Raw genomic sequence first — 43,211 nt, forward strand, 5'->3', positions numbered from 1 at the left:
CCTGCTTCTGCGCCTCGCGCCGCAGGGCCTCGCGCTGGGCCTCCTCACGGCGCAGGGCCTCGCGCTCCTCGGGCGTCGGCTCGGGGGTCTGGGCCGTCTGCTCCTCGGGCGCCTCGACGGCCGGGCGGACATTGGTCGGCCCCTTGGCGACGATGGTCACCGGCACCGACTCGCCGATGGTGATCGGCTTGGACGACGTCCACGGCAGGCCGAACACGATCAGCGCCGCCACCGCCCCGTGCAGCGCGATCGAGCCCAGAAGGCCCGGCGAGATCGTCTGGTCGCGGCGAACGCTCATACCGCCCCTACTGCGCCGGCCGCAGGCCGCTCGAGCCCTCCGGCTCGGCGTCCTTCGGCGCCGCCCCGGACGAGGGACCGCCCGTCTCGGTGATCAGATTGATCTTCGAGAAGCCGGCGTTGGACAGGCCGGCCATCACCTGGGCGACGACCTGATAGGTCGCGCCGCCATCGGCGCGCACGAAGATCGGCTTGTCGTAGCCCCGGCCGGCGAGCGCCGAAAGGCGCGGGGCCAGGTTCTCGAACGGGATCTGGGTCTCGCCGACGAAGATCTGGCCGTCCTTGCGGATCGACACGGTGATCGGCTCGTCCTGGTTCTGCAGGGCCGCGGCCTCGGTCTTGGGCAGCTCCAGCGGCACGCCGGCGGTCAACAGCGGGGCGCTGATCATGAAGATGATCAGCAGCACCAGCATCACGTCGACCAGCGGGGTGACGTTGATCTCGGACAGCGCCCCGCGCGAGCGGCGGCCGCGCCGACGGCGGCCCCGGCGGGAGCCCGTGGAAAACGCGTCGTTCGACGACATCGCCATCGGACTAGACCCGGTCCGCCAGGCGACGCTGGATAGCGGTCGACAGGTCGTCGGCGAAGCCTTCCAGGCGGCCGGCGTACTTGCCCGCGTCGGTCGAGAACTTGTTGTAGGCGATATAGGCCGGGATGGCGGCGATCAGGCCGACGGCCGTGGCGAACAGGGCCTCGGCGATCGAGGGCGCGACCACCGCCAGCGAGGTGTTCTTCGAGATCGCGATGTTCTGGAAGGCGTGCATGATGCCCCAGACCGTGCCGAACAGGCCGATGAACGGGCTGGCCGTGGCGACGATGGCCAGGCTGCCGAGGCCTTCCTCGACCTTGCTGGTCTCGCGGGCGATCGTGGTGTCCAGGATGCGGTCGATGCGGGCGATCAGGAAGCCGGCCTGGGTCTCGCTCATCGCGCCCTTGGCCTTGGCGTCGCGCCACTCCTTCAGCGCCGCCTGCAGCATGCGCGGCAGGGCGTGGCGCGGATTGGCGCCGGCCTCGCCCGCGACGTCCTCCAGCGAGCGCCCGCCGCTGACCTGCTCCTCGAAGCGGTCGGCGGCGCGGTTCAGGCTGGAGAAGCGGAACAGCTTGTCCAGAATCACGGCCCAAGAGCCCAGCGAGGCCAGGATCAGGCCGATCATCACGCCCTTGACGACCCAGTCGGCCTGCATGAACAGCGTGAAGAACGAGAAATTCGGGGCGGCGGCCGAGGCGTCCATGCGGGGTTGGGCTCCGTTGGGGCGTCTGATCAGAACAGATGAGCGCCGTATGGCATGAAGCGGCGCTTGGGTGAAACTATGACAATCGCCGAGCGATCCCGAAAAACGCTGGGATCTAGTCGCCGGCGGCCAGCCAGGGCGCCAGCTTGGCCGTCATCTCGGGCGTCGGCCGGCGCGGCCGCCCCGACAGGCTGATGCAGACCGCGATCGCCTTGGCCTCCAGGATCAGCTCCTCGCCGCGCGTGATCCTCTGGCTGACGTGCAGCCGGACGCCCTCGACGCGCTCGTAGAGGGTCCGTACGACCAGGGCGTCGTCGATCCGCGCGGCGCGCTTGAAATCCAGCTCCATGCGGATCACCGCGAAGCCGGTGTCCTGCTCGGCGAGCGCGCTGTGCGAAATGCCGACCATCCGGAAGAAGTCGCTGCGCCCCCGCTCCAGATAGCGCAGATAGTTGGCGTGATAGACGATCCCCGTGAAGTCGGTGTCCTCGTAGTAGATGCGGACAGGCAGCTGGTGCTCGCGGCCATGGAACACGCCAGCGGTCGGTTCGGGCGGGGTCGTCATGAGGGACTGCTTAGCCCGTGGGAACGGGATCGTCAGCCCTCAAGACGTTCTCGCGGCCTCGCCCGAGCGCCAGGCCGATCGACAACAGCCACCCGATCACCGGGGCCGCGCCCGCGCCGATCACCGGGGCGGGGTAGTTGGCGATGAGGTTGGCCAGGAGAAAGCCGAGCCAGACGGCGGCGAGCGCCGCGCTTTCGAGGGACCGGCGCGTCCAGAGCATGGCCAGCGGCAGGGCCGCCAAGGCGAGGGCCGCGAAAATTCCGACCGGCGGCGACGCGGCGAAGGCGTTCGGGATCACCCGCTCGACGTGGGCGACGGCCGGCAGGGGATCGTGGCGCGAGAACGCGTAGCCGGCGCAGGCGAGGCCCAGCGCGGTCAAGGCGGCGACAAGTCGGGGCGCCCGCGACCGGTCGACGAGGCCCACCGCCACGCCGAGGGTCAGGGCCAGCACCGAGGCGGCGTCAGGCTGGAGCGCCAGGACCACCATCAGGCCCGCCAGCATCGCCGCGGCGATCGGCTCCAGCCGGCCGGCCGTCGCCCAGATCGCCAGCGGGACCAGCAGCGAGGCCGCGTGCAATTGGACCGGCCCCAGCGCGATCCATCGCCGCACGCCCTCCATCGAGACGCCGGCGGTCAGGACATAGGCCTCCACCGCCAGGGCGAGCCCCGGCACGGCCCAGCGCGCGAGCCTTCCCGGCGTCCCGGCCCGGACCGCGACGCCCCAGGCGACCAACGCGCCCACCAGGCCCGCGCCTCCCTGCAGGACCATGGCGTTTCCGGAGCCGCCGGCGGCCCGGATCGCCAGGATGGACGCGACAAGCGTGAGCAGCACCTGAAGGGACGGAAAGCGGTAAGCGGACGGCATGACCTTGATCGCGAGTTGGAGGCTAGGAGAGGCCCGCACCCTAGGGCGAGCGGCGGTCGCGCCTAGCCCAGACCCCTCGTCGAATCCGAAAGCTATTCGTCGAAAAGACCGCCCTGCGCCTGGCCCGGCGGCGCGGCGGGGGGCGTGAGGCCCAGGTGCAGATAGGCCTTGCCGCAGGCCATGCGGCCGCGCGGGGTGCGCTGGATGAAGCCCTGCTGCATCAGATAGGGCTCGATGACATCCTCGACCGCGTCGCGGGCCTCGGCGATGGCGTAGGCGATGGTCTCGACCCCGACGGGGCCGCCGCCATAGTGCTCGATCATCGCCCGCAGATAGCGGCGATCCAGGCTGTCGAGGCCGCTCTCGTCGACTTCAAGCCGCGCCAGGGCAAGGCCCGCGGCCTTGCGGTCGATGAGGCTCGCGCCGTCGGCGGCGGCGAAGTCGCGGACCCGGCGCAGCAGGCGGCCGGCGACGCGCGGCGTGCCCCGCGCGCGCTTGGCGATCTCGTCGGCCCCGTCGTCCGACAGCGGCGCGCCCATCTTGCGGGCGGCGTGCAGCAGCACGTGGCGCAGCTCGGCGGGCGTGTAGAATTCCAGCCGGATCGGAATGCCGAAACGATCGCGCAAGGGCGTGGCCAGCATGCCCGCCCGCGTGGTCGCGGCCACCAGGGTGAAGGGCGCCAGGTCGATGCGGATCGAGCGCGCCGAGGGCCCCTCGCCGATCACCAGGTCCAGGACGTGATCCTCCATCGCCGGATAGAGGATCTCCTCGACGTTCGAGGACAATCGGTGGATCTCGTCGATGAACAGGACGTCGTTGGCTTCCAGATTGGTCAGGATGGCCGCCAGATCGCCAGGCTTGTTCAGCACCGGGCCGGAGGTGGCGCGGAAGTTCACGCCCAGCTCGCGGGCGACGATCTGGGCCAGGGTGGTCTTGCCCAGGCCCGGGGGCCCGAACAGCAGCACGTGGTCCAGCGCCTCGCCGCGCCCCTTGGCCGCCTCGATGAAGATCTTCAGATTGCCCTTGGCCTGCTCCTGGCCGACGAACTCGGCGAGGGTCTGGGGGCGCAGGGCGCGGTCGGCGGCCGGAACCTGGTCGCCGAACTGCGCTTCGCCGGAAATAATCCGCGTCATCGCATGAACCTCCCCCTTTCCCCTTGAGGGGGGAAGGGCTGGGGATGGGGGTGACCAGGACGGTTCGGCTGGCGGCGGCCCGTCCGGCCGGCGCCGAGACTCCCCCATCCCAACCCTTCCCCCATCGAGGGGGAAGGGCTCTGAACAGCCCTCATCGCCCAAGCTCCTGCAGGCCGGCCTTGATCAGAGCCTGGACCGTCGCGGCCTCGCCCAGGCGATCGGCGGCGGCCTCGACGACGCGGCGGGCGTTCACCTCGGCCACGCCCAGGCCCATCAGCGCCGCGACGGCGTCGCCGGTCGGGGCGGGCTTGGCGGCGGCCGACGGCGCCGAGGCCGAGGTCGGCGCGGTCATCAGCACCGGCCCGTCGGTGATCGGCTTGTCCTTCAGCTCGGTGACGATCCGCAAGGCGAGCTTGGGGCCCACCCCGTTGGCGCGGCCGACGGCGGCCTTGTCCTCGCGGGCGACGGCGCTGGCCAGCTCGGCCGGCGAGAGCACGTCCAGCACCGCCATGGCCGCCTTGGGTCCCACGCCCTGGATCGCCTGCAACAGGACAAAGGCTCGGCGATCCTCGCGGGTCAGAAAGCCGTAGAGCCGAAGGCCCTGGCTCTCGCTCCACTGGCTCTCGACATGGATCAGGGTCTCCTCGCCCAGCGCGGGAAGACGCTGCAGGGTGCGTTGGCCGCAGCGGACCAGATAGCCGACGCCCATCACGTCGATCAGGGCTTCTTCCTCGCCGACCTCGGCGACGGCGCCTCTGAGACGTCCGATCATGCCGCCCCCCGGATCGACAGGTTCCGCGCGGTGCGGGCGTGGGCGTGGGCGATGGCCACGGCCAGGGCGTCGGCGGCGTCGGCGGTCGGCGAACCCGCGCTGGGCAGCAGGCGCGCGATCATGAAGGCGACCTGGGCCTTGTCGGCCGAGCCGGTGCCGACCACCGCCTTCTTGACCACGGGCGCGGAATATTCGGCCACGATCAGGCCGGCGCGGGCCGGCGCGATCATCGCCGCGGCGCGGGCGTGGCCCAGCTTCAGGGTCGACTGGGCGTTGGTGTTGACGAAGGTCTCCTCGACCGCCGCCTCGTCGGGGCGGTGCTGCTCGATCACGGCGCAGACGCCGTCGAACAGGGTCAGCAGCCGGTCGGCGAACGGGGCCTTCTCGTCCGGGACGATGACGCCGTGCGCCACGTGGCTGACCCGCGCGCCCTGCACGGCGACGACGCCCCAGCCGGTGCGACGGAGGCCTGGATCGAGGCCGAGGATGCGAATCGCGTTCATCATGTGTTCTCGCACTCTCGTCGCTTCCGTCGCCAAGGAAAAGCCCCCGCCATGCCTAATGCTCGGTAAACGCCGGCTGCCTTGCGCGGCGGCGGCCAAGGGTGTGAAACCGCGCGCATGATCGTCTCCCATTATCGCTGCGACTGGCGCCATCGGCCGAACGAGGAGCCGGTGGCGATCTTCTACGAGGTCGACGGCGGCGGAGCCGTGCCGCGCCTCATCGACGTCTTCGCCGACGGCCAAAGGCGGCGGGAGTCGGCGCTCGAACAGGGCGTGGCCAGCCTGGTGGACGGCTCCTTCCACGAGTCGGCCGCCCTTCTTCTGGCCGGCCACGCGATCGAGGACGGCGACGAGCGGCTGACCCTGACGCCGATCACCGCCGAAGCCTTCGAGATCGCGTGGAAGATCGCCGGCGGCCATTGAAGACCGCCGCGCCTGCCTTATCTCCCCGCCAGTGTCGCGTTAGGGAGACGGACAATGGTCAGCACGTCCAACGACGGGATCATGACCGAGTACATGGTCGGCTACTGGTCGATGAAACATCAGAAGGTCGAACGCCCCACCAAGCTGCTCGAGACGCTCTACATCACCGAGAAATACCAGGCGGGCGAGGACCTGCGCGCGGCGCGGTCGGCCTATGACCACGCGGTCTGGAACGGCGTGCCGGTCGCGGAGATGGACCAGCGCCTCGCCGATCTCGACCAGTTCATGCGCGACCTGGTGCGCGAACGCGCGGCCCAGTGGGGCCAGCCGCACTGACCTTAGCGGACGAGGTGCAGCTTGCGCGGCGGCGGCGACGAGGCCAGGAGATAGCCGCCGACCAGCTCCACCACCCCGTCGCGAAGGCCTTCCTCGGAGCCGCCCGCCTTGCGCTCGACGCCCAGGACGATCGACTGGCCGGGGATGCTGAGCGGCCAGAAGTCGTAGCGGCTGCGGCCGCCCGCCTCGGAGGCCAGGCCCGCCGGGACATTGTTGGCCAGGGCCCAATCGGCGGCGCGGAAATCGTCGGCCTCCAGCGTCGCGCCGCGGCTGCCGCCGACCATCTTCAGCCCGTGCTCGTCGGCCAGCAGGACCACGGCCTTGGCTTCGTAGGCGCGGGACAGCGCCTGAGCGGCGGCGAAATAGATCGCCTCGCTGCCGCCTTGGGAGACCACCGCGTGCGACAGAAGGCTGAGCGCGTCGCTGCGCGTCTCATGCCGGCGGATGGTCGTGAGCTGTCGACGCAGGCGCATGCCGAGGTAGCTGGCGATCGCCGCGCAGGGCGCCAGGCCGACCAGGATCCAAAGGTCCGACAGGTTGGTCAGCATGAAGGAGTTTCGCGGCGGCACCACCCAGTAGTCGAAGGCCGCCAGCGCCACCACCATGGTGACCGCGGCCGGCGCCATGCCGCCCCACAGCGCGATCAGGAAGATCGGCGGCGCGAACCACAGGGCCGCCGCCGGATTGTTGTCGAACAGCCCCGCCGCCATGCCCGCGACGACCGGCGCCGCGACGGCGCAGGCATAGAGCAGCGCCACGCGCCACGCCGCGCCGCGATCCCGGGACAGGAACGATATGGCCGCGTCGCTCATGCCGCCTCGACCGCGCTGGCGCCGAACAAGCCGCCCAGGATCATCCGCTTGACCGCCGCGACGTCGACGCCGACGCAGACCTCGGCGTTGGGCGCGCCGTCGACGCGCTCGACCCGGCCCTGGCGCGGGCCGTCGATGACGACGCGCAGGCGCGCGGGCTCGAAGGTGAAGTGCTCGGGCGCGATCAGGCTGGCGGCGGCGACGGCGTCGTGCGGCCGGCACCCCTCGCCGCCCCAGACCTGCTCGTGAAAGGCGATGTAGGGCGCGGCGGCCTTGGTCAGGCGCTGGGACAGCGGCGAGCCGCAGCGGACCGCGCCCTTGGCCAGATCCGCCTCGGTGATCGAGACCAGGGCGGTGGCGTCCAGCGGCGTCAGGCGCGGCGCGACCCCCGCCTCCAGCGTGCGCTGCAGGGCCTCGGGATCGCTCCAACTGTTGAAGTCGGCGCCGCTGGCGGCCTTGCCCTCGACGTCGAAGGCCCCGGCGACGATGGTCGGCTTCCATTGGCGGAAGGCGGCGGGGTCCTCGAGCAGCGCCTTGGCCAGATTGGTCAGCGGTCCCAGGAACAGGCCGGTGACGCGGCGGCGCGCGGCGAAGGCCAGGAAGTTGGCCGAGTGGCCGCGCTCCAGCTCCGGCAGTTTCCAGCGCTGGGAGAAGCCCGCGCCGTTCAGGCCGTCGACGCCGTGGGCCGGCCGCATGCGCTCCACGCGGCGGCGCGCCAGCCCGGCTCCGGCGCCGATATAGACCTCGGCTCCGCAGCCGGCGAGGCGCAGCACGCCCCGGGCGTTGGCGGCGGCCTGGTCGACATAGGTGTTGCCGAACACGGCCGAGACGGACACCACCTCGACCGCCTGACGCGCGCGCGCCAGCAAGGCCAGCGCCAGGGCGTCGTCCACGCCGCAGTCGGTGTCGATGTGAACCCTAAGGACCATGCGAAGCAGTCTAGCCACGCCCCGCGACCGCGAGAAGCGGTGTTATCGGGCCAGATAGGCCTCAAGGTTGCGCCGTACGCGGTCCAGCACCGGTTCGCTGGGGTCCGGACGCTCGAAGGTCTGGCCGGTGATGGTCTCGAACGCCTCGACATAGACGTCCGACGTCTGCCGGATCAGCGCCTCGGGAATCTCTGGGATCGCGTCGCCATAAGGATCGCAGCGCGCCGCCACCCAGGCGCGGACGAAGTCCTTGTCGAAGCTGTCGGGCCGTTCGCCGGCCTCGAAACGCTCTTGGTAGGTGTCGGCCTTCCAGAAGCGGCTGCTGTCGGGGGTGTGGATCTCGTCGGCCAGGACGATCTGGCCCTCGGCGTCGAGGCCGAACTCGTACTTGGTGTCGGCCAGGATCAGGCCACGCTCGGCCGCCAGGGCTTGGCCGCGCGCGAACAGGGCCAGGGCGTGGGCGCTGAGCGTCTCCCACTGCTCGGGGGTCAGCAGCCCCTGCTCCAGGATCCGCGCGGGCGACAGCGGCGCGTCGTGGTCGCCGTCCGCCGCCTTGCTGGTCGGGGTGAGAATCGGCTGGGGCAGGCGCTGGTTCGGCCGCAGGCCGTCGGGCAGGGTGACCCCGTACATCTGGCGCTGGCCGGCCTTGTAGAGCGTCAGGATCGAGGTCGAGGTGGTCCCGGCCAGATAGCCGCGCACGACCAGCTCGACCGGCAGCATCGCGAGCCGGCGGCCGATCAGCACGTTCGGGTCGGGATAGGCCAGCACGTGGTTCGGACAGATGTCGCCCGTGACGTCGAACCAGTAGCGCGCGGTCTGGGTCAGCACCTGGCCCTTGCACGGCACGGCGCACAGGATCCGGTCGAAGGCGCTGAGGCGGTCGGACGCGACGATCACCCGGCGGCCGTCCGGCAGGTCGTAATTGTCCCGCACCTTGCCGCGATAGTGATTGGGCAGGCCGGGCAGGTCGACCTCGGCCAGGGCGTTCGGGGCGGAAGGGGTCACCGGGGCCTCGGGCGTTCGCGCTTGGAAAACAATGAGGGGAGGCGATTACGCCTCCCCCGGGAAATCAGCCCAGCTTGGCCAGGTCTTCGTCGCTGATGTCTTCGTTCGAATAGACGGCCTGGACGTCGTCGTCCTCGTCCAGCATGTCGAGCAGCTTCATCAGGGTGGCGACGCTGTCGCCGGTGACCGGCACCTGCATCTTGGGACGCCAAGCGATCTTGGTGTTGGCGGCCGCGCCGAACTTGGCTTCCAGCGCCGCGGCCACGTCGTTCAGGTCCTCGAAGGCGGTATAGATCGTGTGGCCCTCGCCTTCCTCGTCCATGTCCGAGGTGACGTCGTCGGCGCCGGCCTCGATGGCCGCCTCCATCATGGCGTCCTCCGAGGCGGTTTTGGCCGGATAGCTGATCTGGCCGACGCGGTCGAAGTTGAAGGTCACCGAGCCGGTGGCGCCCATGCTGCCGCCCATCTTGGTGAAATAGGAGCGGACATTGGCGGCGGCGCGGTTCTTGTTGTCGGTCAGCACCTCGACGATGATCCCGACGCCGCCGGCGGCGACGCCTTCGTAGCGGATTTCCGAATAGTCGGCGGCGTCGCCCATCTGCGACTTCTTGATGGCCCGCTCGATGACGTCCTTGGGCAGGCTCTCGGCCTTGGCGTTGTTCACCGCCAGGCGCAGGCGCGGGTTCATGGCCGGGTCGGGCAGGCCGGTCTTGGCCGCGACGGTGATTTCCCGCGACAGCTTGGAGAACAGCTTAGACCGCGCGGCGTCGGCGCGGCCCTTGCGGTGCATGATGTTCTTGAATTTCGAGTGGCCGGCCATTCGGAGGCTCTGCTTCTGATACGATTTCGGAGGCGGGCTTTTAGCCCCTGGGGCGGGGTTTTGTCACCCCGCCCGGCCGAAAGGCGATCAGGCGACCCGCAGCTCGACGTTCACGTTGCCCCGCGTGGCCTTCGAATAGGGGCAGACCTCGTGGGCGGCGTGCAGCACCTGCTCGGCCGTCGCGCGGTCCAGCTCCGGGGCGTTCAGCGTCAGGCGCACGCCGATGTGGAAGCTGGTCTCGTCCTTGATCAGGTCGACCTCGGCGTCGAGGCTGTGCTCGCCCAGCTTGACGCCCTGGTTGCGGGCGACCAGGCCCAGCGCGCCCAGGAAACACGCCGAATAACCGGCCGCGAACAGCGATTCCGGATTGGTGCCGTCGCCGCTGCCGCCCATCGACTTGGGGAAGGCCAGCTTGACGTCGAGATGGCCGTCATCGGCCTTGGCCGTTCCGTTGCGGCCGCCGACCGCGTGGGCGTGGGCGGTGTAGATGGCGTCGGTCATGGGGAGCTCCGTCTGGTGGGGAGCGCCATCTGAGACCCGGATCGTGACAGCCGCAAGCCGCGGCGTTGCCTGAATCCACTCAAGATTATATAGATATAGGATACAACCTTGATTAGGCGCCCGTGATGAGCCCACAGCCGGATCTCTATTGGGCGCAACTCCGACAGGTCAAGGCGGGCGCGCTCTATATGCGGCTCTACCGCAACCGCCTCGCGCGTCAGGTCCAAGCGGTCGAACTTGTTAAAGCCATCGGGTCGAGCGGCGCTATCGCCGGCTGGGTCATCTGGAGCGATCTGCCTCTCCTGTGGTCCGGCATCATCGCCGCGGCCCAGTTACTCGACGCCCTTAAGGGGGTCTTCCCGTTCGCCAAGCTACACAGGGCCGCGAGCGACCTTACCGTGGCCATGGAGATCATCTGGATCGACGCCGACGCGGAATGGACCGACATCTATGCCGGGCGGCTGACCGATCAGGAGATCAACAAGCGTCTCCAAAAGCTGCGAAGACTGGTGTTGGAAGCCGAGAACAAACACTTCCCGGATGGATTCGAGACCGACGCCAAGCTGGCCACGCTGGCGGAACAGGAAACGAGAAGCTACCTTAAGGTCACCTACGAGGAAGAGGTGAAGCCGTGAGCCGCCAGGACCCGAAGACCTCGCCGCGGGACAACCCGAAATGGCCAGGCTCCAGCTTCCCGGTCTTCAAGGTCGACGTGCCCATGCCCAGGGGCACCGCGCCGCCGCGCCCGAACCCGCCGCCGTCAGCGGCGAGCGATAAGCCCAAGCGCTGACCTAGCCGCTCAGAGTTCCGGGACATGCGGCCGCAGCCGCCCCCCCACCCGGATCGGCTCGACCCGCGTCGCCAGGCCGGTGCGGTCGTCGGTCTCGACGAAGACGCCGCACACCGTGGCCGGACCCGAGGCGGGCTGGTAGCGCCCGCCGCTGATCTTGGTGGTGAAGCGACGCAGCGGCTCTTCCTTCTGGTTGCCGATCACGCTGTCATAGTCGGCGCAGGCGCCGGCGTCGGTCTGGTAGGCCGTGCCGCCCGGCAGGATCTGGCAGTCGGCGGTCGGGACGTGGGTGTGGGTGCCGACCACCAGCGAGGCGCGGCCGTCGCAATAGTGGCCCATGGCCATCTTCTCCGACGTCGCCTCGCAGTGCATGTCGACCACCACCGCGTCGGCCACCTGGGCCAGCGGCGCCTTGTCCAGCTCGCGATCGGCGGCGGCGAACGGGTCGTCCATGGCGTCCATGTGCACCCGGCCCAAGAGGTTGACGACATAGATCGTCTTGCCCGAGTCGGTCTGGAAGAGATGGCTGCCCCGCCCCGGGGCGTCGGACAGGATCGGGTAGTTGGCCGGACGGATCAGGCGCGGCTCGCGGACGATATAGGTGAGCGCCTCGCGCTGGTCCCAGCTGTGGTTGCCCAGGGTCAGGCAGTCGGCGCCGGCCTCGAACAGTTCGCGGGCGGTGTTCTCGGTGATGCCGAAGCCGGCGGCGGCGTTCTCGGCGTTGACGATCACGAACTCGAGGGAGAGCTGGCGGCGGAGATCGGGCAGATGGTCGGCCAGGCCATCGCGGCCCGACTTGCCGACGACATCGCCGAAAAAGGCGAAACGCATCGAAAGTCCCAGGAAGAAGATGGAGTCGGCCGCTAGCGACCGATGTCTTTGAAGGCCCTATACTCTTTCTCGGTGAGAATGGCGTCCAGCCTTTGATCGTGCGGCTCGCGCGGCAAATTCTCCACCCGCTGGCCGCTATAGGCGAGACCCAGCACGAAGACCGGCTTGCGGGCCCTCAGGTCGGCCAGGGCGCGATCGTAATAGCCGCCGCCCTGCCCCAGCCGCGTGCCGTCGGCCTGGAAGGCCAGCACCGGCGTCACGACCAAATCGGGCAGCAGGACCGGCGCGCTCGGCGGCGGGGCGCGCAGGCCGATGGCGTCGTGGACCAGCGGACGCTCCCGGTCCCAGGCGCGGAACACCATGCGCGAGGCGTCGGCGTCGACCACCGCCGGCAGGGCCAGGGTCCAGCCGGCCTCGGCCAGGTGGTCGGCCAGGATGCGCGGCGAAATCTCCGAGCCGAGGCCATGATAGAGCGCGACGACCTTGCCGGCCGGGTTCGGGAACCGGCGCGCCAAGGGTTCGCGCGCCACCTCGGCGATCATCCAGTCGGCCTCGGGATGCGCGCGGGCCAGCTGCTTGCGCTGGTTGCGCAGGAACACGCGCAGGGCCGTCTTGGCCGCGACGGGGTCGGCGAGGGTCATCGTTCGCCTATAGCGCGTTCGCGAGGAAAAGGGTGGCGGCGCCGCGAAGAACCGTGAAGACGTTTCAATCCACTCGAACCTGGTAGCCAGGTGGGCGCCGTATTCCCGCGGCCACGGCCACGGGAGGGAACAGCTCCCAAGAGAGTCGATTAAGGTCCCTGGGATTAGAAATCTTCGACGAGAGCCACAGCAAGACCCGCCGTGGAGGAAGATAGGGGCGCGCGAGCGGAAATGCTAGCGACGCCTTAAGATGCTCCCCTGCTGGGGGAGCTGTCGGCGAAACCGACCGAGGGGCCTCGTGCGGCATAGGCCGAGTTGCCGCCTCCGCCCAGGAGGAGGATCAATCCGCCGCCAGCTTCTCGATCCGCTCCGCCGCCGCGTCGAGCGCGCGGATCGCCGCGATCTCGGCCTTGGTGCCTTCCTGCTGCATGCGGGCGATCTCGGCGTTGGCGTGGGCCAGGCGCAGCTTCATGTCCGACAGCTCGTCGGCCAGCAGCAGGGCGCCCATCAGGAAGAGCCGCGTCTCGCCCAGCTGGCCGACATCGGCGCTGACCTGGCGGACCTGGCGGTCGAACAGGCGGGCCAGCTCGGTCAGGTGCGGCTCCTGGCCGTCCTCGCAGCCGACCATGTAGGGCCGACCGTTCACCTGGATGGTCACCTGGGCCATGGATCAGCGCTCCCCCATGCCGGGCTCGTCGAACAGCTCGTCGTCGTCCGTTGACGGATGAAGGTCGTTGGCCACGGCCTCCTCGCCCAGGGCGGCGCGGATCTCGGCGATGGCGCGACCGAGCGCGACCGAGGCCTGCTCGCCCGCCTCCTCCAGCGCCTTCTCGCGCTCGCGGGCCGCTTCCAGGTCGGCCAGCAGGCGGGCGCGCTCCTCGTCCTCGAACAAGCCAGGCTCGGCGGACGCCGTCGCGGGAACGCGCGCGGCCTCGGCCGCCTTGGCCGCCAGGCGCTGCTCCAGCTGGCTCACCGCGCGCTCCAGCCGGCGCACGGCGAGGTCGAGGGCCGTACCGTCGGCCGGGATCATCGGCGGTTTCCAATCATGCGACGCAACATACAGAACGAGCCGGTCTAGGCCAGCCGCTGGGGCGACAATGGGGCGAGGCCCTGCCCATAGCAGCATTCCTGAAGCGGGTCTCGATTTCTAAGGCCTTGACTTCGTGTCTATCCCCCGCAAAACGCACGCCCAACGAGGGAACGCCGGTCGAACCCGACGGGCGGCCGCAACAGGAGAAAGACCCATGGCTCTTCGCGTCGCCATCAACGGCTTCGGCCGCATCGGACGTCTGGTCCTGCGCTCCATCGCCGAGCATGGCCGCCGCGACATCGAGGTCGTCGCCATCAACGACCTGGGTCCGGTCGAGACCAACGCCCACCTGCTGCGCTACGACAGCGTCCACGGCCGCTTCCCCGGGACCGTCACCTCGGGCGAGGACTGGATCGACGTGGGCCTGGGCAAGATCAAGGTCACGGCGATCCGCAATCCGGAAGAGCTGCCGCACAAGGACCTGGGCGTCGACATCGCCTTCGAGTGCACCGGCATCTTCACCGCCAAGGACAAGGCCAGCGCCCACCTGAAGGCCGGCGCCAAGCGCGTGCTCGTGTCCGCTCCGGCCGACGGCGCCGACAAGACCATCGTCTACAAGGTCAATCACGAGACCCTGACCGCCGACGACATCGTCGTCTCGAACGGCTCGTGCACCACCAACGCCCTCGCCCCGGTCGCCAAGGTCCTGCACGACCTGTTCGGCATCGAGCGCGGCTACATGACCACGATCCACAGCTACACGGGCGACCAGCCGACGCTGGACACCATGCACAAGGACCTCTACCGCGCCCGCGCCGCGGCCCTCAGCATGATCCCGACCTCGACCGGCGCGGCCAAGGCCCTGGGCCTGGTGCTGCCGGAACTGAAGGGCAAGCTGGACGGCTCGTCGATCCGCGTCCCGACCCCGAACGTCTCGGTCATCGACCTGAAGGTCGTGACCGGCCGCGAGACCAATATCGAGGAAATCAACGCCGCCCTGCAGGCCGCCGCCGACGGCCCGATGAAGGGCGTGCTGTTCACGACCAAGGACCCGCTGGTCTCGTCGGACCTGAACCACATCGCCGCCAGCTCGACCGCCGCCCTGCCCCAGACGCAAGTCATCGAAGGCAAGCTGGCCCGCGTGCTGAGCTGGTACGACAACGAGTGGGGCTTCGCGACGCGCATGAGCGACACGGCGCTCGAGATGGCGAAGTTCCTGTAAGGAATGCTTTGAACCCCGCTCTCCCAAGGAGCGGGGTTTTCCTTGGCCCGGTGGGGCCGCCCTCGTCCTTCGACAGGCTCAGGATGAGGGCTACTGTGACTTTCTCTTGGACCTCACCCTGAGCCTGTCGAAGGGCGAGGTCCGACGCACGGGCGACATCATGACCTTCCGCACCCTCGACACCGCCGATCTCGCCGGCAAGCGCGCCCTGGTTCGGGTGGACTTCAATGTCCCGGTCGACGGCGGCAAGGTCGCCGACGACACCCGCCTGCGCGCGGCCCTGCCGACCATCGCCTACCTGTCCAAGCAGGGCGCCAAGGTCGTGCTGCTGGCCCACTTCGACCGCCCCAAGGGCAAGGTCGTGCCGGAGATGAGCCTCTCCTTCGTGGCCGAGCCGCTGTCCAAGCTCCTGGAACAGCCGGTCGCCTTCGCCAGCGACTGCGTGGGCCCGGCCGCCGCTGAAGTGGTCAACGCCCTGGAGAACGGCGGCGTCGCCCTGCTGGAGAACGTGCGTTTCCACGCAGGGGAAGAGAAGAACGATCCCGACTTCGCCAAGGCCCTGGCCGCCAATGGCGACGTCTATGTCAACGACGCCTTCAGCGCCGCCCACCGCGCCCACGCCTCGACCGAGGGCCTGGCCCACCTGCTGCCGGCCTATCCGGGCCTGTCGATGCAGCGCGAGCTGGAAGCGCTGGACGCCGCCCTGGGCAAGCCGAAGAAGCCCGTGATCGGCATCGTCGGCGGCTCCAAGGTCTCGACCAAGCTCGACCTCCTGAACAACCTGGTCGCCAAGCTGGATCGCCTGGCGATCGGCGGCGGCATGGCCAACACCTTCCTGTTCGCCCAGGGCCACGATGTCGGGGCCAGCCTTTGCGAAAAGGACCTGGCCGACACCGCCCGCGAGATCATGGACAAGGCCAAGGCCGCCGGTTGCGAGCTGCTGCTGCCGGTCGACGTCGTGGTGGCCAAGAAGGTCGCGCCGGGCGTCGAGACCGCCGTCCGTCAACTCAACGAGGTCCAGGCCGACGACCTGATCCTCGACGCGGGCCCCGAGAGCGCCCAGCGCCTGCTGGCCGCGATGGACGAGAGCGCCACCCTGATCTGGAACGGCCCGCTGGGCGTGTTCGAGGTGCCGCCCTTCGACGAAGCCACCGTTTCGGCGGCGAAACATGCCGGAAAGCTCGCCAGCGAGGGTAAAATCGTGGCGGTCGCCGGCGGCGGTGATACGGTGTCGGCCCTGAACCACGCCGGAGTCGCGGCCGAGATGACCTTCGTCTCGACCGCGGGCGGCGCGTTCCTGGAATGGATGGAGGGCAAGACGCTGCCGGGCGTCGCGGCTCTGGAGGGTTAAGTTATTCTTCCGTTCTCCCCGGCGAATGCCGGGGCCCAGATGGAAATGCGCCGAGATGTGGGCCAGGAACTCCGAGCTGTTCCCATCAGTTCAAGCGCCTTGGGATCTGGATCCCGGCGTTCGCCGGGAAAATCGGGTAAGAGTGTGTGCCAAACTGAGTAACCCGGGCAGAGAACGCACAAGCGTCACGGCCCCAACAACAAGAAACGACCGAACACTTCACGCTTGCAGGAGAGAAATTCGTGGCTCGCATCACGCTGCGCCAGTTGCTGGACCATGCCGCCGAGCATGAGTACGCGCTGCCCGCCTTCAACATCAACAACATGGAGCAGGGCCTGGCGATCATGGAGGCGGCCGACGCCGTCAATTCGCCGGTCATCATCCAGGCCTCGCGCGGCGCGCGCGGCTACGCCAGCGACATCGTCCTGGCCCGCCTGATAGACGGGCTCGTCGAGCTCTATCCGCACATCCCGGTGTGCATGCACCAGGACCACGGCAACGGCCCGGCCACCTGCGCCACGGCGATCCAGTACGGCTTCACCTCGGTGATGATGGACGGCTCGCTGATGGAGGACGCCAAGACCCCCGCCAGCTACGAATATAATGTCGAGGTCACCCGCCGGGTCGTCGAGATGGCCCACAGCTGCGGCGTCTCGGTCGAGGGCGAGCTGGGCGTGCTGGGTTCGCTGGAGACCGGCATGGGCGAGGCCGAGGACGGCCACGGCTTCGAGGGCAAGCTTTCCCACGACGAACTGCTGACCGATCCCGACCAGGCCGTCGAGTTCGTGCAGGCCACCGGCGTCGACGCCCTGGCCATCGCCATGGGCACCAGCCACGGCGCCTACAAGTTCACGCGCAAGCCTGACGGCGACGTCCTGGCCATGCACGTGATCGAGGAGATCCACCGCCGCCTGCCCAACACCCACCTCGTCATGCACGGCTCCTCGTCGGTGCCGCAGGAGCTGCAGGACATCATCAACCAGTACGGCGGCCAGATGCCCCAGACCTGGGGCGTGCCGGTCGAGGAGATCCAGCGCGGCATCAAGCACGGCGTGCGCAAGATCAATGTCGACACCGACAACCGCCTGGCCATCACCGGCGCGATCCGCAAGGTGCTGATGGAAAAGCCCGCGGAGTTCGACCCGCGCGCCTATCTGAAGCCCGCCAAGGAAGCCATGCGCAAGGTCTGCGAAGCCCGCTTCACCGAGTTCGGCTCGGCTGGCTGGGCCGACAAGATCAAGCCGCTGTCGACCGCCGCCATGGCCAAGCGCTACGCTGCCCACGAGCTGGACGCCAAGTTCGGCGCCGGCGCCGCCAAGGCCGCCGCCGAATAGGCGCGGCGACCGGCCGATGATAGGAAGGCCTCCCGCTGGCGCGGGGGGCCTTTTCCTTGGCCGTATTCCCATTCAGCGCGGACGCCGGGCGGATGGAAATCCTCGTCCTTCGACAAGCTCAGGATGAGGATTTTGCGCGAACGAGGCCAACAGTCGTCCTCACCCTGAGCCTGTCGAAGGGCGAGGACGGCTTCGGCGCCGCCATCAACGCTCAACGTCAAAACAGCCTTGTCTAATCCGCCTCGGCCAGACGGCGGCGATGCGCGCCGAGCAGGGCCGAGAGGCCGGCCCCGACGCCCCCGCTCAGCAGCATGGCCAGGGTGAACCAGGGCCCCACGAAGGCGTAGGTCGTCTGCCAGCAATGCAGCCCGTCGACGACGGCCGCGACCCCGCCGCAGAACAGGCCGCAGGCCAGGCCCGTCAGCGCCTGCCGCTCCAGGTCGACATCCCGCAAGCCCGTCGCGATCAGCGCCAGCATCGGCGCGGCGATGATCAGGACATTGCCGACGCAGACGGCGGCGTTGGGCCAGTAGAGCGTCCGCAGCGCCGGCGCGCCCATCGTCCAGGCGTCGACGCCGGCGGCGATCAGCATGGCGCCGGCCAGCGCGCCGGCCGCGGCCAGGGCCCTCCCGCCGCCTCGAGCGCCGCGCGCGAACAAGGTCGCCGCGACGAGGGCGCAGGCGGCGATCACCGCCGGATAGGCGGCCTTGATCCAGAAGAAGCTCCCGACCACCGCGCTGGAAAGGTCCGGCCGCAGGCGCAGCCAGAGCAGGATCATCAGCACGCCCGCCAGCGCGCCGGCGGCGGCGACCTCGGCCATCCGCGCGGGCAGGGTCGCCAGCGACCAGGCCGGCGCTCCGCCCACGCCCGCCGCGTCGAGGTCGGCGAGGCCGTCGTCAATCGTCAAGCGCTCTCCCAGGGGAGCCAATGGCGGTTGTCCTCTCGCCCTTCACGTCTCATCCGCGAAGCGGGGGCGAGTTGATTGGCGGAACGCCGGTTTGTCAATCAACCGGGAGACGGTCGCACCGTCCGCGCTGGAACCGATCGGCGAGCGGCCTCCGCGCTACCAGCGCAGCGCCCATCGCCCGACCAGCGCGCCCAGGCCGGCCGCGCCCACGACGCCCAGGCTGTACCACAGCGAAACGAAGGTGATGGTGTGCTCGGGGCAGTGCAGGCAATAGACGGTGGCCCCCACGCCGCCGGCGAACAGGCCCACGGCGGCGCCCGCCAGGACGGGACGGGTCGGCGCCATGCCCCGCACCGCCCACAGACCCAGCGCCAGCATCGGCAGGCTCAGGATCATGATGTTGCGGCTGCAGACGTTCCAGGAGTGTCCGCGCACGAGGGTCAGCGCCTCGCGCGGGTCGGCGCTCGTCAGGGCCTGGATCGCGCCGGCCAGCAGGCAGAGCGCCAGCAAGGCGCCGGCCAAGGTCCAGCCCCGCCGGCCCGACCCGGCGGGCCGCGCCAGGCGCTCGATGGCGACATAGCCGGCCAGGCCCAGCAGACCGGTATAGCCGACCTTCATCCAGAACATGCTTCCCGACATGGCCTGCATCAGATCGTGGCGCAGGTGCAGCCATGACATGACCAGCAGCAGGGCCGACAGCGCGCCGAGCCCCCCCACCAGGGCCAGGCGGCGCCTCGGCGTCGCGCCGGACGCGCTTGCCGCGTCGGACGCCAGGGCGTCGATCAGGTCATCCGTCCGCACGGCGCATCCTTTCGGCCAAGGCCTTCAGGGCCCTGTGCAGGGCGACCTTGGCGGCGCCTTCGGAAATGCCGGCGCGGGCCCCCGCCTCGGCGAGGCTCAGGCCGGTAAGCTTGACGTCGGACACAAGGGTTCTCTGTTTCTCGGGCAGGCTGGCCAGGGCGCGGTCCAGCTCTAGCCCGACGCCCGGCTCGGGCGCGTCGGCGGCCAGGAATTCGATGTGGTCCTCGATCGGCAGGGTCTGGCGGATCTTCCGCCGACGCCAGTGGTCGATCAGCTTGTAGCGCGCCACGGCGTGCGCCCAGGCGGTGAACGACTGGGCGCTGTCCCAGGTCGACCGCTTCAGGTGCACCGCCAGCAGCGTCTCCTGCACGAGATCCTCCACATCGCCGGGCGCGCCGGACATCCGACGCGCGAAATAGGCGCGCAGCCGGACACCGAGCAACGCCAGACACTCGCGGTAGGCGACGGCGTCGCCGTCCAGCCCGCGGAGCATCAGCGCCTTCAAACGGGTTTCGGTGTCCGTCACGCTTGCCCCTGATCCGCGCGAGAGGGTCGAATGGTTACACGGCGAGTCGCCGCGCCGAAACCGTCTCGAAAAACGCCGCGGCGAAATTTTGTTCGCCGACCGCTGTAACCTCCGCCATGGCGCGTTCGTATCTCCCCTCGACCGAGCGGCGACGGGCCGGCTCGGCGATCTCAAAGGAGCCAGATCATGAACCGCACCGCCGCCACCGCCGCCCTCGCCGCCGCCTTCGCCCTGAGCGCCGGCGTCTCGATCGCCGCCGCCGACACCGCCAAGGTCGAACAGGAAAAGTGCTACGGCGTGGCCAAGGCCGGCCAGAACGACTGCAAGGCGGGCGCGGGCACCTCGTGCGCCGGCACCTCGAAGGTCGACTACCAAGGCAACGCCTGGAAGAACGTCGCCAAGGGCACCTGCGTCACGATCAAGACGCCGAAGGGCATGGGCTCGCTGACGCCGAAGGCCTAAGCCCAACCAGACCACCGATCTCCCCGGCCCCACGGCCACCCGTGGCGCCGGGGAGACGGACTTGCGAGCGCTTCCCATGCCCCCCACCGCCGGCCTCGGCCTCAAGCCGCAGCACTATGACGACGCCGTCGCCGCGACGGTCGAGGGGCTGTGGTTCGAGGTCCATCCCGAGAACTACATGTCCGCCGGCGGGCCGCGCCTCGCCGCGCTGGAGGCCGTGCGCGAGCGACGGCCGCTGTCGCTGCACGGCGTGGGCCTGTCCCTGGCCGCCGACGCCGATCCTGACCCCGAACACCTGGCCGCGCTGAAGCGGCTGGTCGACCGGTTCGCGCCGTTCGTCGTGTCCGAGCACCTGGCCTGGTCGACCCATCGCGGTCGGCACCAGCCAGACCTCCTGCCCTTCCCCCGCACCGCCCAAGCCCTGGACCGCGTCGCCGCCAATATCGGGCGCATGCAGGACGCGCTCGGCCGGCGCGTGCTGATCGAAAATCCGTCGCTCTACCTGCCCCTGACCGGCCACGACCTGGACGAGGTCGGGTTCCTGACGGCGCTCGTCGAGCGGACCGGCTGCGGCCTGCTGGTCGACGTCAACAACGTCTTCGTCAGCGCCAGCAATCTCGGCTACGCGGCCGAAGCCTATCTCGACGCCCTGCCGGGCGAGGCGGTCGGCGAGATCCACCTGGCCGGCCACGCGCCCGACGAGGGCGGATCGGCCCTGCTGATCGACACCCACGGCGCGCCCGTGGCCGAGCCGGTCTGGGCTCTCTATCGCCGCTTGATCGGGCGGATCGGGCCGCGCCCGACGCTGATCGAGCGGGACGACGACATTCCCGATTTCGCGACGCTGATGGCCGAGCGCGACCGCGCCGCCGCCGAGCTGGCGGCGCTGGAGCCGAGCCATGCCTGAGCTTCTGGAGTTCCAGGACGCCTTCGTCGCCGCCCTGGCCGGCGCGCCCGACGCCCTGTCCCCCTGGCTGGCCCCGGGCGCGGGCGAGGCCGGGCTCTCGGTCTATCGTAACACCATCGCCAAGGGCTGCGTCGACGCCCTGGCCGCCAATTTCCCGACCGTCCAGTCGATGGTCGGCGAGGACTGGTTCCGCGCCGCCGCCGCCCTGTTCGCCCGCGAGGCGCCGCCGACGGACGCGGCCCTGCTCGATTACGGCGAGCACTTCCCCGCCTGGCTGGACCGTTTTCCGCCCGCGCGCGAGATGCCGTACCTGGCCGGGATCGCCCATCTCGATCGCCTGTGGACCGAGACCCTGTTCGCGGCCGAGGCCCCGGCGCTGTCCGCCTCGGCGCTGGAGGGCCTCGCGCCGGAGGCCCTGGCGGCCTCGCGCCTGGCGCTGCATCCCAGCGTCCGTTTCGCCGCCTTCGACGCCGGCGTGCCCGGCCTCTGGCTGGAGGCCCGCGCGGGCCGCGAGGACCTGGACCTCACCGAGGCGCCCGAGGCGCTGCTGCTGGTCCGGCGCGACGGGCGGGTGCTGAGCCGGGTGGCCAGCCCCGCCGAAACCGAGTTCCTGCGCGCCTGTCGCGCCGGCCAGACCCTGGCGGAGGCGGCCCAGCGCGCCGCGGCCGTCGACCCCGATGTTCCGCTTGCCCACCTGTTCGCCGCCCTGATCGCCGACGGCGCCTTCAGCGGCCTCTCCTTGGAAACCTCTTCATGACCCCCAACGCCTCGCCGCTCCGCGCGCCCTTCGACCTCTTCGCCCAGACCGCCCAGCGGTTCCTGACCGAGGACGTCCTGACCCTGGTCACCCGCCTCGGCGTCGCCGCCGTGTTCTTCCAGTCGGGCCGCACCAAGGTCGACGGCATCCTGCACATCACCGACGGGACCTATTCGCTGTTCGAGACCGAGTATCATCTGCCCCTGGTGCCGCCCGTGATCGCGGCGCACGCGGCGACCTATTCGGAGCACCTGTTCTCGATCCTGCTGGTGCTAGGCCTGTTCACGCGGCTCTCGGCCCTGGCCTTCCTGGGCATGACGGCGGTCATCGAGATCTTCGTCTATCCGGACGCCTGGCCGACCCACCTGTCCTGGGCGGCGCTCCTGCTGTTCCTGATCGCGCGCGGCGGCGGCAAGTTCAGCCTGGATCGCCTGCTGAAGATCGCCTGAGGCCCGACGGCCTCAGTGCAGGGTCGGCGTTCGCGGGATCGGGCGGCGCCACAGCTGCGAGGTCAGGGCGTTGGCGATGCCGACCCAGCCGAAGTCCGGCGCGGCGCCGCCGCCGACCTTGCGCGCCTCGATTGCATAGGCGGCCGAGGCGGCCAGCGAGGCCGTCGCCGCGCCGAGTTGGCCGCCAAGCCGCTTGGCGCCGAGACCCAGCCACAGGGCGTTGAAGCCCTGCACCAGGCTCCACAGCGTCAGGGCGCGGGTGCGGGCGGGGCTGGACGGCGCGTTCCAGGTGCGCAGGCCCGACAGGGTCATGGCGATGAACAGCGGCGGCAGCAGCAGGCTGGTCAGCGGCTTGGGCTGATGCGCCACCGGCTCATGCATCTCGGCGAACTCGACGGCGTACATCTCGTCGTCCAGAGCCCGCTCGTGCCGCCGTCCCATCACCAGGGCCGCGACGATCGCGCCGCCGGCCAGGGCCGCGCCGACCGCGATCTGGGCGGCGGGGTGGCGGCCTTCGCGACGGTCGAGCTCGAACGCCTCGCGGCCGGCCAGGGCGCCTTCGCGCGTCTTACCGTGGGCGATGTGCATGTCCGAACTCCTTCCTAGACGGGCTAGCTGAAACAGTCCCGCTCGCGCCTTGGTTCCAGCCCGCGCGGCCCATGATTGGCGTGATCTCGCGCCGACGCCAGCGATAAAATGTCGCGCCGGGCTCCCCGATTTGGTGAGGGGTCCGGCGGTGCTTAAAGGAAAGTTCATGCGCGCGGCGAACAGCTTCTCGCCTGTTCGTGCCGGGGAGCGTGTCGCCATGCGTTTAAAGTTGTCCGGAGCCATGAACCTCTTCGGGGTGGCGCTGGCCGTCGGGCTCATGTTGCTCGCCGCCGGATCGTGGCGGGCGATCTCGAGCCAGCGCATCGGCGGCCCGCTGTATTTGAAGATCGTCGCCGGCAAGGACCTGACGGCCGACATCCTGCCCCCGCCGATGTATATCATCGAAGCCTTTCTGGACGCCCAGACCGCCTATCTCGACAGGAGCCCGGAGCGGATCGCCGAAGCCTCGCGCGAGATCAAGCGGCTGTCGGGCGAGTATGACGCGCGCCTGGCCTATTGGCGCGAGCGGCCCCTGTCGGCCGCCGTCGACCAGACCCTGCTGAAGGACTCCGACGCGGCCGCCCGTCGGGCGCTGGCGGAGGCCGGCGCGCTGGTCAAGGCGCTGGAGGCCAAGGACGACGCCGCGGCCAGCGCCGCGTACGCGCGCATGGCGAGCGCCTACGCCATCCACCGCGCCGCGGTGGACAAGGCCGTGCCGGTGATCGCGGCCGAGAACGCCGCCGTGGAGGCCGCCGCCCACCGTCAACAGGTGATCGACTTGTCGCTGATGGCCGGCTTGATGCTGCTCCTGGGCGCGGTGATCGCCGGCGGGGTGCTGGCCTTGCGCCGCGCGGTCGTGCGTCCGGTCGAAGCGATCACCGCCTACATGGCCAAGCTGGCGCGCGGTGACTACGAGGACGAGGTGCCTTTCGCCCGGCGGGAAGACGAGCTGGGCGAGATGGCCAAGTCCATCGCCGTGTTCCGCGAGGCCGCTCTGGAACGCCGCGCCCTGCGTGAGCGCGACGACCAAGCCCGGGCTGACGCGGAGCGCCAGCGCGCCGTCGCCGACGCCGAGCGCCGCGCCGCCGAGGAGGCGCGTCGCGAAGCGCTCGACGGCCTGGCCGCGGGGCTCGCCCGCCTCGCCGCCGGCCAGATCGGCGTGCGTCTGGACCGCGCCTTCGCCGAGGACTACGAGCGGCTGCGCCGCGACTTCAACACCACCGCCGAAACCCTGAACGCCACGCTCGGCGATATCGGAAGCGCCTCGCGCGGCGTGGATGTCGGCGCGGCCGAGATCGCGCGGGCCGCCGACGACCTGTCGCGCCGCACCGAGCAGCAGGCGGCGAGTCTGGAAGAGACGGCCGCCGCCCTCGACCAGATCACCGGCGCCATGCGCCAGGCCGCCGACAGCGCCGGCCGCGCCAACGGCATGGTGGACGCCGCCCGCGAGGAGGCGCGCGCGACCGAGGCGTCGGTGCGCGACGCGGTCGCCGCCGTCCGCGAGATCGAGACCGCCTCGGCCCAGATCGGCCAGATCATCGGCGTGATCGACGAGATCGCCTTCCAGACCAACCTTTTGGCCCTGAACGCCGGGGTCGAGGCCGCGCGCGCCGGCGAGAGCGGCAAGGGCTTCGCGGTCGTGGCCCAGGAGGTGCGGGCCCTGGCCCAGCGCTCGGCCGAGGCCGCCAAGGAGATCAAGGGCCTGATCGGCGCGGCGACCGACAAGGTCGAGGTCGGCGTCGCCCTGGTCGACCGGACGGGTTCGGCGCTCGGCAGCATCATCCAGCGCGTCGGCGACATTTCCGAGCTGGTCGCCCAGATCGCCGCCGCCGCCAAGGAGCAGGCGCTGAACCTGGGCCAGGTGAACAGCGCCGTGAACCAGATGGACCAGATGACCCAGCAGAACGCGGCCATGGTCGAGCAGACCACCACGGCGGCCCATTCACTGAAGGGCGAGGCCTCGCGGCTGGGCGAGCTGGTGTCGAAGTTCGACGATCAGCCCGGGCGGGCGGCGGCTTAGGGGGCAGAGCCGATAGGCTCCAGGACCTCCAATTGCTTGCCGTCCGGCACGCTGAACGACTTACAATCCCGGGCGCTCCCCCTTCCCCCTTGATGGGGGAAGGGTCGGGGATGGGTGTGACCTGCTGAGGTAAGGCTGAGCACGGTTTCCACCGCCATCACCCCCACCCCTGCCCCTCCCCCATCAAGGGGGAGGGATCTTATGTCTACCTTCCAAGGGTGATCGGCATGCCCGCCCCTAAGACGCCGGCAGCTCGCCCATGGCCGATTGCAGGTAGTTGGCCTCGCCCAGGGACTTCACCAGCGACAGCTGGGTCTCGAGGAAGTCGATATGCTCCTCGGTGTCGCTGAGGATCTCGCGCAGCAGTTCGCGGCTGACATAGTCGCGCGCCGCCTCGCATTGGACGATGCCGGGGATCAGGGTCTCGCGGCCCGACAGCTCGACCCGCAGGTCCGCGTTCAGGCACTCGGGGACCGTCTCGCCGATCTTCAGCTTGTGCAGGTCCTGAAGATTGGGCAGCCCCTCCAGGAACAGGATGCGGTTGATCAGCATGTCGGCGTGCTTCATCTCGCCGATCGATTCGTCGTAGGTGATCTTGCCCAGGCGCTTGAAGCCCCAGTTGTCGTACATCCGCGCGTGCAGGAAGTACTGGTTGACCGCCGTGAGCTCGTTGGTGAGCACCGCGTTGAGCAGTCGGATGATGCCGGGATCGCCCTGCATGGCGGCCTCCTTGTTGGCGCTCTGAGATTCTGTCCGATCGCGAACCTGGGCCATGCGGAACTGGGGTTCAACACGGAAAGACGCGGCGAGCGCCGCCGAGGGGCGAGCCGGGGTCGCGGACGCTATTCGGCGGCGTAGGCCAGCGCCTCGCGGCGCTCCTGGATCATCTGGCGCATCTCGCAGACGCACTTGGCGCACTGGGCCTGGCAGCCCTTGGCCCGGAAGACGTCGATCGGACGCCGGGCGCCCGCGTCGATCGCCGCGCGGACCTCCCGCTCGCGAATGCCGTTGCAGTTGCAGACGTACAAGGACGGACGCCCCAAGCCGATTGATTATCATTCGCATCTAATCGATCGCGGTCGCTTTTGCAACTGACTCTCACTCCGGCCTGGTGGGACATGGGGTCGCGCCGGCGCGCGAATTGACCTAAATCGGCGGCATGACCGCCGACTGCCGCCTCTATCTGATCACGCCCCCCGCCCTGGCCGACCTGGCGGCGTTCGGTCATCGGCTGGCCGAGGCGCTGGACGGCGGCGACGTCGCCGCCTTGCAGATCCGCCTGAAGGACGTACCCGACGACGTCGTCATCGCCGCCGTCGACGCCCTGGCGCCGATCGCCCAGGCCCGCGACGTGGCGGTGATCCTGAACGACCGTCCCGACCTGGCCGCCCGCCTGCCCGTCGACGGCGTTCACGTCGGGCAGTCGGACATGGCCTACAAGGAGGCCCGCAAGCTGATGGGGGGCCGCATGGTCGGCGTCACCTGCCACGACAGCCGGCACCTGGCCATGGAGGCCGCCGAGGCCGGAGCCGACTATGTCGCGTTCGGCGCCTTCTTCCCGACCACGACCAAGGACGCGCCCACCACGGCCGATCCCGAGATCCTGACCATCTGGCAGGAGACGATGGAGACGCCCTGCGTGGCGATCGGCGGGATCAGCGCGGCCAACGCCGCCCGGTTGGCGAGCGCGGGGGCCGACTTCCTGGCGGTCTCGGCGGGCGTCTGGGCGCATCCGGAAGGCCCAGGCGCCGCCGTCGCGGCGCTGAACGCCGCCATCGCCGAAGGCCTCGCGGCCCGCCAATAGTGGCGGAATAACGGCAATATCTTGTGACGCGCCGCACACAGGCCTAGCTTTCCCGCAACCAACACGTTGAGGGGGAGACGCCGATCATGAAGCGACTCGTATTGTGCCTGCTTAGCGTACCGGTCCTGGGCCTGGCGACCATGGCCCTGGCGGAGACCTGGAAACTGGCGCCAGGCGAGACCAAGACCTATTACGACGAGGATTTCACGCGGGTCGACAAGGCCAGCGGCCTGGTCGTCACGCGCATCGCCGAGGGCAAGGCCAACGGCCCCTACCGGAACTGGGCGGCCAGCAAGGGCCCGATCCTGCTGTTCGCGCTGGACTGCGCGGCCGACAAGTGGATGGACCTCGGCATGGACTTCGACGGCTCCAAGGGCCTGCCCAAGGGCTGGCGCAAGGAGGCCAAGGTCGACGACATCGCCGGCGCCGTCGGCAAGGCCGGCAAGCTGGCCTGCCAGAACAAGGACAGCCTGCCGGTCGTGGAGCTGCCTTAACAATTAATCCGATCTCCCCGGCGAACGCCGGGGCCCAGATCCCATGGCATGTGAGATAGCGAGAAGGGCGACAGCGCCTTTGGAGCGCGCCTCGGCGCTTTTCCATCTGGGCCCCGGCGGGAGTTTACGCTCGGAAGCGCGAAGCGCTATCCGTGGCGCCGGGGAAGCGGGTATTGTGGCGGGCGTTCGCCGTTAATCCTCTCGGATGAGGCGTAACTTGCCTTCCGGCCTGTGGACGACTAGGTTCCGCGCCCGTTCTTTCACACCGTCGACCTACCGCTCCGCCGCCGGACATTCCGGCGGGCGTCGACGGCAATGCCCAAAGGATAGCCGCCCGTGCCCACGCCTTCCGCCCTCCTGAACGTGATGATCGACGCGGCTCGGAAGGCCGCCCGGGGCCTGGCCCGCGACTTCGGCGAGGTCACCGAGCTGCAGGTCTCCAAGAAGGGCGCGGCCGACTTCGTCACCAACGCCGACCTGAAGGCCGAACAGACCCTGTTCGAGGTCCTGACCAAGGCTCGCCCCGGCTACGGCTTCCTGGGCGAGGAGCGCGGCATGATCGAGGGCACCGACAAGACCCACACCTGGATCGTCGACCCGCTGGACGGCACCACGAACTTCCTGCACGCCATCCCGCACTTCGCCGTCAACATCGCCCTTCAGCGCGAGGGCGAGGGGATCGTGGCAGGCGTCACCTACAACCCGATCACCAACGACCTGTTCTGGGTCGAAAAGGGCAAGGGCGCGTTCCTGGGCGCCGAGAAGCGCCTGCGCGTCGCCGCCCGCCGCAATCTGGAAGAAGCCATCCTGGCCACGGGCGTGCCGTTCGCCGGCAAGCCGGGCCACGGCCAGTTCCTGAAGGAGCTGCACCAGGTCAGCCAGAAGGTCGCCGGCGTCCGCCGCTTCGGCGCCGCCTCGCTGGACCTGGCCTGGGTCGCGGCCGGTCGCTTCGACGCCTATTGGGAACGCAACCTCGGCGCCTGGGACGTCGCGGCCGGCATCCTGATGATCCAGGAGTCGGGCGGCAAGGTCACCACGATCGACGAAAGCGACCTCGACGTCCTGGCCGGCAAGTCGATCCTGGCCAGCAATCAGGACCTCTATCCGCAGATCCTGGAGCGGCTGCGGGCGGCTTGATCCCAACCCCAACAATAACCGTCATCCCGCGACGTGTTCGCGGGACCCATGGTTCAGCTTCCGCGTGAGAGCGTGAGCTTGCTCCGCGTCCCCGGCGGACCGATGGTTCCCGCGCATGAAGCGCGGGATGACGGATTTGATGTGAGCGCGAGGTTGGGTTCTAGCCAAACCGTCACATCCAGGCGCTAAATCGCGCCCCATGACCCTGCTCACCCGTCGCGCGCTCACCACCGCCGCCCTGGCCGGCACCTTCCTGCCGGGCCTGGCCCGCGCCCAGGCCAAGAAGCCGATCGTCATCGGCCATCGCGGCTGCAGCGGCGAGCGGCCCGAGCACACGGCGCTGTCCTACGAGCGCGCCATCGAGCAGGGCGCGGACTTCATCGAGCCGGATCTGGTCCCGACCAAGGACGGCCATCTGGTGGCCCGCCACGAGAACGAGATCGGCGGCACGACCGACGTCGCCAGCCGGCCCGAATTCGCCAGCCGCAAGGCGACCAAGACCATCGACGGCCAGTCGGTCACCGGCTGGTTCACCGAGGACTTCACCCTGGCCGAGATCAAGACCCTGCGCTGCCGCGAGCGGCTGCCGCAGCTGCGTCCGGCCAGCGCCGCCTTCGACGGCCAGGCCCAGATCCTGACCTATGAGGAAGTGGTCGCCATCGCCCGCACGGGCAGCCAGCGCACCGGCCGAACGATCGGAACCTATCCCGAGCTGAAGCACCCGACCTATTTCGCCTCGATCGGCCTGCCGACCGAGGATCGCCTGGTGGCCAAGCTGAAGGCCCTGGACCTGAACTCGGCCAAGGCGCCGGTGTTCGTCCAGTGCTTCGAGGTCGGAACGCTGAAGCGCCTGCGGGCCAAGACCCCCGCGCGGCTGGTCTTCCTGGTCGCCGGCGAAGGCGGTCCGGCCGACCTGCCGGGCGTGAAGTACGCTGATCTCGTCACCGTCCAGGGCCTGAAGGAGGTCGCGGTCTATGCCGACGGCCTGGGGCCGGACAAGGCGATGGTCGTGCCGCAGGACGCCAATACGCTGCTGCCGGCCACGGATCTGGTGAAGAACGCCCACGCCGCGGGCCTGGTCGTCCACCCCTGGACCGTGCGGGCCGAGAACTATTTCCTGCCGGCCAATCTGCGCAAGGGCGACGCCCAGAACCCCGCCTTCCTGGCCATGCAGGGCGACGTGACGCCGGTGTTCAAGGCGCTGTACGCGGCCGGCGTCGATGGGATCTTCAGCGACTTCCCGGGCCTGGCGGTCGCCGCGCGCGGCTAGAACCGTCGGCTAGCCCTTGCCGAACCCGGGCGGCGCGGTGCAGCGTGCCGACCGCTGTCGCCAGGGGTTGTCCATGCGCATTCGTCACGCCGTCTCCGCGGTCGTTCTTACCGCCGCGTTCGCCTTCGCCGCGCCCGCCCTCGCCTCGCCGGGCTCGGACCTGCTGGACCGGATCGCCGTCGACTTCGTCCGCATGACCCTGGAAGCCGGCGAGCGCGAGCCGGGCTATGTCGACGCCTATTACGGGCCGGAGGAATACCAGCGCGCCGCCAAGCTGGCTCCGCGCCCGGTGTCGGTCCTGCGCAACGAGGCCGACCGGCTGCGGATGCTGCTGGCCAAGGTTCCCGACAAGGACCTCGACGCCGACCAGCGCCGTCGCAAGACCTTTCTGAAGGGCCAGATCCGCGCCGCCCAGACGCGCCTGGCGATGATGGCCGGCGACAAGTTCAGCTTCCAGGACGAGGCCGAGGGCCTGTTCGGCGTCCGCCCCGTGCTGAAGCCCCTGAAGCGCTACGATCCGATCCTGGCCAAGATCGAAAGGATCGTGCCGGGCAAGGGCGACCTGGCCGCCCGCGTCGACGCCTTCCAGAACCGCTACGTGATCCCGACCGACAAGGTCGAGGCGGTGATGCAGGCCGGCATCGCCGCCTGCAAGGCCAAGACGGAGGAACACATCAAGCTTCCCGCCGGCGAGCGCTTCGACCTGGAGTTCGTCACCAAGAAGCCCTGGAGCGGCTACAACTGGTACAAGGGCGGCGCCCACAGCGTGATCCAGATCAACACCGACCTGCCGATCTATATCAGCCGCGCCCTCGATCTGGGCTGCCACGAAGGCTATCCCGGCCACCACGTGCTGAACGCCCTACTGGAAGAGAAGCTGACCAAGGGCAAGGGCTGGGTCGAGTTCAGCGTCTATCCGCTGTTCTCGCCGCAGTCGTTCATCGCCGAGGGCAGCGCCAATTTCGGCATAGAACTGGCCTTCCCGGGCGAGGCCAAGACCGCGTTCGAGCGCGACAAGCTCTACGCCCTGGCGGGCCTGGATCCCAAGACGGCCAAGGCCTATGGCGAGCTTCAGGCCGCCAAGGCCGCCCTGGCCAGCGCCAGCAACACGATCGCCGCCGACTACCTGGCTGGCAAGATGACCAAGGAACAGGCCGTAAGGGCGCTGATGAAATACAGCCTCTATTCGCGGGGCGGGGCCGAGAAGCGGGTGGCGTTCATCGAGACCTACCGCTCGTACGTGATCAACTACAACATCGGCCAGGACATGGTCCGCGACCACGTCTACCGCGCCGGCAAGTCCGAGGCGGCGCGCTGGGCCGCGATGGAGCGGGTGATCAGCGAACCGACGACGCCGGCGGACTTGCGGCGGTAAGCCCCTTCCCCCTCGCGGGGAAGGGGTTGGGGATGGGGGCGCCAGCTCCGTATCCAAAGGCTAGCGACAACACCCCCACCCCTGCCCCTCCCCGCAAGGGGGAGGGGTTCTTCTTGGCTGTCTCAAGCCGCCTCGACCCCGAACTGCAGGCTGGCCAGGCGCGCGTAGAGGCCGCCCTTGGCGAAGAGTTCGGCGTGGGCGCCTTGCTCGACCACGCGGCCCTCCTCCATGACCACGATGCGGTCGGCCTTCAGCACGGTCGCCAGGCGGTGGGCGATCACCAGGGTGGTGCGACCGGTCATGGCCGCGTGCAGGGCTTGTTGCACGAGGCGCTCGCTTTCGGCGTCCAACGCGCTGGTGGCCTCGTCGAGCAATAGGATCGGGGCCTCGCGCACCAGGGCGCGGGCGATGGCCAGGCGCTGGCGCTGGCCGCCGGAAAGGGTCTTGGCGCGCTCGCCCACCGGCGTGTCGAAGCCCTGCGGCAGGGCCGACAGGAAGCCGGCGGCCTGGGCGGCCTGCGCGGCGGCCCGCAGCTCGGCCTCCGAGGCGTCCTCGCGGCCGAAACGGATATTGTCGAAGGCCGAGCCCGAGAACAGCGGCGAGTCCTGGGCCACCAGGGCCATGCGGGCGCGGACCTCGGCCGGCTCGGCGTCGCGCAGGTCGACGCCGTCCAGGCGGATCGCGCCCACCTGCGGGTCATAGAACCGCAGCAGCAGCCTCAGCACCGTGCTCTTGCCCGCGCCCGAGGGGCCGACCAGGGCGACGGTCTCGCCCGGCTTCACGGTCAGGTCGAAGCCGTTCAGGGCTGGCAGGTCCGGGCGGCCCGGATAGGCGAAGGTGACGTTCTCGAAGGCGATCGCGCCTTGGGCCGGAACCGGCAGGGCCTTGGGCGTCGCCGGCGCGGCGATGTCCGGCTTGGCGTTCAAGAGCTCGGAGATGCGGTCCATGGCGCCCGAGGCCTTCTGGACGTCGCCCCAGACCTCGCCCAGGGCGCCGATCGAGCCGGCGGCCATCACCGCCAGCATGGCGAACTGGGCCAGGGTGCCGCCGGTCATCTCGCCCGACAGCACCAGGCGCGCGCCGGTCCACAGCAGGAGGGTGATGCCGCCGAAGGCCAGGGTGATGACCATGGCGGTCATCGCCGCGCGGGTGGTGATCCGCCGAACCGAGGCCTTGTAGGCCGCCTCCACCGCCGCGCCGAACCGCGCGGTCGAGCTGGCCTCGCGGCCGAAGGCCTGCACGGTCTCCAGGGCGTCGAGGCTCTCGCCGGCGTAGCCCACCGCGTCGGCGAACTTGTCCTGGGCGCTGACCGTCAGCTTGCGCACGCGACGGCCGACCAGGAACATCGGGGCCAGGACCACCGGCACCATCACCACGATGAAGCCGGCCAGCTTCGGCGAGACGACGGCCATGTATGTCAGGCCGCCGACCAGGCTGAGGATGTTGCGCAGCGCCACCGAGGCCGAGACGCCGACCAGCTGCTCGATCAGGCTGACGTCGGTGGTCAGGCGCGACAGCACCTCGCCCGTGCGGGTCTTCAGGAAATACTGCTGATCCAGCGTCAGGGTGTGGCCATAGAGCGCGCGGCGCAGGTCGGCCACGACCCGCTCGCCCAGCCGGGTGATGAAGAAGAATCGCGCGGCCGTGGCGATGGCCAGCACCAGGGCCACGGCGCCGAGGCCCACGAAGGCGCTGTTGATCGCCGCCGCATGGCCCTTGGCGAAGCCATGGTCGATCACGCCCTTGAAGGCCGCCGTCAGGCCCAGGGTGGCCCCGGTCGAGAACAGCAGGAAGAAGCCCGCCGCCAGGCCGTCGGCCTTGTGGGCGGCGACGAAGGGCAGCAGGTGCGCCAGGGGCCGGATGTCCTTGCGGCGCGGCCGCCGGGCCTTGGCCTCGGCCATGCCCTGGACCAGCTCGGCCCCCGCGCCGGGACGGCCCTCGGCCTTTTGCTCGCCGGCGTTCACGTCAACCATCAACAGTCCCTTGCCAAAATCGCGCGGGTTCTTTATAGCCGCGCGTCTTCGAGGGCCACCCCGCGCGTGCGCGGTTCGGCCCTTAGCCCATTTCTCACTCGCCGGCTTAGTCGGTCTGGATCGCCGTCATGAAACAAGACATTCACCCCGACTACCACTTCATCACCGTCACCCTGACCGACGGTTCGAGCTACAAGACCCGCTCGACCTACGGCAAGGAAGGCGCGAACCTGGCGCTCGACATCGACCCGCGCACCCATCCGGCGTGGACCGGCGGCAACGCCCAGCTGATGGACCGCGGCGGCCGCGTCTCGCGCTTCAACGCCAAGTTCGCCGGTTTCACCGGCAAGAAGGCCTAGGCTTAGACCTTCTCGCCGTAAGGGCGACGAGAGGCCGGTTCCGCGTTCGCGGGCCGGCCTTTTTCGTGTTTGGGGCCCAGAGCGCTACGCTCTCAATAAACCCCGTCATTCCCGCCCTCGTGGCGGGAACCCCTCTGTCCGCCGCAGGTGCGGGAGGGGCGGACTGCACAGCAGTCCGCTGGCGTCTCACGGGTCAGCTGAAAGAGGGGGCTCCAGCCACGAGGCCGGGCGTTCACCGGGACCGACAATGGCTTGCCGTCGCGATCTGAATGTCGGCTTTCTGGCGGCGGGTCGATTTCGGTTCGCGACCCTAGTCGGACCTTTGGTCACTTCCGTGCGTAGGCTAACCTAGTCGCATGGACAGCTTCGCGCTCGTAGATCGGTTGGCTCGGGAAGTTCCCGGCCTTGCGCCGATGCTCGCGGAACACCTAGCCTACTATGAGGAGGTGCTCCCTCACGTTTTCTTTGGCGAAATGACGCCCTTTCTAGTCAGTCTCAAGGATGGTTCGGACGCTGACAGGGCTGTTCTGACTAAGGCACTTTCCTTGTTTGAAGAGGCATGGAGAAAAGCCCACGAAGAGGGCTATGAAGACGTCACCAACGTGATCGCAGTCAGCTTCATCGAGAACCTGCAAGGACGCGGAGAACTCAGAGCAATGCAGGCGTTCTTTGGTCCAGCGATGTCGAATTGGGCCGACTGTTTCGAAGACGCGCGCCCCGACACACCGCGCGTCGGCTGGTTTGGAAAACTTCTGGGACGGTTTCAGGCGTGACTGAACGTTTCCTCTCCACGCGTTGGGGACCATCGCGATGTCTGGTGATATCCGCCATTGCCGCCGGAGTTCGAGATGCCGCTTTTCCGCTATCACATTACCTGCGGCACCGAGACGAGGACGATCGAGCTTCGGAAAAGTAATCCCCAGGGCTGGCTGCTCGATGCTGTCACGGCGACCTTCCCGGAGATCGCTTCACGAAGGGCCGCAGACGTCATGCGACTGCGGCTCGAAGCTGTCAGCGGCGTAAAACAATCCTGGCGGGCCATGCTCCCTGATGAGCGCGCCGACCTAATGATCCAGGTCTCCGAAGCGCGCAGCTGACGTCCGCTGCCCACCCGTTGCAGACATTGAGCCAGCTACGAGGCTCGTCCGTACTTCCCGATCCGAGCGTCGAATTCATCTTCCAGATCGGGATGTTCGCGAAACACGGGCTGCAGGATGCTGAAGCTGATTTCGGCAATGGCTGTAGCGATGCCATGCTTCAGGCTTTCGTCCGCACCGTGCTCGTTCACCAGCGCGACCAAATTTCCAAGTTCCGATCCGGCTCTTATTGCGGACGATGCAACAAGTCGGGCGAGCTCTCGATCCATTGTCCCTCGGCGCAGACGGCCTGATCTGGACCGAAAGCATATCAAAGGAAGGTCCGCTTCCCACCCCGAACAGCCGGTCGGAATGTCCGCTTTCCGCGCCAGCAAACGGGTTTGCCAGTACCGGCATATCCCCAGTGGTTTCAGGGCGGGAATGACGGTCGAATTTTGGTTGGCGGATCTCCACCCGGCCTCCTCAATCCCCCTCTACCTCGTACGGATCATCCCCCCGGTCCCGCATCAGGTCCGTCGCCGTGAAGTCCAGCGCGTCCTCGGCGTCGTCGAAGCAGAGCTCGGACACCGTCTGGTCGCGGACCGAGACGCCGGCCTTGTGGGTGCTGTCGGGATCGCCGGTGATCAGCGGATGCCAGCGCGGCAAGTCCTTGCCCTCGTGCAGCCGGCGATAGGCGCAGGAGGGCGGCATCCACTCCAGGTCCTCGATATTGTACGGCGTCAGCTTGATGCAGTCCGGCACGGTCTTCTTGCGGTTGGGATAGTCGACGCAGCGGCACAGGTGGGCGTCGAACAGCTGGCAGTGGACCCGCGTCGGGATGATTTCGCCGGTATCTTCGTCTTCGAAGCGAACAAGGCAGCAAAGCCCGCAGCCGTCGCATAGGCTCTCCCACTCGGGGACGGTCATCTCGGAGAGCGTCTTCGTCTCCCAGAAAGGTTTGCGTGGCGTCATGCCGCCGTCCTAAACCCGAATGACCTGGCGACCAACAGAGCCTGATCCAAAACCGTGAACGACTGGACGCTGCCGCCGTACAAGTTCGACGACAAGGAGCCGCCTCGGAAGCCCGAGAGCGGCGCGCGGACGCCTGACGCCGAGGCCTCGCCGACGCCGGACACCTGGGCGCGCCCGATCTCGCCCCAGGACCCGTTCCGGCTGGCCGACCGCGCGCCGCCACCGCCGCCGCCGCCCGAGGAGCCGTTCCGCGCCGACCTGAGACACGCCGCCGCGCGCAGGAAGGCCCGCAAGGCGGGATGGATCTGGGGGACGCTGCTGGTCCTGGTCCTGACCGCCGTGCTCGGCGTCGGCGGCGGGGCCGCCTATGTCTGGTTCAAGTACCTGAAGGACACCCCGCCCCTGCCCTCGCGCGAGGCGCTGTTCGCGGTCAATCGCGCGCCCGGCATCCGCTTCGAGGACCGCAACGGCCAGGTGATCGCCACGCGGGGTCCGCGCTATGGCCAGCGGATCACGGTCCACTCGGTCCCGGGCTATGTCTCGCAGGCCTTCCTGGCCGCCGAGGACCGGCGCTTCTACGACCACGGCCCGATCGACGTGCAGGGCATCGTCCGCGCGGCCTGGGTCAACTGGCGCGGCGGCAAGACCCGCCAGGGCGCCTCGACCCTGACCCAGCAGCTGGCTAAGGGCCTGTTCCTGACCCCCGACCGGGTCGTCAAGCGCAAGCTGCAGGAGATGCTGCTGGCCTACCGGCTGGAAAAGATCCTCTCCAAGGACGAGATCCTCGAGCTCTATCTGAACCGCATCTATTTCGGGGCCGGCACCTATGGCGTCGACGGCGCGGCCCAGACCTATTTCGGCAAGCCCGCCAGCCAGCTGACCCTGTCGGAGGCGGCGCTGCTGGCCAGCCTGCCCAAGGCGCCGTCGCGGCTGGCCCTGACCAACGACATGGAGCGCGCCCTGGCCCGCTCGCGCCTGATCCTGGCCAATATGCGCAAGGAGGGCTGGATCACGGCCGAGCAGGAGAGCCGCGCGCTGGACGACACGCCCCGCCTGTCGCCGATGGCCCTGCAGGACGAGGGCGACTATGGCTGGGTGCTGGACTACGCCACCAGCGAGGCGGTGAGGATCGCCGGCCAGAACGCCCCCGACCTCGTCGTGCGCCTGACCATCGACCCGACCCTGCAGCGGCAGGGCGCCGAGATCGTGCGCCAGACCATGGCCACCGAAAGCACGCGCTCGGGCGCGCACCAGGCGGCGCTGCTGTCGCTGTCGTCCGAAGGCGCGATCCGCGCCATGGTCGGCGGCACGGACTATGTCGAGAGCCCGTTCAACCGCGCCGTCCAAGCCCGCCGCCAGCCGGGCTCCAGCTTCAAGCCGTTCGTCTACGCCGCCGCCGTCGAGAAAGGCGTGCTGCCGACCGACATCCGCGTCGACGAGCCGGTCAAGTTCGGAACCTGGGCGCCGGAGAACTACAGCGGCGGCTATCGCGGGCCGATGACCGTCGAACAGGCCCTGATCACCTCGACCAACACCATCGCCGTCAAGCTGGCCCAGGAGGCCGGCGGCCCGGCGATCGGCGACCTCGTGCGCCGGTTCGGGATCACCTCGCTGCCGCCGCAACCCGACCTGTCGGTGGCCCTGGGTTCGTACGGCGTGAGCCTGCTGCAGATGACCTCGGGCTTCCAGGTCTTCCAGCAGGGCGGCCTGCGGGTCGAGCCCTATGTGATCGAGAGCATCGGCACCCAGGGCGGCCAGGCGATCTTCCAGCACGCGCCCCCCCAGGCCGAGCGCCGCGTCTACGACGTCGGCCACGCCAGCATCATGGTCAAGATGATGAAGAAGGTGGTCTCGGAGGGCACGGCCAAGCGCGCCGCCTTCGGCCGTCCGGCGGCGGGCAAGACCGGCACCAGCCAGAACTGGCGCGACGCCTGGTTCGTGGGCTTCACGCCCGATTACGTCACCGGGGTCTGGGTTGGCAACGACGACGAGAAGCCGATGAACAAGGTGGTCGGCGGCGACATTCCGGCCAGCATCTGGCGGCGGTTCATGATGGCCGCGCACCAGGCCCTGGCGGTGCGCGACTTCCCCTGGCTGCTGCCCGACCCGGTCGCCCCCACCGAGCCCGACCCACGCAACGGCTATTACGAGACCCTGTCGGCCGAATTCGCTCGCGCGGCGTCGGAGCTGGAGGACGCGGCCAAGGCCCCGCCGCCGGGGCAGCCGGCGCAGGACAACCTGCCCTACTGATCGGCATTGCGCCCCTTTGCTCGCGGCGGTATTCGAAGAACGCGGTTCTTCGGAATGAGGGCTGATCGATGGGTGTTCTGGCTTTCACGCTCGCGCTCGCGGCGACGACGCCGCCGCCGATGGACATGGCCCCCTACTTCGCGGGCAGCTTGCGGATCGAGCAGCTGGGCGAGGTGGATCGGATGGCGATCCGGTCCGACGGCCGTTACCTGATGCTGGGCCAGAAGATCCCGCGCGCCGAGGGGCGCTGGTGGTTCGAGGGCGATCAGTTCTGCGTGCTGCCCGATCCTCAAGCCGGCGTCGCCGATCAGAAGGTCTGCATGGCGCTGGAAGCCCGCAAGGTGGGCGACAGCTGGACCAAGACCTTCGGCGACCAGACCGTGCGGTTCACCCTGACGGCGGACAAGCTGGCCTTCTAACGGGCCCCGTCCAGGACGCGTCGCCCTCGACCTAGTCCGCCGCGGCGTGGGCGCCGCCGCCGCTCATGGCCTTCTTGGTCAGCCAAACCAGCGGGATCAGGATCAGGCACAGCCAGGCCGAGACCCGGAAGAAGTCGAGCGCGGCCAGCAGATAGGCCTGGTTCACGGCCTGCTGGGTCACGGCGCCGGCGGCCTGCAGGCCCGAGAGCCCGACGCCCTGCAGCTTGCCGACCGTGCCGACATAGGCCGGGTCGGTGGCGCTCATGGTCTCGGCCAGACGCGTCTGGTGCACCGCCGCGCCCCGGTCCCAGATCGTGGTCGCCAGCGAGGCGGCGAAGCTGCCGGCGGTGATCCGCGAGAAGTTCGACAGACCCGAGGCCTGGGGCGTCTGCTGCGGTGGGATGCCGTTCAGCGAGATGGTGACCATCGACAGGAAGAAGGTGCTCATGGCCACGCCCTGCACCAGCAGCGGCACGACCAGCACGCCGAAGCTGGCGTCGGGCGTGTAGCCCGAGCGCATCCAGAACGACAGGCCGAAGGCGCTGAGCGACAGGGTGGCGACCCAGCGCGCGTCGACGCGGGTCAGCAGCCTGGCCATGAACGGCGTCAGGAACACCGCGACCACGCCGCTCGGCGCGGCCACCAGGCCCGCCCAGGTGGCGATGTAGCCCATCCGCGTCTGCAGCCACAGCGGCAGCAGGAGGTTGTTGCCGAAGAACACCGCGTAGCCCAGGCAGAAGGCGATCGTGCCGATGGCGAAGTTGCTGGACTTGAACAGCGACAGGTCGACGATCGGGTGCTTCTCGTTCAGCTCCCAGATCACCCAGGCGACGAAGCCGATGATCGCGATCCACATCTCGACGACGATGGCGGGCGAGGAGAACCAGTCGGCCTCCTTGCCGGTGTCCAGCATCACCTGCAGCGCGCCGACCCAGACCAGCAGCAGCATGAAGCCGGTGCGGTCGATGGGCAGCTTGCGCGTCGGGGTCTCGCGGCTGGCCATGTTGCGCCAGCAGATCACGGCGCACAGGATCCCGACCGGCACGTTGATCAGGAATATCCACGGCCAGGAGATATTGTCGGAGATGTAGCCGCCCAGGATCGGGCCGCAGATCGGCGCCACCAGCGTGGTCATCGACCAGATGGCCAGGGCCGTGCCCCGCTTGGCCGGCGGAAAGATCATGATCAGCAGGGCCTGGGAGCCGGGGATCATCGGCCCCGACACCGCCCCCTGCAGGATCCGGAAGAAGATCAGCGACGACAGGTTCCACGATATGCCGCACAGGAACGAGGCGATCGTGAACAGCACCACCGAGGCGACGAAGGTCTTGACCACGCCATAGCGGCCCATCAGCCAGCCGGTCAGCGGCACCGAGACGCCGTTGGCCACGGCGAAGGCGGTGATCACCCAGGTGCCCTGGCTGGAGCTGACGCCGAGATTGCCGGCGATGGTCGGGATCGAGACGTTGGCGATCGTGCTGTCCAGCACCTGCATGAAGGTGCCCAGCGCCAGGGCGATCGAGGTGATCGCCAGGGTGAGCCCCGTCATCGGCGCCGGGCCGCCGCCTTGAGTTTGGTCGGACGCCATGTCAGCGGCTCCTGAAACGCGCTTACCGTTGGGCGACGTCGATCTTGGCCTTCATCGACAGGCCGACCCGCAGCGGGTGCTTGGCGAGCTCGGCCGGGTCCAGCGTGATGCGCACGGGCACGCGCTGGACGACCTTGATCCAGTTGCCCGAGGCGTTCTGGGCCGGGATCAGCGAGAAGGCCGAGCCGGTGCCTCCGGCCAGGCCCCGGACCTTGCCGTGGAACTTGACGCTCCCGCCATAGAGGTCGGAGGTCAGCTCGACCGGCTGGCCGGGAACCACCTTCTTCAGCTGCACTTCCTTGAAGTTGGCGTCGACATAGGCCTGGGCGGTGGGGACCACGACCATCAGCGGCGCGCCGACGGCGACCTGCTGGCCGACCTGCGCCGACTTGCGGGCCACGACGCCGTCGACAGGGGCGCGGACGACGGTGCGGGCCAGCGAGAGGCGCGCGGCGTCGAGGCGGGCGCGGGCGGCCTTCACTTCCGGGTTCTCGCCGACCGAGGCGCCGGAGATCAGGACGGTGTTGGCCTCGCGGCTGCCGAGGGCGGCGTCGCGATTGGCCAGCGCCTGGGCGCGGACGGCCTGAGCGGCGGTCAGGGCGGCTTGCGCGTTGGCCAGGCGGTTCTGGGCGGCGGTCAGCTCGTCGCCCGAGACGGCGCCCTGGCCGACCAGGGCCTGACGGCGCGAGAGGTCGACGCGGGCGCGCTCGACATCGGCCTTGGCGGCGGCGATCTGGGCGTCGGCCCGCTCGACGTCGGCCTGGCGGGCGTTGAACTGGCCGGCCAGGGCCGTGTCGCTGGCGAAATAGCCCTTCACCTTGCGCTCGGCCTGGCCGAGGGCGGCTTCGGCCTGGGCCACCGCGATGCGGGCGTCGGCGTCGTCGATGACGATCAACGGATCGCCGGCCTTCACGGCCTGGGTCTCGACCACGAAGATCTTGGAGACGGGGCCGGGCGACAGCGCCGTGACCTGGGCGATCTCGGCCCCGACATAGGCGTCGTCGGTCTCGACATAGTGGCTGTCGAAGGCCAGCCACCAGGCGCCGTAGCCCACCAGGCCGACGGCGACCACGCCCGCCAGCAGGGTCAGCTGGCGGCGGCGCTTGGTGTTGGCGGCGGCTTGGCCGTTGGGTTGAGCGGAGTCGGACATGTTCGGAAGTCCTGAGCGAGCGGATGCGTTGAAAGGGTTCAGGCGCCGGTGAAGCCGCCGCCGAGGGCGCGGACCAGGGCGATGTCGAGGGCGAAGGCGCGGCTTTCCAGGTCGGCGACGACCCGGCGCTGGGCCAGCACCGACTGCTCGGCCAGCAGCACCGACTGATAGGTCGACAGCTGGCCTTCGTAGCGCAGGCGGGCGATGCGATAGGCGTTCTCGTTGGCGGCCAGCGCCGCGCGGGCGTCGGCGAGCCGGGCGGTCAGGGCCCTCTGGCTGGCGGTGACGTCGGCCACTTCGCGCAGGGCCTGGGTCAGGGCGCCGTCATAGCTGGCCACGGCCGCGTCGCGGTCGGCCTCCGCGCCGCGCAGGCCGGCGCGGAGGGCGCCGCCCTGGAAGATCGGCAGGCGCAGGGCCGGACCGACCTGGCCGATGTCCGAGCCGCTGGAAAACAGCTTGTCGAGGTACAGAGACTGGACGCCGACGAAGCCGGCGAGATTGATGTCCGGATAGAACGCGGCCTTGGCCTGGCGGGTGCGGGCCGTGGCGGCCTCGGCGCGCCAGCGGGCGGCGACCACGTCGGGCCGGCGGCCGATCAGATTGGCCGGCAGGTTCTGGGGCAGGCCGAAGGGCTTGAGCGTGACATTGGCCGGGCGGGTGATGGAGAGACCGCGATCGGGACCGGCGCCGACCAGGGCGGCCAGGGCGTTGCGGGTCAGGGCGATCTGCTCGTCCAGCGCCGACAGCTCGGCCTTCGAGGCCGGCGGTCCCGCCGCCGCCTGCTCGCTCTCGGCCTTGGTGTCGAGGCCGTTGGCGACGCGCTTGGCCACGAGGTCCGAGGTCTCCTGGCGCAGCCGGACGGCCTGGGCCGCGACGTCGCGCTGGGCGTAGAGGCGCGAAAGCTCGGCATAGGTCGAGGCGATCGCCGTCGACAGGGTCAGGCGCGCCTGGGCGGCGTCGGCCTCGGCCGCCCTGGCTTCGGAGGTCGCCGCAGCGATCGCCGCGCGGTTCTTGCCGAAGAAGTCGAGCTCCCACGAGACGTCGAGCGCGACGCGGCCGACGTCGTTGTAGCCGTGCGGCACGAAGGCCGGCGGGATGCCGGCGTTGTAGCTCTGCTTGGACTCGCCGACCTCGGCCCCGAGACCCACGCGCGGCAGGTCGGCCGAGCGCGCCTGGGCGGTCAGGGCCTGGGCCCGGCGCAGGCGCGCCTGGGCGGCGGCCAGGCTCGGCGAGCCCTTCAGGCCCTCGTCTTCCAGGGCGTTCAGCTGGGCGTCGCCATAGCCGGTCCACCAGGCGTCGGCGGGCCAGTCGGCGGTCGGGGCGGCGAGGCTCCGGTCGGCCGCGTAGGCCTGGGGCGCCTTGGCCACCCGCGCGGCCTCCGCCGGCGGCAGGCTGGCGCAGGCGCTCAGGACCAGGGCGCTGGCGGCGGCGAGCAGCGGAAGACGGGGGCGAAACGAGAAGGTCGACATGAGCGCGCCTTGATGTGACCGTACGGTATAGTCATATGGTACAGTGCAGGTAGGCCCCACTTGCGCCATAGTCAAGGCGACCGTACCGTACGGTCGAGGAATTATTTCGATGACGAGCCGCCCCGACCGAGACTCCCGCCGCGAAGCCATACTGGATGTCGCCGCCGAGGTTTTCTTGAACGAAGGGTACGACGCGGCCTCGATGTCGACCATCGCCGCCCAGGTCGGCGGCTCCAAGAGCACGCTCTACAACTACTTCAAGAGCAAGGAAGAAATCTTCGAGGCGCATATCGAGCGCTACTGCGGCTGGCAGCGCGAGGCGATGTTCGGCCTGCTCGGCGACGGCGATGATCTGAGGTCGGCGCTGACCAATGTCGGCCGGCGCTATCTGACCAACGTGCTGTCGGAGCGAAACATCCGCCACTTCCGGCTGATCGTGGCCGCCGCCGAGCGCTCGCCGGATCTCGGCCGGGCCTTCTACGAGGCGGGACCGGGGCGCGGCGCCAAGATCCTCGGCGACTTCCTGGCCCGGATGAAGGCCGAGGGCCGCTTCGCCGGCCCCGATCCCCACGCCGCGGCGCACCTGTTCATCGCCCTCTGCCAGAACCGGTTCCTGAAGATGCGGCTGGTCAACTATGTCGGCGAACCCACGGCCGAGGCGATCGACGCCGAAGTCGCCCTCGCCGTCGACGCCTTCATGGCCGCGTTCGGGGGTTAGAGCGGGCTGAGGCGCCCCCCTTCCCCCTTGATGGGGAAGGGTCGGGGATGGGGGTGACCTGCCGAGGGCAGGCCGAGCGCGGCTTCCACCGCTGTGCTCACCCCCTCCCCTACCCCTCCCCCATCAAGGGGGAGGGAAGCGATGTCATTGATCGACCCTGGTCGGACGGTGAGGGAAACCCCTCTCTTTTAGAGAGAGGGAGGGGCCCGCGCCGCAGGCGTGGGAGGGTGAGTGGTTCCGCCGTCAGCCGGCGTGCCGGCACATAGATCGAAACAGCGCCAGAACCGTTCTTGGGCTTCGCCTACCCACTCACCCTCCCACGCCTGCGGCGCGGGCCCCTCCCTCTC

General features: G+C 69.4%; 51 protein-coding genes and 3 pseudogenes. 24 read left to right on the forward strand and 30 right to left on the reverse strand.

The window, feature by feature from the left end:
• From Q0V34_RS15120 to ruvC, 8 genes and pseudogenes are all read right to left on the reverse strand, one after another.
• Positions 1-298 (reverse strand): annotated as a pseudogene (locus Q0V34_RS15120) (hypothetical protein); the annotation flags it as partial.
• Positions 299-305: 7 nt separating this feature from the next.
• Positions 306-827: a biopolymer transporter ExbD gene (locus tag Q0V34_RS15125; RefSeq protein ID WP_297513315.1), complete on the reverse strand. Its 522-nt coding sequence runs from the start codon at positions 825-827 to the stop codon at positions 306-308.
• A gap of 4 nt (positions 828-831) precedes the next feature.
• Positions 832-1,530, reverse strand: coding sequence for a protein TolQ (tolQ, locus tag Q0V34_RS15130; protein ID WP_297513317.1), 699 nt, complete (start codon positions 1,528-1,530; stop codon positions 832-834).
• Between the two features lie 115 nt (positions 1,531-1,645).
• On the reverse strand, positions 1,646-2,095 hold the full coding sequence (ybgC, locus tag Q0V34_RS15135; RefSeq protein ID WP_297513319.1) for a tol-pal system-associated acyl-CoA thioesterase: 450 nt from the start codon (positions 2,093-2,095) through the stop codon (positions 1,646-1,648).
• Between the two features lie 10 nt (positions 2,096-2,105).
• Positions 2,106-2,960 carry an FtsW/RodA/SpoVE family cell cycle protein gene (locus Q0V34_RS15140; RefSeq protein WP_297513322.1) on the reverse strand — a complete coding sequence of 285 codons (855 nt, stop codon included), beginning with the start codon at positions 2,958-2,960 and terminating at the stop codon, positions 2,106-2,108.
• Between the two features lie 92 nt (positions 2,961-3,052).
• Positions 3,053-4,093, reverse strand: a complete 1,041-nt coding sequence (gene ruvB, locus Q0V34_RS15145; protein WP_297513324.1) for a Holliday junction branch migration DNA helicase RuvB — start codon at positions 4,091-4,093, stop codon at positions 3,053-3,055.
• Between the two features lie 151 nt (positions 4,094-4,244).
• The gene (gene ruvA / locus Q0V34_RS15150) at positions 4,245-4,865 is read right to left on the reverse strand and encodes a Holliday junction branch migration protein RuvA (protein WP_297513326.1); all 621 of its coding nucleotides are present in this window, start codon (positions 4,863-4,865) and stop codon (positions 4,245-4,247) included.
• Complete coding sequence (ruvC, locus tag Q0V34_RS15155) at positions 4,862-5,383, reverse strand: crossover junction endodeoxyribonuclease RuvC (RefSeq protein ID WP_297513328.1); 522 nt, start codon at positions 5,381-5,383, stop codon at positions 4,862-4,864. The genes ruvA and ruvC overlap by 4 nt, the downstream gene beginning before the upstream one ends.
• Before the next feature lie 102 nt (positions 5,384-5,485).
• On the opposite strand from ruvC, the gene Q0V34_RS15160 reads away from it, so the two are divergent.
• Positions 5,486-5,791, forward strand: a complete 306-nt coding sequence (locus tag Q0V34_RS15160) for a hypothetical protein (RefSeq protein ID WP_297513330.1) — start codon at positions 5,486-5,488, stop codon at positions 5,789-5,791.
• Between the two features lie 54 nt (positions 5,792-5,845).
• Positions 5,846-6,127 carry a hypothetical protein gene (locus Q0V34_RS15165; RefSeq protein WP_297513332.1) on the forward strand — a complete coding sequence of 94 codons (282 nt, stop codon included), beginning with the start codon at positions 5,846-5,848 and terminating at the stop codon, positions 6,125-6,127.
• Between the two features lie 2 nt (positions 6,128-6,129).
• Here the strand turns inward: Q0V34_RS15165 and Q0V34_RS15170 are convergent, their stop codons facing one another.
• The 5 genes from Q0V34_RS15170 to Q0V34_RS15190 form a co-directional block, all read right to left on the reverse strand.
• Positions 6,130-6,939 (reverse strand): DUF4118 domain-containing protein, encoded by an 810-nt coding sequence (locus Q0V34_RS15170; RefSeq protein WP_297513334.1) that lies wholly within the window; start codon positions 6,937-6,939, stop codon positions 6,130-6,132.
• A complete protein-coding gene (locus Q0V34_RS15175) occupies positions 6,936-7,868 on the reverse strand; it encodes a nucleoside hydrolase (protein WP_297513337.1) in 933 nt (310 codons plus the stop codon). The genes Q0V34_RS15170 and Q0V34_RS15175 overlap by 4 nt, the downstream gene beginning before the upstream one ends.
• Positions 7,869-7,910: 42 nt before the next feature.
• Positions 7,911-8,873 (reverse strand): phosphoribosylaminoimidazolesuccinocarboxamide synthase, encoded by a 963-nt coding sequence (locus tag Q0V34_RS15180; protein ID WP_297513339.1) that lies wholly within the window; start codon positions 8,871-8,873, stop codon positions 7,911-7,913.
• Between the two features lie 64 nt (positions 8,874-8,937).
• Positions 8,938-9,693 carry a YebC/PmpR family DNA-binding transcriptional regulator gene (locus Q0V34_RS15185; protein ID WP_297513341.1) on the reverse strand — a complete coding sequence of 252 codons (756 nt, stop codon included), beginning with the start codon at positions 9,691-9,693 and terminating at the stop codon, positions 8,938-8,940.
• 87 nt (positions 9,694-9,780) lie between these two features.
• A complete protein-coding gene (locus Q0V34_RS15190; RefSeq protein WP_297513343.1) occupies positions 9,781-10,194 on the reverse strand; it encodes an organic hydroperoxide resistance protein in 414 nt (137 codons plus the stop codon).
• A 125-nt stretch (positions 10,195-10,319) separates the two neighbouring features.
• Between Q0V34_RS15190 and Q0V34_RS15195 the strand changes: the two genes are divergently transcribed.
• Positions 10,320-10,829: a hypothetical protein gene (locus tag Q0V34_RS15195; protein WP_297513345.1), complete on the forward strand. Its 510-nt coding sequence runs from the start codon at positions 10,320-10,322 to the stop codon at positions 10,827-10,829.
• Entirely contained in the window at positions 10,826-10,984 is a 159-nt protein-coding gene (locus tag Q0V34_RS15200) for a hypothetical protein (RefSeq protein ID WP_297513347.1), read from the forward strand. Before Q0V34_RS15195 ends, Q0V34_RS15200 begins: the two co-directional genes overlap by 4 nt.
• 9 nt (positions 10,985-10,993) lie before the next feature.
• Here the strand turns inward: Q0V34_RS15200 and Q0V34_RS15205 are convergent, their stop codons facing one another.
• The 4 genes from Q0V34_RS15205 to Q0V34_RS15220 all read right to left on the reverse strand — a co-directional run bounded on the left by Q0V34_RS15205 (position 10,994) and on the right by Q0V34_RS15220 (position 13,486).
• Positions 10,994-11,827 (reverse strand): TIGR00282 family metallophosphoesterase, encoded by an 834-nt coding sequence (locus tag Q0V34_RS15205; protein WP_297513424.1) that lies wholly within the window; start codon positions 11,825-11,827, stop codon positions 10,994-10,996.
• Between the two features lie 20 nt (positions 11,828-11,847).
• Positions 11,848-12,456 (reverse strand): 5-formyltetrahydrofolate cyclo-ligase, encoded by a 609-nt coding sequence (locus tag Q0V34_RS15210; RefSeq protein ID WP_297513349.1) that lies wholly within the window; start codon positions 12,454-12,456, stop codon positions 11,848-11,850.
• A gap of 340 nt (positions 12,457-12,796) precedes the next feature.
• Entirely contained in the window at positions 12,797-13,123 is a 327-nt protein-coding gene (locus Q0V34_RS15215; RefSeq protein ID WP_297513351.1) for a cell division protein ZapA, read from the reverse strand.
• 3 nt (positions 13,124-13,126) lie between these two features.
• Positions 13,127-13,486 (reverse strand): DUF4164 family protein, encoded by a 360-nt coding sequence (locus Q0V34_RS15220; protein WP_297513353.1) that lies wholly within the window; start codon positions 13,484-13,486, stop codon positions 13,127-13,129.
• Positions 13,487-13,700: 214 nt separating this feature from the next.
• Between Q0V34_RS15220 and gap the strand changes: the two genes are divergently transcribed.
• From gap to fba, 3 genes are all read left to right on the forward strand, one after another.
• Positions 13,701-14,708 carry a type I glyceraldehyde-3-phosphate dehydrogenase gene (gene gap, locus Q0V34_RS15225; protein WP_297513355.1) on the forward strand — a complete coding sequence of 336 codons (1,008 nt, stop codon included), beginning with the start codon at positions 13,701-13,703 and terminating at the stop codon, positions 14,706-14,708.
• Positions 14,709-14,868: 160 nt separating this feature from the next.
• Positions 14,869-16,059 (forward strand): phosphoglycerate kinase, encoded by a 1,191-nt coding sequence (gene pgk / locus Q0V34_RS15230; protein ID WP_297513426.1) that lies wholly within the window; start codon positions 14,869-14,871, stop codon positions 16,057-16,059.
• A gap of 242 nt (positions 16,060-16,301) precedes the next feature.
• Positions 16,302-17,393 carry a class II fructose-bisphosphate aldolase gene (gene fba / locus Q0V34_RS15235; protein ID WP_297513357.1) on the forward strand — a complete coding sequence of 364 codons (1,092 nt, stop codon included), beginning with the start codon at positions 16,302-16,304 and terminating at the stop codon, positions 17,391-17,393.
• A 90-nt stretch (positions 17,394-17,483) separates the two neighbouring features.
• On the opposite strand, the pseudogene Q0V34_RS15240 reads toward fba, so the two are convergent.
• The 4 genes and pseudogenes from Q0V34_RS15240 to Q0V34_RS15255 form a co-directional block, all read right to left on the reverse strand.
• Positions 17,484-17,614 (reverse strand): annotated as a pseudogene (locus tag Q0V34_RS15240) (hypothetical protein); the annotation flags it as partial.
• 11 nt (positions 17,615-17,625) lie between these two features.
• On the reverse strand, positions 17,626-18,300 hold the full coding sequence (locus tag Q0V34_RS15245) for an NrsF family protein (protein WP_297513359.1): 675 nt from the start codon (positions 18,298-18,300) through the stop codon (positions 17,626-17,628).
• 156 nt (positions 18,301-18,456) lie between these two features.
• On the reverse strand, positions 18,457-19,101 hold the full coding sequence (nrsF, locus tag Q0V34_RS15250) for an anti-sigma-F factor NrsF (RefSeq protein WP_297513361.1): 645 nt from the start codon (positions 19,099-19,101) through the stop codon (positions 18,457-18,459).
• The gene (locus Q0V34_RS15255) at positions 19,088-19,627 is read right to left on the reverse strand and encodes a sigma-70 family RNA polymerase sigma factor (protein WP_297513363.1); all 540 of its coding nucleotides are present in this window, start codon (positions 19,625-19,627) and stop codon (positions 19,088-19,090) included. Before Q0V34_RS15255 ends, nrsF begins: the two co-directional genes overlap by 14 nt.
• A gap of 186 nt (positions 19,628-19,813) precedes the next feature.
• Between Q0V34_RS15255 and Q0V34_RS15260 the strand changes: the two genes are divergently transcribed.
• The 4 genes from Q0V34_RS15260 (at position 19,814) to Q0V34_RS15275 (ending at position 22,202) form a co-directional block, all read left to right on the forward strand.
• Entirely contained in the window at positions 19,814-20,089 is a 276-nt protein-coding gene (locus Q0V34_RS15260) for a DUF2282 domain-containing protein (protein ID WP_297513365.1), read from the forward strand.
• 76 nt (positions 20,090-20,165) lie between these two features.
• A complete protein-coding gene (locus Q0V34_RS15265; protein WP_297513367.1) occupies positions 20,166-20,996 on the forward strand; it encodes a DUF692 domain-containing protein in 831 nt (276 codons plus the stop codon).
• Positions 20,989-21,753, forward strand: coding sequence for a DNA-binding domain-containing protein (locus Q0V34_RS15270; RefSeq protein WP_297513369.1), 765 nt, complete (start codon positions 20,989-20,991; stop codon positions 21,751-21,753). The genes Q0V34_RS15265 and Q0V34_RS15270 overlap by 8 nt, the downstream gene beginning before the upstream one ends.
• Positions 21,750-22,202: a DoxX family protein gene (locus tag Q0V34_RS15275; protein WP_297513371.1), complete on the forward strand. Its 453-nt coding sequence runs from the start codon at positions 21,750-21,752 to the stop codon at positions 22,200-22,202. The genes Q0V34_RS15270 and Q0V34_RS15275 overlap by 4 nt, the downstream gene beginning before the upstream one ends.
• Before the next feature lie 12 nt (positions 22,203-22,214).
• Here Q0V34_RS15275 and Q0V34_RS15280 read toward each other — a convergent pair whose 3' ends face one another.
• Entirely contained in the window at positions 22,215-22,790 is a 576-nt protein-coding gene (locus tag Q0V34_RS15280; protein ID WP_297513380.1) for a tryptophan-rich sensory protein, read from the reverse strand.
• 217 nt (positions 22,791-23,007) lie between these two features.
• Between Q0V34_RS15280 and Q0V34_RS15285 the strand changes: the two genes are divergently transcribed.
• A complete protein-coding gene (locus Q0V34_RS15285) occupies positions 23,008-24,810 on the forward strand; it encodes a HAMP domain-containing methyl-accepting chemotaxis protein (protein WP_297513381.1) in 1,803 nt (600 codons plus the stop codon).
• Positions 24,811-25,047: 237 nt separating this feature from the next.
• Here Q0V34_RS15285 and bfr read toward each other — a convergent pair whose 3' ends face one another.
• Together bfr and Q0V34_RS15295 are read right to left on the reverse strand one after the other, a co-directional pair.
• Entirely contained in the window at positions 25,048-25,530 is a 483-nt protein-coding gene (bfr, locus tag Q0V34_RS15290; protein ID WP_297513382.1) for a bacterioferritin, read from the reverse strand.
• A 122-nt stretch (positions 25,531-25,652) separates the two neighbouring features.
• The gene (locus Q0V34_RS15295) at positions 25,653-25,838 is read right to left on the reverse strand and encodes a (2Fe-2S)-binding protein (RefSeq protein ID WP_297513383.1); all 186 of its coding nucleotides are present in this window, start codon (positions 25,836-25,838) and stop codon (positions 25,653-25,655) included.
• Positions 25,839-25,969: 131 nt separating this feature from the next.
• Here Q0V34_RS15295 and thiE point away from each other — a divergent pair, with 131 nt between their 5' ends.
• The 5 genes from thiE to Q0V34_RS15320 all read left to right on the forward strand — a co-directional run bounded on the left by thiE (position 25,970) and on the right by Q0V34_RS15320 (position 30,890).
• The gene (gene thiE / locus Q0V34_RS15300) at positions 25,970-26,614 is read left to right on the forward strand and encodes a thiamine phosphate synthase (RefSeq protein ID WP_297513384.1); all 645 of its coding nucleotides are present in this window, start codon (positions 25,970-25,972) and stop codon (positions 26,612-26,614) included.
• 86 nt (positions 26,615-26,700) lie between these two features.
• Entirely contained in the window at positions 26,701-27,108 is a 408-nt protein-coding gene (locus tag Q0V34_RS15305; protein ID WP_297513385.1) for a hypothetical protein, read from the forward strand.
• Positions 27,109-27,444: 336 nt separating this feature from the next.
• Positions 27,445-28,245 carry an inositol monophosphatase family protein gene (locus Q0V34_RS15310; protein WP_297513386.1) on the forward strand — a complete coding sequence of 267 codons (801 nt, stop codon included), beginning with the start codon at positions 27,445-27,447 and terminating at the stop codon, positions 28,243-28,245.
• A 199-nt stretch (positions 28,246-28,444) separates the two neighbouring features.
• Positions 28,445-29,515, forward strand: coding sequence for a glycerophosphodiester phosphodiesterase (locus Q0V34_RS15315; protein WP_297513388.1), 1,071 nt, complete (start codon positions 28,445-28,447; stop codon positions 29,513-29,515).
• A 73-nt stretch (positions 29,516-29,588) separates the two neighbouring features.
• On the forward strand, positions 29,589-30,890 hold the full coding sequence (locus Q0V34_RS15320) for a hypothetical protein (protein WP_297513391.1): 1,302 nt from the start codon (positions 29,589-29,591) through the stop codon (positions 30,888-30,890).
• Between the two features lie 122 nt (positions 30,891-31,012).
• Here the strand turns inward: Q0V34_RS15320 and Q0V34_RS15325 are convergent, their stop codons facing one another.
• Positions 31,013-32,866, reverse strand: coding sequence for an ABC transporter transmembrane domain-containing protein (locus Q0V34_RS15325; RefSeq protein WP_297513397.1), 1,854 nt, complete (start codon positions 32,864-32,866; stop codon positions 31,013-31,015).
• A 125-nt stretch (positions 32,867-32,991) separates the two neighbouring features.
• Here Q0V34_RS15325 and rpmE point away from each other — a divergent pair, with 125 nt between their 5' ends.
• The 4 genes and pseudogenes from rpmE (at position 32,992) to Q0V34_RS15345 (ending at position 34,319) form a co-directional block, all read left to right on the forward strand.
• Positions 32,992-33,222, forward strand: a complete 231-nt coding sequence (rpmE, locus tag Q0V34_RS15330) for a 50S ribosomal protein L31 (protein WP_004616338.1) — start codon at positions 32,992-32,994, stop codon at positions 33,220-33,222.
• 102 nt (positions 33,223-33,324) lie between these two features.
• Positions 33,325-33,390 (forward strand): annotated as a pseudogene (locus Q0V34_RS15335) (hypothetical protein); the annotation flags it as partial.
• A 188-nt stretch (positions 33,391-33,578) separates the two neighbouring features.
• Positions 33,579-33,995, forward strand: a complete 417-nt coding sequence (locus tag Q0V34_RS15340; protein ID WP_297513400.1) for a hypothetical protein — start codon at positions 33,579-33,581, stop codon at positions 33,993-33,995.
• A gap of 75 nt (positions 33,996-34,070) precedes the next feature.
• Positions 34,071-34,319 (forward strand): hypothetical protein, encoded by a 249-nt coding sequence (locus tag Q0V34_RS15345; protein WP_297513402.1) that lies wholly within the window; start codon positions 34,071-34,073, stop codon positions 34,317-34,319.
• A gap of 35 nt (positions 34,320-34,354) precedes the next feature.
• On the opposite strand, the gene Q0V34_RS15350 is transcribed toward Q0V34_RS15345, so the two are convergent.
• Together Q0V34_RS15350 and Q0V34_RS15355 are read right to left on the reverse strand one after the other, a co-directional pair.
• A complete protein-coding gene (locus Q0V34_RS15350) occupies positions 34,355-34,522 on the reverse strand; it encodes a hypothetical protein (RefSeq protein WP_297513404.1) in 168 nt (55 codons plus the stop codon).
• Positions 34,523-34,781: 259 nt separating this feature from the next.
• Positions 34,782-35,270 carry a YcgN family cysteine cluster protein gene (locus tag Q0V34_RS15355; protein ID WP_297513406.1) on the reverse strand — a complete coding sequence of 163 codons (489 nt, stop codon included), beginning with the start codon at positions 35,268-35,270 and terminating at the stop codon, positions 34,782-34,784.
• A 54-nt stretch (positions 35,271-35,324) separates the two neighbouring features.
• Here Q0V34_RS15355 and Q0V34_RS15360 point away from each other — a divergent pair, with 54 nt between their 5' ends.
• Both Q0V34_RS15360 and Q0V34_RS15365 read left to right on the forward strand, forming a co-directional pair.
• Entirely contained in the window at positions 35,325-37,520 is a 2,196-nt protein-coding gene (locus Q0V34_RS15360) for a PBP1A family penicillin-binding protein (RefSeq protein WP_297513407.1), read from the forward strand.
• A gap of 68 nt (positions 37,521-37,588) precedes the next feature.
• Entirely contained in the window at positions 37,589-37,939 is a 351-nt protein-coding gene (locus tag Q0V34_RS15365) for a hypothetical protein (RefSeq protein WP_297513409.1), read from the forward strand.
• 31 nt (positions 37,940-37,970) lie between these two features.
• On the opposite strand, the gene Q0V34_RS15370 is transcribed toward Q0V34_RS15365, so the two are convergent.
• Genes Q0V34_RS15370 through Q0V34_RS15380 form a run of 3 tightly spaced genes read right to left on the reverse strand, consistent with a single transcriptional unit; the run spans position 37,971 to position 42,146 of the window.
• The gene (locus Q0V34_RS15370) at positions 37,971-39,527 is read right to left on the reverse strand and encodes a DHA2 family efflux MFS transporter permease subunit (protein WP_297513411.1); all 1,557 of its coding nucleotides are present in this window, start codon (positions 39,525-39,527) and stop codon (positions 37,971-37,973) included.
• Between the two features lie 22 nt (positions 39,528-39,549).
• On the reverse strand, positions 39,550-40,677 hold the full coding sequence (locus Q0V34_RS15375) for an HlyD family efflux transporter periplasmic adaptor subunit (RefSeq protein ID WP_297513412.1): 1,128 nt from the start codon (positions 40,675-40,677) through the stop codon (positions 39,550-39,552).
• A gap of 38 nt (positions 40,678-40,715) precedes the next feature.
• The gene (locus Q0V34_RS15380; RefSeq protein ID WP_297513414.1) at positions 40,716-42,146 is read right to left on the reverse strand and encodes an efflux transporter outer membrane subunit; all 1,431 of its coding nucleotides are present in this window, start codon (positions 42,144-42,146) and stop codon (positions 40,716-40,718) included.
• 109 nt (positions 42,147-42,255) lie between these two features.
• On the opposite strand from Q0V34_RS15380, the gene Q0V34_RS15385 reads away from it, so the two are divergent.
• Complete coding sequence (locus Q0V34_RS15385) at positions 42,256-42,864, forward strand: TetR/AcrR family transcriptional regulator (protein WP_297513422.1); 609 nt, start codon at positions 42,256-42,258, stop codon at positions 42,862-42,864.
• The last annotated feature ends 347 nt before the right edge of the window (positions 42,865-43,211 follow it).

Origin of the sequence: uncultured Caulobacter sp. (assembly GCF_947036865.1) — a bacterium.
Taxonomy (GTDB): domain Bacteria; phylum Pseudomonadota; class Alphaproteobacteria; order Caulobacterales; family Caulobacteraceae; genus Caulobacter.

What these genes read in the sequence shown, in the direction of transcription:
- Q0V34_RS15380 (WP_297513414.1), bottom strand. Translation starts at nt 42,146, where the DNA reads ATGTCGACCTTCTCGTTTCGCCCCCGTCTTCCGCTGCTCGCCGCCGCC.
- Q0V34_RS15165 (WP_297513332.1), top strand. Translation starts at nt 5,846, where the DNA reads ATGGTCAGCACGTCCAACGACGGGATCATGACCGAGTACATGGTCGGC.
- Q0V34_RS15320 (WP_297513391.1), top strand. Translation starts at nt 29,589, where the DNA reads ATGCGCATTCGTCACGCCGTCTCCGCGGTCGTTCTTACCGCCGCGTTC.
- thiE (WP_297513384.1), top strand. Translation starts at nt 25,970, where the DNA reads ATGACCGCCGACTGCCGCCTCTATCTGATCACGCCCCCCGCCCTGGCC.
- ruvB (WP_297513324.1), bottom strand. Translation starts at nt 4,093, where the DNA reads ATGACGCGGATTATTTCCGGCGAAGCGCAGTTCGGCGACCAGGTTCCG.
- Q0V34_RS15215 (WP_297513351.1), bottom strand. Translation starts at nt 13,123, where the DNA reads ATGGCCCAGGTGACCATCCAGGTGAACGGTCGGCCCTACATGGTCGGC.
- Q0V34_RS15375 (WP_297513412.1), bottom strand. Translation starts at nt 40,677, where the DNA reads ATGTCCGACTCCGCTCAACCCAACGGCCAAGCCGCCGCCAACACCAAG.
- Q0V34_RS15190 (WP_297513343.1), bottom strand. Translation starts at nt 10,194, where the DNA reads ATGACCGACGCCATCTACACCGCCCACGCCCACGCGGTCGGCGGCCGC.
- Q0V34_RS15270 (WP_297513369.1), top strand. Translation starts at nt 20,989, where the DNA reads ATGCCTGAGCTTCTGGAGTTCCAGGACGCCTTCGTCGCCGCCCTGGCC.
- Q0V34_RS15365 (WP_297513409.1), top strand. Translation starts at nt 37,589, where the DNA reads ATGGGTGTTCTGGCTTTCACGCTCGCGCTCGCGGCGACGACGCCGCCG.
- ruvA (WP_297513326.1), bottom strand. Translation starts at nt 4,865, where the DNA reads ATGATCGGACGTCTCAGAGGCGCCGTCGCCGAGGTCGGCGAGGAAGAA.
- Q0V34_RS15370 (WP_297513411.1), bottom strand. Translation starts at nt 39,527, where the DNA reads ATGGCGTCCGACCAAACTCAAGGCGGCGGCCCGGCGCCGATGACGGGG.
- Q0V34_RS15160 (WP_297513330.1), top strand. Translation starts at nt 5,486, where the DNA reads ATGATCGTCTCCCATTATCGCTGCGACTGGCGCCATCGGCCGAACGAG.
- gap (WP_297513355.1), top strand. Translation starts at nt 13,701, where the DNA reads ATGGCTCTTCGCGTCGCCATCAACGGCTTCGGCCGCATCGGACGTCTG.
- bfr (WP_297513382.1), bottom strand. Translation starts at nt 25,530, where the DNA reads ATGCAGGGCGATCCCGGCATCATCCGACTGCTCAACGCGGTGCTCACC.
- Q0V34_RS15170 (WP_297513334.1), bottom strand. Translation starts at nt 6,939, where the DNA reads ATGAGCGACGCGGCCATATCGTTCCTGTCCCGGGATCGCGGCGCGGCG.
- Q0V34_RS15220 (WP_297513353.1), bottom strand. Translation starts at nt 13,486, where the DNA reads ATGATCCCGGCCGACGGTACGGCCCTCGACCTCGCCGTGCGCCGGCTG.
- Q0V34_RS15305 (WP_297513385.1), top strand. Translation starts at nt 26,701, where the DNA reads ATGAAGCGACTCGTATTGTGCCTGCTTAGCGTACCGGTCCTGGGCCTG.
- Q0V34_RS15340 (WP_297513400.1), top strand. Translation starts at nt 33,579, where the DNA reads ATGGACAGCTTCGCGCTCGTAGATCGGTTGGCTCGGGAAGTTCCCGGC.
- rpmE (WP_004616338.1), top strand. Translation starts at nt 32,992, where the DNA reads ATGAAACAAGACATTCACCCCGACTACCACTTCATCACCGTCACCCTG.
- Q0V34_RS15140 (WP_297513322.1), bottom strand. Translation starts at nt 2,960, where the DNA reads ATGCCGTCCGCTTACCGCTTTCCGTCCCTTCAGGTGCTGCTCACGCTT.
- Q0V34_RS15315 (WP_297513388.1), top strand. Translation starts at nt 28,445, where the DNA reads ATGACCCTGCTCACCCGTCGCGCGCTCACCACCGCCGCCCTGGCCGGC.
- Q0V34_RS15345 (WP_297513402.1), top strand. Translation starts at nt 34,071, where the DNA reads ATGCCGCTTTTCCGCTATCACATTACCTGCGGCACCGAGACGAGGACG.
- pgk (WP_297513426.1), top strand. Translation starts at nt 14,869, where the DNA reads ATGACCTTCCGCACCCTCGACACCGCCGATCTCGCCGGCAAGCGCGCC.
- Q0V34_RS15195 (WP_297513345.1), top strand. Translation starts at nt 10,320, where the DNA reads ATGAGCCCACAGCCGGATCTCTATTGGGCGCAACTCCGACAGGTCAAG.
- Q0V34_RS15175 (WP_297513337.1), bottom strand. Translation starts at nt 7,868, where the DNA reads ATGGTCCTTAGGGTTCACATCGACACCGACTGCGGCGTGGACGACGCC.
- Q0V34_RS15385 (WP_297513422.1), top strand. Translation starts at nt 42,256, where the DNA reads ATGACGAGCCGCCCCGACCGAGACTCCCGCCGCGAAGCCATACTGGAT.
- Q0V34_RS15185 (WP_297513341.1), bottom strand. Translation starts at nt 9,693, where the DNA reads ATGGCCGGCCACTCGAAATTCAAGAACATCATGCACCGCAAGGGCCGC.
- Q0V34_RS15355 (WP_297513406.1), bottom strand. Translation starts at nt 35,270, where the DNA reads ATGACGCCACGCAAACCTTTCTGGGAGACGAAGACGCTCTCCGAGATG.
- tolQ (WP_297513317.1), bottom strand. Translation starts at nt 1,530, where the DNA reads ATGGACGCCTCGGCCGCCGCCCCGAATTTCTCGTTCTTCACGCTGTTC.
- Q0V34_RS15280 (WP_297513380.1), bottom strand. Translation starts at nt 22,790, where the DNA reads ATGCACATCGCCCACGGTAAGACGCGCGAAGGCGCCCTGGCCGGCCGC.
- Q0V34_RS15210 (WP_297513349.1), bottom strand. Translation starts at nt 12,456, where the DNA reads ATGACCCTCGCCGACCCCGTCGCGGCCAAGACGGCCCTGCGCGTGTTC.
- Q0V34_RS15275 (WP_297513371.1), top strand. Translation starts at nt 21,750, where the DNA reads ATGACCCCCAACGCCTCGCCGCTCCGCGCGCCCTTCGACCTCTTCGCC.
- Q0V34_RS15260 (WP_297513365.1), top strand. Translation starts at nt 19,814, where the DNA reads ATGAACCGCACCGCCGCCACCGCCGCCCTCGCCGCCGCCTTCGCCCTG.
- Q0V34_RS15125 (WP_297513315.1), bottom strand. Translation starts at nt 827, where the DNA reads ATGGCGATGTCGTCGAACGACGCGTTTTCCACGGGCTCCCGCCGGGGC.
- Q0V34_RS15265 (WP_297513367.1), top strand. Translation starts at nt 20,166, where the DNA reads ATGCCCCCCACCGCCGGCCTCGGCCTCAAGCCGCAGCACTATGACGAC.
- Q0V34_RS15285 (WP_297513381.1), top strand. Translation starts at nt 23,008, where the DNA reads ATGCGTTTAAAGTTGTCCGGAGCCATGAACCTCTTCGGGGTGGCGCTG.
- ybgC (WP_297513319.1), bottom strand. Translation starts at nt 2,095, where the DNA reads ATGACGACCCCGCCCGAACCGACCGCTGGCGTGTTCCATGGCCGCGAG.